59 protein-coding genes and 4 tRNA genes (2 of these 63 cut by a window edge) are annotated in these 55016 nt (G+C 68.0%); 33 read left to right on the top strand and 30 right to left on the bottom strand.

Annotation, left to right across the window (positions count from 1 at the left end; translation table 11 throughout):
• Both HWD99_RS06245 and HWD99_RS06240 read left to right on the top strand, forming a co-directional pair.
• A protein-coding gene (locus HWD99_RS06245; protein WP_241795352.1) for a YegS/Rv2252/BmrU family lipid kinase crosses the window boundary here: on the top strand, positions 1-553 show its 3' portion. 362 nt of this gene lie to the left of the window's left edge; 553 of the gene's 915 nt are visible here — the last part of the coding sequence; the start codon falls outside the window, past its left edge; it ends in the stop codon at positions 551-553.
• On the top strand, positions 546-2204 hold the full coding sequence (locus tag HWD99_RS06240) for a GMC oxidoreductase (protein ID WP_241795351.1): 1659 nt from the start codon (positions 546-548) through the stop codon (positions 2202-2204). Before HWD99_RS06245 ends, HWD99_RS06240 begins: the two co-directional genes overlap by 8 nt.
• A gap of 63 nt (positions 2205-2267) precedes the next feature.
• Here HWD99_RS06240 and HWD99_RS06235 read toward each other — a convergent pair whose 3' ends face one another.
• From HWD99_RS06235 to HWD99_RS06220, 4 genes are all read right to left on the bottom strand, one after another.
• Positions 2268-4427, bottom strand: coding sequence for a 3-hydroxyacyl-CoA dehydrogenase NAD-binding domain-containing protein (locus tag HWD99_RS06235; protein WP_241795350.1), 2160 nt, complete (start codon positions 4425-4427; stop codon positions 2268-2270).
• A gap of 6 nt (positions 4428-4433) precedes the next feature.
• Positions 4434-5639: a thiolase family protein gene (locus HWD99_RS06230; RefSeq protein WP_241795349.1), complete on the bottom strand. Its 1206-nt coding sequence runs from the start codon at positions 5637-5639 to the stop codon at positions 4434-4436.
• 73 nt (positions 5640-5712) lie between these two features.
• Positions 5713-6906, bottom strand: a complete 1194-nt coding sequence (locus HWD99_RS06225; protein ID WP_241795348.1) for a ribonuclease D — start codon at positions 6904-6906, stop codon at positions 5713-5715.
• Complete coding sequence (locus HWD99_RS06220; protein WP_241795347.1) at positions 6899-7480, bottom strand: DUF3000 family protein; 582 nt, start codon at positions 7478-7480, stop codon at positions 6899-6901. The genes HWD99_RS06225 and HWD99_RS06220 overlap by 8 nt, the downstream gene beginning before the upstream one ends.
• A gap of 25 nt (positions 7481-7505) precedes the next feature.
• On the opposite strand from HWD99_RS06220, the gene HWD99_RS06215 reads away from it, so the two are divergent.
• Positions 7506-8660, top strand: coding sequence for an alpha/beta hydrolase (locus HWD99_RS06215; protein WP_241795346.1), 1155 nt, complete (start codon positions 7506-7508; stop codon positions 8658-8660).
• Here the strand turns inward: HWD99_RS06215 and HWD99_RS06210 are convergent.
• Positions 8644-9075 carry a SufE family protein gene (locus tag HWD99_RS06210; RefSeq protein WP_241795345.1) on the bottom strand — a complete coding sequence of 144 codons (432 nt, stop codon included), beginning with the start codon at positions 9073-9075 and terminating at the stop codon, positions 8644-8646. The genes HWD99_RS06215 and HWD99_RS06210 overlap by 17 nt on opposite strands.
• Positions 9076-9094: 19 nt before the next feature.
• The gene (locus HWD99_RS06205) at positions 9095-9988 is read right to left on the bottom strand and encodes a sulfurtransferase (protein WP_241795344.1); all 894 of its coding nucleotides are present in this window, start codon (positions 9986-9988) and stop codon (positions 9095-9097) included.
• Between the two features lie 147 nt (positions 9989-10135).
• Between HWD99_RS06205 and zapE the strand changes: the two genes are divergently transcribed.
• From zapE to HWD99_RS06190, 3 genes are all read left to right on the top strand, one after another.
• Positions 10136-11185 (top strand): cell division protein ZapE, encoded by a 1050-nt coding sequence (gene zapE / locus HWD99_RS06200; RefSeq protein ID WP_241795343.1) that lies wholly within the window; start codon positions 10136-10138, stop codon positions 11183-11185.
• Between the two features lie 114 nt (positions 11186-11299).
• Entirely contained in the window at positions 11300-12538 is a 1239-nt protein-coding gene (locus tag HWD99_RS06195) for an ammonium transporter (protein ID WP_241795342.1), read from the top strand.
• A gap of 20 nt (positions 12539-12558) precedes the next feature.
• The gene (locus tag HWD99_RS06190) at positions 12559-13122 is read left to right on the top strand and encodes a type II toxin-antitoxin system PemK/MazF family toxin (RefSeq protein ID WP_241795341.1); all 564 of its coding nucleotides are present in this window, start codon (positions 12559-12561) and stop codon (positions 13120-13122) included.
• Here the strand turns inward: HWD99_RS06190 and HWD99_RS06185 are convergent.
• Positions 13101-13757, bottom strand: coding sequence for a Pr6Pr family membrane protein (locus HWD99_RS06185; protein ID WP_241795340.1), 657 nt, complete (start codon positions 13755-13757; stop codon positions 13101-13103). The two genes, HWD99_RS06190 and HWD99_RS06185, sit on opposite strands and share 22 nt — an antisense overlap.
• Before the next feature lie 95 nt (positions 13758-13852).
• Between HWD99_RS06185 and HWD99_RS06180 the strand changes: the two genes are divergently transcribed.
• Positions 13853-14236 (top strand): SPW repeat protein, encoded by a 384-nt coding sequence (locus HWD99_RS06180; RefSeq protein ID WP_241795339.1) that lies wholly within the window; start codon positions 13853-13855, stop codon positions 14234-14236.
• A gap of 46 nt (positions 14237-14282) precedes the next feature.
• Here HWD99_RS06180 and HWD99_RS06175 read toward each other — a convergent pair whose 3' ends face one another.
• Positions 14283-14708 (bottom strand): GIY-YIG nuclease family protein, encoded by a 426-nt coding sequence (locus HWD99_RS06175; protein WP_241795338.1) that lies wholly within the window; start codon positions 14706-14708, stop codon positions 14283-14285.
• 116 nt (positions 14709-14824) lie between these two features.
• Between HWD99_RS06175 and HWD99_RS06170 the strand changes: the two genes are divergently transcribed.
• Positions 14825-15325 (top strand): RNA polymerase sigma factor, encoded by a 501-nt coding sequence (locus HWD99_RS06170; RefSeq protein ID WP_241795337.1) that lies wholly within the window; start codon positions 14825-14827, stop codon positions 15323-15325.
• A gap of 104 nt (positions 15326-15429) precedes the next feature.
• Positions 15430-15813 carry a nuclear transport factor 2 family protein gene (locus tag HWD99_RS06165; protein WP_241795336.1) on the top strand — a complete coding sequence of 128 codons (384 nt, stop codon included), beginning with the start codon at positions 15430-15432 and terminating at the stop codon, positions 15811-15813.
• A gap of 71 nt (positions 15814-15884) precedes the next feature.
• Here the strand turns inward: HWD99_RS06165 and HWD99_RS06160 are convergent, their stop codons facing one another.
• From HWD99_RS06160 to HWD99_RS06135, 6 genes are all read right to left on the bottom strand, one after another.
• Positions 15885-16700, bottom strand: coding sequence for an ABC transporter ATP-binding protein (locus tag HWD99_RS06160; RefSeq protein WP_241795335.1), 816 nt, complete (start codon positions 16698-16700; stop codon positions 15885-15887).
• Complete coding sequence (locus HWD99_RS06155; RefSeq protein WP_241795334.1) at positions 16697-17764, bottom strand: iron chelate uptake ABC transporter family permease subunit; 1068 nt, start codon at positions 17762-17764, stop codon at positions 16697-16699. Before HWD99_RS06155 ends, HWD99_RS06160 begins: the two co-directional genes overlap by 4 nt.
• Positions 17761-18789: an iron chelate uptake ABC transporter family permease subunit gene (locus HWD99_RS06150; protein ID WP_241795333.1), complete on the bottom strand. Its 1029-nt coding sequence runs from the start codon at positions 18787-18789 to the stop codon at positions 17761-17763. The genes HWD99_RS06155 and HWD99_RS06150 overlap by 4 nt, the downstream gene beginning before the upstream one ends.
• A 24-nt stretch (positions 18790-18813) precedes the next feature.
• Positions 18814-19704 carry a siderophore-interacting protein gene (locus tag HWD99_RS06145; RefSeq protein WP_241795332.1) on the bottom strand — a complete coding sequence of 297 codons (891 nt, stop codon included), beginning with the start codon at positions 19702-19704 and terminating at the stop codon, positions 18814-18816.
• The gene (locus tag HWD99_RS06140; protein ID WP_241795331.1) at positions 19701-20666 is read right to left on the bottom strand and encodes an ABC transporter substrate-binding protein; all 966 of its coding nucleotides are present in this window, start codon (positions 20664-20666) and stop codon (positions 19701-19703) included. Before HWD99_RS06140 ends, HWD99_RS06145 begins: the two co-directional genes overlap by 4 nt.
• A gap of 107 nt (positions 20667-20773) precedes the next feature.
• On the bottom strand, positions 20774-21562 hold the full coding sequence (locus tag HWD99_RS06135) for an AraC family transcriptional regulator (RefSeq protein WP_241795447.1): 789 nt from the start codon (positions 21560-21562) through the stop codon (positions 20774-20776).
• Positions 21563-21892: 330 nt separating this feature from the next.
• On the opposite strand from HWD99_RS06135, the gene HWD99_RS06130 reads away from it, so the two are divergent.
• Positions 21893-22411, top strand: a complete 519-nt coding sequence (locus tag HWD99_RS06130) for a hypothetical protein (protein WP_241795330.1) — start codon at positions 21893-21895, stop codon at positions 22409-22411.
• A gap of 27 nt (positions 22412-22438) precedes the next feature.
• Complete coding sequence (locus HWD99_RS06125) at positions 22439-23548, top strand: acyl-CoA desaturase (RefSeq protein WP_241795329.1); 1110 nt, start codon at positions 22439-22441, stop codon at positions 23546-23548.
• Positions 23549-23597: 49 nt separating this feature from the next.
• On the opposite strand, the gene HWD99_RS06120 is transcribed toward HWD99_RS06125, so the two are convergent.
• A tRNA-Val gene (locus HWD99_RS06120) sits at positions 23598-23673 on the bottom strand.
• A 152-nt stretch (positions 23674-23825) separates the two neighbouring features.
• Between HWD99_RS06120 and HWD99_RS06115 the strand changes: the two genes are divergently transcribed.
• The 4 genes from HWD99_RS06115 to HWD99_RS06100 all read left to right on the top strand — a co-directional run bounded on the left by HWD99_RS06115 (position 23826) and on the right by HWD99_RS06100 (position 25156).
• Positions 23826-23898: transfer RNA gene (locus tag HWD99_RS06115), tRNA-Gly, on the top strand.
• 53 nt (positions 23899-23951) lie between these two features.
• Positions 23952-24022, top strand: a tRNA-Cys gene (locus HWD99_RS06110).
• Positions 24023-24048: 26 nt separating this feature from the next.
• A tRNA-Val gene (locus HWD99_RS06105) sits at positions 24049-24120 on the top strand.
• Between the two features lie 163 nt (positions 24121-24283).
• A complete protein-coding gene (locus HWD99_RS06100) occupies positions 24284-25156 on the top strand; it encodes a hypothetical protein (protein ID WP_241795328.1) in 873 nt (290 codons plus the stop codon).
• Positions 25157-25254: 98 nt separating this feature from the next.
• On the opposite strand, the gene HWD99_RS18760 is transcribed toward HWD99_RS06100, so the two are convergent.
• The 6 genes from HWD99_RS18760 to HWD99_RS06075 all read right to left on the bottom strand — a co-directional run bounded on the left by HWD99_RS18760 (position 25255) and on the right by HWD99_RS06075 (position 28665).
• Positions 25255-25626: a type II toxin-antitoxin system PemK/MazF family toxin gene (locus HWD99_RS18760; RefSeq protein ID WP_374205450.1), complete on the bottom strand. Its 372-nt coding sequence runs from the start codon at positions 25624-25626 to the stop codon at positions 25255-25257.
• Positions 25623-26258, bottom strand: a complete 636-nt coding sequence (locus HWD99_RS06095) for a Panacea domain-containing protein (protein WP_241795327.1) — start codon at positions 26256-26258, stop codon at positions 25623-25625. Before HWD99_RS06095 ends, HWD99_RS18760 begins: the two co-directional genes overlap by 4 nt.
• Before the next feature lie 78 nt (positions 26259-26336).
• The gene (locus tag HWD99_RS06090) at positions 26337-26597 is read right to left on the bottom strand and encodes a hypothetical protein (RefSeq protein WP_241795326.1); all 261 of its coding nucleotides are present in this window, start codon (positions 26595-26597) and stop codon (positions 26337-26339) included.
• A 424-nt stretch (positions 26598-27021) separates the two neighbouring features.
• Positions 27022-27786 (bottom strand): DUF4145 domain-containing protein, encoded by a 765-nt coding sequence (locus tag HWD99_RS06085; RefSeq protein WP_241795325.1) that lies wholly within the window; start codon positions 27784-27786, stop codon positions 27022-27024.
• A gap of 89 nt (positions 27787-27875) precedes the next feature.
• Positions 27876-28082, bottom strand: a complete 207-nt coding sequence (locus HWD99_RS06080) for a hypothetical protein (protein WP_241795324.1) — start codon at positions 28080-28082, stop codon at positions 27876-27878.
• 58 nt (positions 28083-28140) lie between these two features.
• A complete protein-coding gene (locus HWD99_RS06075) occupies positions 28141-28665 on the bottom strand; it encodes a DUF2510 domain-containing protein (RefSeq protein WP_241795323.1) in 525 nt (174 codons plus the stop codon).
• 202 nt (positions 28666-28867) lie between these two features.
• Between HWD99_RS06075 and HWD99_RS06070 the strand changes: the two genes are divergently transcribed.
• Positions 28868-29212, top strand: a complete 345-nt coding sequence (locus tag HWD99_RS06070) for a hypothetical protein (protein ID WP_241795322.1) — start codon at positions 28868-28870, stop codon at positions 29210-29212.
• 16 nt (positions 29213-29228) lie between these two features.
• Here HWD99_RS06070 and HWD99_RS06065 read toward each other — a convergent pair whose 3' ends face one another.
• Both HWD99_RS06065 and HWD99_RS06060 read right to left on the bottom strand, forming a co-directional pair.
• Complete coding sequence (locus HWD99_RS06065) at positions 29229-29465, bottom strand: hypothetical protein (protein ID WP_241795321.1); 237 nt, start codon at positions 29463-29465, stop codon at positions 29229-29231.
• Positions 29466-29512: 47 nt separating this feature from the next.
• Entirely contained in the window at positions 29513-30190 is a 678-nt protein-coding gene (locus HWD99_RS06060) for a hypothetical protein (protein WP_241795320.1), read from the bottom strand.
• A gap of 369 nt (positions 30191-30559) precedes the next feature.
• On the opposite strand from HWD99_RS06060, the gene HWD99_RS06055 reads away from it, so the two are divergent.
• Positions 30560-31225 carry an SDR family NAD(P)-dependent oxidoreductase gene (locus HWD99_RS06055; protein WP_241795319.1) on the top strand — a complete coding sequence of 222 codons (666 nt, stop codon included), beginning with the start codon at positions 30560-30562 and terminating at the stop codon, positions 31223-31225.
• Between the two features lie 20 nt (positions 31226-31245).
• Here HWD99_RS06055 and HWD99_RS06050 read toward each other — a convergent pair whose 3' ends face one another.
• The 3 genes from HWD99_RS06050 to HWD99_RS06040 are packed head-to-tail and all read right to left on the bottom strand — an operon-like array spanning position 31246 to position 34081.
• Positions 31246-32595, bottom strand: a complete 1350-nt coding sequence (locus HWD99_RS06050) for a deoxyribodipyrimidine photo-lyase (RefSeq protein WP_241795318.1) — start codon at positions 32593-32595, stop codon at positions 31246-31248.
• A 56-nt stretch (positions 32596-32651) separates the two neighbouring features.
• A complete protein-coding gene (locus tag HWD99_RS06045; RefSeq protein WP_241795317.1) occupies positions 32652-33071 on the bottom strand; it encodes a hypothetical protein in 420 nt (139 codons plus the stop codon).
• Between the two features lie 59 nt (positions 33072-33130).
• The gene (locus HWD99_RS06040; protein WP_241795316.1) at positions 33131-34081 is read right to left on the bottom strand and encodes an alpha/beta hydrolase; all 951 of its coding nucleotides are present in this window, start codon (positions 34079-34081) and stop codon (positions 33131-33133) included.
• Positions 34082-34260: 179 nt separating this feature from the next.
• On the opposite strand from HWD99_RS06040, the gene HWD99_RS06035 reads away from it, so the two are divergent.
• The 5 genes from HWD99_RS06035 to HWD99_RS06015 all read left to right on the top strand — a co-directional run bounded on the left by HWD99_RS06035 (position 34261) and on the right by HWD99_RS06015 (position 39107).
• Positions 34261-35421, top strand: a complete 1161-nt coding sequence (locus HWD99_RS06035) for a sensor histidine kinase (RefSeq protein ID WP_241795315.1) — start codon at positions 34261-34263, stop codon at positions 35419-35421.
• Entirely contained in the window at positions 35418-36122 is a 705-nt protein-coding gene (locus tag HWD99_RS06030; RefSeq protein WP_241795314.1) for a response regulator transcription factor, read from the top strand. The genes HWD99_RS06035 and HWD99_RS06030 overlap by 4 nt, the downstream gene beginning before the upstream one ends.
• A gap of 33 nt (positions 36123-36155) precedes the next feature.
• On the top strand, positions 36156-36515 hold the full coding sequence (locus HWD99_RS06025) for a YnfA family protein (RefSeq protein WP_241795313.1): 360 nt from the start codon (positions 36156-36158) through the stop codon (positions 36513-36515).
• A 121-nt stretch (positions 36516-36636) separates the two neighbouring features.
• Complete coding sequence (gene thrS / locus HWD99_RS06020; RefSeq protein WP_241795446.1) at positions 36637-38562, top strand: threonine--tRNA ligase; 1926 nt, start codon at positions 36637-36639, stop codon at positions 38560-38562.
• Positions 38559-39107, top strand: a complete 549-nt coding sequence (locus tag HWD99_RS06015; RefSeq protein ID WP_241795312.1) for an HIT domain-containing protein — start codon at positions 38559-38561, stop codon at positions 39105-39107. Before thrS ends, HWD99_RS06015 begins: the two co-directional genes overlap by 4 nt.
• 4 nt (positions 39108-39111) lie before the next feature.
• Here the strand turns inward: HWD99_RS06015 and pdxY are convergent, their stop codons facing one another.
• Both pdxY and HWD99_RS06005 read right to left on the bottom strand, forming a co-directional pair.
• Positions 39112-39963 (bottom strand): pyridoxal kinase PdxY, encoded by an 852-nt coding sequence (pdxY, locus tag HWD99_RS06010; protein WP_241795311.1) that lies wholly within the window; start codon positions 39961-39963, stop codon positions 39112-39114.
• A gap of 46 nt (positions 39964-40009) precedes the next feature.
• Positions 40010-41317 (bottom strand): aminotransferase class I/II-fold pyridoxal phosphate-dependent enzyme, encoded by a 1308-nt coding sequence (locus HWD99_RS06005; RefSeq protein WP_241795310.1) that lies wholly within the window; start codon positions 41315-41317, stop codon positions 40010-40012.
• 111 nt (positions 41318-41428) lie between these two features.
• Between HWD99_RS06005 and pdxS the strand changes: the two genes are divergently transcribed.
• The 5 genes from pdxS to HWD99_RS05980 all read left to right on the top strand — a co-directional run bounded on the left by pdxS (position 41429) and on the right by HWD99_RS05980 (position 48516).
• Positions 41429-42322 carry a pyridoxal 5'-phosphate synthase lyase subunit PdxS gene (gene pdxS / locus HWD99_RS06000; protein ID WP_241795309.1) on the top strand — a complete coding sequence of 298 codons (894 nt, stop codon included), beginning with the start codon at positions 41429-41431 and terminating at the stop codon, positions 42320-42322.
• Positions 42312-42917: a pyridoxal 5'-phosphate synthase glutaminase subunit PdxT gene (gene pdxT, locus HWD99_RS05995; protein ID WP_241795308.1), complete on the top strand. Its 606-nt coding sequence runs from the start codon at positions 42312-42314 to the stop codon at positions 42915-42917. The genes pdxS and pdxT overlap by 11 nt, the downstream gene beginning before the upstream one ends.
• 133 nt (positions 42918-43050) lie before the next feature.
• On the top strand, positions 43051-44508 hold the full coding sequence (locus HWD99_RS05990; RefSeq protein WP_241795307.1) for a DUF3375 domain-containing protein: 1458 nt from the start codon (positions 43051-43053) through the stop codon (positions 44506-44508).
• Between the two features lie 52 nt (positions 44509-44560).
• Positions 44561-45160 (top strand): DUF4194 domain-containing protein, encoded by a 600-nt coding sequence (locus HWD99_RS05985; protein WP_241795445.1) that lies wholly within the window; start codon positions 44561-44563, stop codon positions 45158-45160.
• Positions 45157-48516 carry an ATP-binding protein gene (locus HWD99_RS05980; protein ID WP_241795444.1) on the top strand — a complete coding sequence of 1120 codons (3360 nt, stop codon included), beginning with the start codon at positions 45157-45159 and terminating at the stop codon, positions 48514-48516. Before HWD99_RS05985 ends, HWD99_RS05980 begins: the two co-directional genes overlap by 4 nt.
• Positions 48517-48541: 25 nt before the next feature.
• Here HWD99_RS05980 and HWD99_RS05975 read toward each other — a convergent pair whose 3' ends face one another.
• Both HWD99_RS05975 and HWD99_RS05970 read right to left on the bottom strand, forming a co-directional pair.
• On the bottom strand, positions 48542-49918 hold the full coding sequence (locus tag HWD99_RS05975) for an aminotransferase class V-fold PLP-dependent enzyme (RefSeq protein ID WP_241795306.1): 1377 nt from the start codon (positions 49916-49918) through the stop codon (positions 48542-48544).
• Positions 49919-49945: 27 nt separating this feature from the next.
• A complete protein-coding gene (locus HWD99_RS05970) occupies positions 49946-50908 on the bottom strand; it encodes an aminoglycoside phosphotransferase family protein (protein ID WP_241795305.1) in 963 nt (320 codons plus the stop codon).
• A gap of 158 nt (positions 50909-51066) precedes the next feature.
• Here HWD99_RS05970 and HWD99_RS05965 point away from each other — a divergent pair, with 158 nt between their 5' ends.
• From HWD99_RS05965 to secD, 6 genes are all read left to right on the top strand, one after another.
• A complete protein-coding gene (locus HWD99_RS05965) occupies positions 51067-51828 on the top strand; it encodes a YebC/PmpR family DNA-binding transcriptional regulator (protein WP_194764044.1) in 762 nt (253 codons plus the stop codon).
• 45 nt (positions 51829-51873) lie between these two features.
• Entirely contained in the window at positions 51874-52458 is a 585-nt protein-coding gene (gene ruvC, locus HWD99_RS05960; protein WP_241795304.1) for a crossover junction endodeoxyribonuclease RuvC, read from the top strand.
• Between the two features lie 9 nt (positions 52459-52467).
• Positions 52468-53073 carry a Holliday junction branch migration protein RuvA gene (gene ruvA, locus HWD99_RS05955; protein WP_241795303.1) on the top strand — a complete coding sequence of 202 codons (606 nt, stop codon included), beginning with the start codon at positions 52468-52470 and terminating at the stop codon, positions 53071-53073.
• A complete protein-coding gene (gene ruvB, locus HWD99_RS05950; RefSeq protein ID WP_241795302.1) occupies positions 53066-54091 on the top strand; it encodes a Holliday junction branch migration DNA helicase RuvB in 1026 nt (341 codons plus the stop codon). The genes ruvA and ruvB overlap by 8 nt, the downstream gene beginning before the upstream one ends.
• 74 nt (positions 54092-54165) lie before the next feature.
• A complete protein-coding gene (yajC, locus tag HWD99_RS05945) occupies positions 54166-54573 on the top strand; it encodes a preprotein translocase subunit YajC (RefSeq protein ID WP_241795301.1) in 408 nt (135 codons plus the stop codon).
• Between the two features lie 61 nt (positions 54574-54634).
• On the top strand, positions 54635-55016 hold the beginning of the coding sequence (secD, locus tag HWD99_RS05940; RefSeq protein ID WP_241795300.1) for a protein translocase subunit SecD. Its footprint extends 1367 nt past the window's final position; only the first 382 of its 1749 coding nucleotides appear in the window; the start codon lies at positions 54635-54637; the stop codon falls past the right edge of the window.

Raw genomic sequence — 55016 nt, 5'->3', positions numbered from 1 at the left:
GATCGACGTCGGGGAGATCCGCACCGCGGGTCGCGTGGTGACGTTCCTCACGATCGCGGCGCTCGGCTTCGATGCGAAGGTGAGCGATCGCACTAATCGGCTCCGGTGGCCGCCCGGGGTGCTGCGCTATTACCTCGCTCTCGCGATCGAGCTCGTGCGCCTGCGCCTGATGGCGTTCACGGTGTCCGTCGACGGAGCGGAGGCCGTCGCGTCGCCCGGTACTCTCGTCGCCGTCGGCAACACGGCGAGCTACGGGGGCGGCATGCCGGTGTGCGCCGGAGCGGCAGCGGATGACGGATTGCTCGATCTCGTGCAGGTCGCGCCACTGAGCCGACGTCGACTGCTGCGGCTGTTCCCGCTGTTGCTCCGAGGTACCCACCTGTCGCGTCGCGAGGTGGTGCACCGGCGCGCCCGCTCCGTGACGGTGAGCGCACCGGATCTCGTCGTGTACGCCGACGGCGAGCGCATCGGAGAGGACGAGTGCACGATCGGGATCCGGGCGGCTGCTCTCACCGTGCTGGTGCCGACGGCGAAGGAGGCAGATCGTGCCTGACACCGGCAGCAAAGCACGAGAGAGCACGCCGTTCGACGAGGACGTCGTCGTGATCGGTTCGGGGTTCGGCGGCTCGGTCGCGGCCCTGCGCCTGGTCGAGAAGGGCTACCGGGTTCTGGTCTACGAGGCGGGGCGACGCTTCGAGGACGAGGACTTCGCGAAGACGAGCTGGGACGTGCGTCGCTATCTCTGGGCGCCTGCGATCGGCTGCTACGGTATCCAGCGCATCCATCGCCTGCCACACGTGATGATTCTCGCCGGTGCAGGAGTCGGGGGTGGCTCGCTGAACTACGCCAACACCCTCTATCAGCCCGGTGGGTCGTTCTTCACGGACCCGCAATGGGAGGGACTCGCCGACTGGGACGCCGAGCTGGCACCGCACTACGCGACCGCGAAGCGGATGCTCGGCGTGGTCGAGCGCTACCTGCATTCGGGCCCCGTCGAACGCATCATGGCAGGCGCTGCAGAGGATCTCGGCGTCGGCGGCACCTTCCGCCTCGCGCCTGTGGGCGTGTGGTTCGGGAAGCCGGGGGAGCGAACGACCGATCCCTTCTTCGACGGAGAGGGCCCCGATCGCACCGGCTGCACGCTCTGCGGAAACTGCATGGTCGGATGCCGTGTCGGTGCCAAGAACACCCTCATGAAGAACTACCTCGCTCTCGCGGAGCGGCGCGGTGCGGTGATCGAGCCGCTTCGCACGGTCATCGAGGTGCGTGAGCTCGCGGACGGCGGGTTCGCCGTCACGACGGAGCGCAGCGGAGCCTGGCTGCGTCGTGAGCGACGCACTGTCCGCGCCCGCCAGGTCGTCCTCGCCGCCGGCACCTGGGGCACCCAGCAGCTGCTGCATCGGATGAAGCACTCCGGTGCTCTTCCCCGAGTGTCCGACGCCGTCGGGCGACTCACGAGAACCAACTCCGAAGCGCTCGACGGCGCTGTCGCGACCCGGGTGCCGACCTCCCTCGACCTCGCGAGGGGCGTCGCCATCACGACCTCGTTCCACGTCGACGAGCGCACCCATGTCGAGAACGTCCGGTACGGGCCCGGGTCGAACCTCATGGGAGCACTCGCGTCGATCATGGTTCCGGGCGATCTCTCGCTGGGCCGCCGGCTGGGCCACCTCGTCGGTCGTCTCGTCCGAGCGCCGATCCGTCAGCTGCGCCTGGGGTCTCTCCGGCGGTGGAGCGAACGCGGCATCATCGCCCTCGTCATGCAGACCGTCGACAACTCGCTCACGCTGTCTCTGCGCCGGCGATTCGGACGCCTGGTCATGACGAGTACGCAGGGGCACGGGGAGCCGAATCCGAGCCACCTGCCGCAGGCGCACCGTGCCGCCGCCGCGATCGCCGCGCGGATGCAGAAGGAGGGCGGCGTGCCCGCGGAGGCGCGAGGCTCGTGGCCCGAGGTCTTCGGCATCCCGCTCACCGCGCACTTCCTGGGCGGTGCGGTGATCTCCGCATCGCCGGAGACCGGCGTCGTCGACCGTTTCCACCGCGTGTGGGGACATCCGGGACTGCACGTCGTCGATGGGGCGGCGGTACCCGCGAATCCGGGGGTGAACCCGTCGTTGACGATCACCGCACTCGCCGAGCGGGCGCTGTCGTTCTGGCCTCTCTCGGGGGACGTCGACGAGCGCCCCGATCAGACGGCGTAGCATCCGACCAGCGGACATGACGAAGGGGGCCGCGCCGAGCGCGACCCCCTTCTCTGCATCCGATCAGCGGTTCTCGATGCCGCGGATCTGCGGGGTGTGGAACTCCCCGCCGAAGGCGCGCTGCGAGGCGCCCTCGCGATCGAGGTAGGGCGAGGCCCCGCCGTCGATGAAGGGCCAGCCGGCGCCGAGGATGAGGCACAGGTCGATGTCCTCGACCTCGGGTACCACGCCCTCGTCGAGCATGAGCTTGATCTCGCTCGCGAGCCCGTCCTGAACGCGCTGCAGGATCGTTTCGGCCGACGCGGGCGTCGAGCCGACGGCGGGCTTCAGCAGCTTCTCGGCCTGCTTCGTCCAGCCGGTCACCCGGCCGCCCTTGTCCTTCTCGATCACCGCGTCGAGCTCCGCGAGAGCGTGGAAGTTCTCGTTCGCATAGAAGCGATCCGGGAACGCGTGCGCCATCGTGTCCTGCACGTGAGCGGCGACCTTCCACCCGACCAGGTCGATCAGCTGGAAGGGCCCCATCGGAAGTCCGAGGGGCGCGAACGCCTTCTCCACGTCGGTGATCGGGGTGCCCTCGTACACCGCGCGCGCAGCCTCGCCCATGACCTTGGCCAGCAGACGGTTCACCACGAAGCCCGGAGCATCCGCGGTGAGCACCGCGTTCTTGCCGAGGTTCTTCGCGACGACGAACGCGGTCGAGAGTGCCCCCTCCGACGTCGTCGGCGTCTTCACGATCTCGATCAGCGGCATCACCGCGACCGGGTTGAAGAAGTGGAACCCGACGAGACGCTCGGGGTGAGCGAGCTTCGCACCGATCTCCTCGACCGAGAGCGACGAGGTGTTGGTGGCGAGGATCGCGTCCTCGGCGATGATCTTCTCGATCTCCCCGAACACCTGCTGCTTGACGCCGACCTCTTCGAACACGGCCTCGATGACGAAGTCGCAGTCCGCGTAGAGGCTCTTGTCGGTGGTGCCGGTGACGAGCGCACGCAGCTTGTTCGCGGAGTCCGCGTCCAGGCGCCCCTTGCCCTCGAGCTTGCCGATCTCCTCGTGGATGTACGCCACGCCCTTGTCGACGCGCGCCTGGTCGAGGTCGGTGATCAGCACCGGCACCTGCAGCTTGCGCACGAACAGCAGCGCGAACTGGCTGGCCATGAGCCCCGCACCGATGATGCCGACCTTGGTGACCTTCTTGGCGAGAGCCTTGTCCGGCGCGCCCACAGGCCGCTTCGCGCGCTTCTGTACGAGATCGAACGCGTACATGGATGCCGCGAACTGGTCGCCCGTCACGAGCTCGGCGAGTGCCTCGTCCTCGCGGGCGAAGCCCTCGGCCTTCGTGCCGCTCTTCGCCCTGTCGAGGAGCTCGAGCGCGGCGTACGGCGACTTGGGCACGGTGCCGATCTTCGACTCGAGCATCCCGCGGGCCATCTTGATGGCGATCGGCCACTTGGTGAGGCGCTCGATCTTGCCCGGCTCGTTCTTGCGCTCGACCTTCTTACCACCGAGGACGGCATCCGCCCAGGCCAGCGAGTTCTCGAGGTAGTTCGCCGCGGGGAAGATCGCATCGACGATGCCGAGGTCGAACGCCTGCTGCGGCTTCAGCATCCGGTTCTGCTTGAGCGGGTTGGAGATGACGACCTCGAGCGCGTTCTCGATGCCGATCAGGTTCGGCAGCAGGTACGCCCCGCCCCAGCCCGGGATGATGCCGAGGAAGACCTCGGGGAGCGCGATCGCCGCAGCCGAGGCGTCGACCGTGCGATAGCTGGAGTTCAGCGCGATCTCGAGGCCGCCGCCGAGCGCGAGCCCGTTGACGAACGCGAACGAGGGGACGCCGAGCTCGCCGAGCTTGCCCAGCACCTTGTGCCCGAGCTGCGCGATCAGGCGCGCGTTGTCGCGCGAGCCGACCTTGCTGATGTCGGAGAGGTCGGCGCCGGCGGCCAGGATGTACTGCTTGCCGGTGATGCCGACCGCCTGGATCTCTCCGGCCGACGCGCGAGCGGCGAGACCGTCGAGTGTCTCGCCGAGCTGCGTGAGCGTGGCGGGGCCCAGGGTGTTCGGGCGGGTGTGGTCCCGTCCGTTGTCGAGAGTGATCAGCGCGAGCACCTTGCCCGACGCGAGCCGGATGTCGCGCACAGGGCTGTGCGTGATCACCTCGCCGTCGGTGAGGGCCTGGATGGGGGAGAAGTCGACGTTCGCGTACTGTTCGGAAATCGAGTGTGCCATCGGGGCTTACTTCCTCTTCTTGCCGTCGTAGTGCGGGTTCTCCCAGATGACGGAGCCGCCCTGGCCGAGTCCGACGCACATGGCCGTGAGGCCGTAGCGCACATCGGGGCGCTCGGCGAACTGCGCCGCGAGCTGGATCATCAGACGCACACCGGATGCCGCGAGCGGGTGTCCGAGTGCGATGGCGCCGCCCCACTGGTTGACGCGGGGGTCGTCGTCGGCGATGCCGAAGTGGTCGAGCAGGGAGATGACCTGGATCGCGAACGCCTCGTTCAGCTCGAAGAGGCCGATGTCGGCGATCGTCAGGCCCGCCTTCTTCAGTGCCTTCTCGGTCGAGGGGATCGGACCGATGCCCATGATCTCCGGCTGCACGCCGGCGAAGGCGAACGAGACCATGCGCATCTTCGGCGCGAGTCCGAATTCCTTCACCGCCCCACCGCCCGCGAGCAGCGACATCGTCGCGCCGTCGGTGAGCGGTGACGAGGTTCCGGCGGTCACTCGGCCGTGCGGACGGAACGGGGTCTTGAGCGCAGCGAGATCCTCCATCGTGGTCTGCGGACGGCGGCCCTCGTCCTCCGTGGCGAGACCCCAGGCGCCGTCGGCATCCTTCGTCGCCACCGGCACGAGGTCGGGCTGGATCTTGCCGGCGTCGTACGCGGCCTGCACCTTGTGCTGGCTGAGCATGCCGAACCGGTCGGAGCGCTCCTTGGTCAGATGCGGGAAGCGGTCGAAGATGCGCTCCGCCGTGACGCCCATGTTCAGCGCGCCCGGATCGACCATCCGCTCGGCCACGAAGCGCGGGTTGGGGTCGGCGTTGCCGCCGATCGGGTGGTGGCCCATGTGCTCGACACCGCCGGCGAGGGCGAAGTCGTACATGCCCACGCCGATCGATGCGCCCATGGTGGTGACGCTGGTCATCGCGCCGGCGCACATGCGCTCGACGGCCAGGCCCGGCACCGTCTGCGGGAGTCCGGCGAGGATCGCCACGGAACGGCCCAGGGTGAGACCCTGGTCGCCGGTCTGGCTCGTCGCGGCGATCGCCACATCGTCGATGCGGTCGGCCGGGACGGCCGAGTTCCGCTCCATCAGGCCGATGGTCGCCTTCACGGCGAGGTCATCTGCGCGGGTGTTCCAGTACATGCCCTTTTCGCCGGCGCGCCCGAAGGGGGTGCGCACTCCATCGACGAAGAAGACGTCCGAGATCTCGGCCACTCTGCCTCCAAGTTTGTGCGGTGGCCTCAGTCTATGGAGGCCCCGAAACCGGGAGGAATCGGTTGGATCGAACCTACGAAGCGGGGGCGGACGCCTCGTCGGCGGGTTGCGCCGCCTCTACAAAGGCGGCGGCGATCTTCTGTGCAGTCTGTGCAATCTGCCACGGCCGCGCACCGAGCGTCGCGAGGGCCTCGGAGATCGCCTCCGGGGTCGTTCCCGGCACATCCCAGGCGATGCGTCGGAGGTAATCCGGGGTGAGCAGGTTCTCGGTCGGCATGCCGAGCTCTTCGGCCGTGGCCTCGACGAGCGGCCGCGCAGCCTTCAGCCGGGCGTCGGCCTCGGGATTGCGGTCCGACCAGGCTCGGGGCGGCGGCAGGGTGTCGCTGGGCACGCGCTCACGGGGCAGCTCCTCGGTGGTGCGGCCCTCGACCATGGCCTGCCACCAGCGGTCCAGCTGCGTGCGGCTGGCTCGACCCTGGAACTCCTTGATGCCGGCGAGCGCCTGCTTGCTCTGCGGGTTGGCGAGCACTGCGGCGATGAGCGAGCGATCGGGCACCAGGCGCCCGGGAGACACGTCCTGCTCCTGAGCGAACGATTCCCGCGCCTGCCAGAGCGCACGAGCCACGGCGAGATTGCGGGCGCCGCGCACCTGATGCAGTCCGCTCAGACGGCGCCAGGGATCCTCGCGCGGGGGCTTGGGGAGCCGGGTCAGCGTCGCGGCGAACTCCTCGGCCGCGTACTCGGTCTTGCCCTGCTCTTCGAGTTCGAGGGTGAGCGCCTCATACACGTCGACGAGGTGGAGCACATCGAGAGCCGCATACTCGAGCCATGCCGCGGGCAGGGGACGCGTCGACCAGTCGGCGGCCGAGTGCTCCTTCTTGAGCGTGATCCCCAGGGTGCTCTCGACGACCGCGGCGAGCCCGACGCGCTCGTGCCCCAGCAGGCGCGATGCCAACTCGGTGTCGAAGATCGACGGCGGAAGGAGGTCGAGCTCGCGGAGCGAGGGGAGGTCCTGACTGGCGGCGTGGAAGATCCACTGCACGTCGCCGATGGCGGCCTGCAGCGCGCTGAAGTCGCCGAGTGCCGGTGGGTCGAACAGGAAGACTCCGGCGTCGCGCCGGTAGACCTGGACGAGGTAGGCCCGCTGCGAGTAGCGGAATCCGGATGCCCGCTCGACGTCGACGGCCACCGGGCCGGTTCCTGCGGCCAGCGTGGCGCATGCCGCATGGAACTCCGAGACGTCGGAGATCACGGAGTATTCAGTCACGTGCTGCCTTTCGCGCGCCGATCACGGCGATGCCCTCGGAACCCGGCGGAAGACCCGCCAGCATTCCCACCAGTTCAGCCCATGCCTCGACGTGCGGTCGGAAGGGGCTTGCGGGCGTCCAGGACGCCCTCAATTCTATCTGCGCTCCGTCGCCTTCGTCGGCGAGGCCCCCGAAGCCCTTCGAGAGGGTCTTCGTCGAGGTGCCGGATTCGGCGTGGTACAGGGCGCCGCGAGAGTCGAGCGCATCGACGAGCCACGACCACGTGACGTCGGCGAGCAGCGGGTCGGTGCCGATCTCGGTCTCGAGCGGAGCCTGAGCGAAGATCACGATGCGCCATGCCCCGCCCCAGGCGGTGGGGGCCTCCGGGTCATACAGCAGCACGAAGCGGCCGGTCCCGTACACGGACTCCCCGGTGTCGTCGGGGCGGACGTCGGCGGCCAGCGCCAGCGCATACGGCGCGAGGCCCTGGGGGGTGGAGATCTCGCGTACCGTGAGGTCGGTGCGGAACGCCGTGTCACGGAGTTCCGCCACGGCGGCGTCGAAGATCGTCCCGGCATCGGGGTGTGCGGTCACGGCAACAGGCTAGAGTCAGGAAGCGATGAAGAGTCTCAGGCACGCCGTTGCGCTCCTTGTCCCCGGATTGTTCGCCCTCGGAGGGGCGATGACGCTGTTGGTGCTCAGCATCGCCCGGCGGGTGGTTCTGCCGGCCAAGCGGCCCGCAGATGTCGAGATCCTCGCGGTCGACACCGGCGCGCAGACCATCGAGCTCACGCGCACTCCCGATACGGAGCTGCCGGGCCGCTATGGGCTGTTCACGTCCGGCACCCACGGTTACGTGAAGCTCGGTGCCGTGCTCGGCGCGGACTCGGGCACCGTGAGACGCAAGCTGCTCACCCAGATCGAACCGGGCGCACGGGTCGACCGCGCCGCCGCATTCAGCGGGTGGTACTACTCTTCGCCGAGCGAGCTGCACCTGCGCTGGGAGAACGTCCTGATCGGCTCGCCCGCGGGGCCATGCCCTGCCTGGTTCTTCCCGGCAGAGTCGAAGACCTGGGTGATCCAGGTGCACGGACGCGGCGTGACCCGTGCGGAGTGCCTGCGCGCGGTGCCCGTGCTGCACGCGGCCGGGTTCCCGAACCTCGTGGTCTCGTACCGCAACGACGGCGAAGCCCCGCGCAGTCGGAGCGGCGCCTACGCCCTCGGAGCGGCGGAGTGGCGCGACGTCGACGCCGCGATCTCCTACGCGCTGCGCCGCGGCGCGGAGCGGGTCGTGCTGATGGGCTGGTCCATGGGTGGGGCGGTCGCGCTGCAGACGGCTCTCAACTCCGGCAATCGCGGACGGCTGGCCGGCCTCATCCTGGAGTCGCCGGTCGTCGACTGGCGCACCGTGCTGCGGTTCCAGGCCAAGAAGGCGGGCATGCGGGCGCCGCTGCCGGACCTCGCGATGGGTGCACTCTCGGTGCCGCTGACCGCGCGTCTCAGCGGCGCGGATGAGGCGATCTCGTTCGACCGGCTCGACATCGTCGCGCGCGCGGACGAGCTGGACCTCCCTATCCTGATCCTGCACAGCGACGACGACGGCTTCGTGCCCGCAGACGCATCGCACGCCCTACAGCGAGCGCGCCCCGACATCGTGACGATGCCGCGGTTCTCGGTCGCCAGGCACACCAAGCTGTGGAACTACGACCAGATGGGGTGGAGCGCGGCGATCACGGACTGGCTCCGCGACCAGGGGCTCAGCGCTTCTGCCTGACCTGCTTCTTGGCGCGCATGAGCATTCCGGTCATGCCGCCGATCCGCAGCGGTGAGACGGCCTTCGTGAGACCGATGGACTGCGGATAGTCGTCGGGGATCGCGAGCACCTCGTCGGCCGTGAGACCTGTGAGGCCCTGCACCAGGATGCTGGCGAAGCCGCGTGTCGTGGGAGCCTCGGGCGGCGCCGTCGCGTGCATGGTCACGATGTCGTCGATCACCTCGACGTAGATGTACACCGGTGACTGGCACTCGGCGACGCGCTCGCACATCTCCGGGTGATTCGCGACCTCCTCGGAGACCTCGGGGAGCTCATTGGAGTACTCGAGCAGCAGCAGCAGCCGGTCGGCCTCGGGCGTCTCGAGGAAGCCGTCACGGATGTCGGCGAGGATGTCAGGGAGTTCGCTGGTGCTCATCCCTGACATTCTCACACGGTCAGAGCGATCCGGGCTCGGAGCCGGTCACGATCGGAACGCGGACGGCGCTTCCCCATTCGGTCCAGGATCCGTCGTAGTTGCGGACGTTCTCGAAGCCGAGCAGATGCTTGAGCACGAACCACGTGTGGCTGGAGCGCTCACCGATGCGGCAGTACGCGACGACGTCGTCGCCGTCGGCGAGGCCGGCACCGTCGCGGTAGATGGCGTCGAGCTCGGCGCGCGACCGGAACCCGCCGTCCTCGGCGACCGCCTTGGCCCAGGGGACGCTCTGCGCGGTCGGGATGTGGCCGGCGCGCAGGGTGCCCTCCTCGGGGTACGCGGGCGCCGTGGTGCGCTCACCGCTGTACTCCTCGGGGGAGCGCACGTCGATCAGCGGGTTGCCGATGTGGGCGAGGACGTCCTCCTTGTAGGCGCGGATGACCGAGTCGTCACGCTCGACGATCGGGTACTCGGTGGGGGTCACCGTCGGGGCGTCGCGCGTGATCTCGCGGCCCTCGGCGATCCAGCGATCGCGACCGCCGTCGAGCAGACGCACGTCCTCGTGACCGAAGAGCGAGAAGACCCACAGGGCGTACGCCGCCCACCAGTTGTTCTTGTCGCCGTAGATGACGACGGTGTCGTCACGGGAGATGCCCTTGCTGCTGAGCAGCTTCGCAAAGCCCTCGCCGTCGACGTAGTCGCGCACGACCGGGTCGTTGAGCTCGGTGTGCCAGTCGACCTTCACCGCACCCGGGATGTGGCCGGTCTCGTAGAGCAGGACGTCCTCGTCGGACTCGACCACCACGAGTCCGGGCTGGCCGAGGCGCTCGGCGAGCCATTCCGTGGTGACGAGGCGGCCGGGTTCGGCGTACTCGGCGAACTTGGGTGACGACGTGTCGAACTCGATGGCCACAGGGATCTCCTCAGACTGTGAGCGGCGATGATGCCGGGTGCGGACGGCGTAGTGTTGATCCGTCACTTCGACGATAGATCCACGCCGAGCGCACTGCACCCGATTCGTAAGACTTCGACACAGGTGCGCCCCCGATACAGGACCGTGATGACCGACACGCCCACCCGCACGGGCATCGTGCACCTCACCGATCGCCAGCCGACCGTCACCGGTCCCGAGATGCTCGCCAGTCTGGTGCCGCCGCCGCAGTTCGACGGCGCGACCTTCGAGAGCTACCGGGCCGACGAGGCGTATCCCTCGCAGGAGGAGGCGAAGGAGACGCTCATCCGCTTCGCGGGTCGAGGTGCCCCCGCCAAACGCGGCGGTCTCTTCAGCCGGGCGAAGAAGGAGCCCGAGATGAAGCCGGGCGTCTATCTCGACGGCGGATTCGGCGTCGGCAAGACGCACCTGCTCGCGTCGATCTATCACGCGATGCCGGCCCGGAGGAAGTACTTCGGGTCGTTCATCGAGTACACGGCACTGGTGGGTGCGCTCGGCTACAAGAACACCGTCGACCTGCTCAAGGGCGCCGACCTGCTCTGCATCGACGAGTTCGAGCTCGACGATCCCGGGGACACGATGGTGATGACACGGCTGATCGGCGAGCTCGTGCCGACCGGCACGAAGCTCGCGGCGACCTCGAACACCCCGCCGAACGCCCTGGGCGAGGGGCGCTTCGCCGCTCAGGACTTCCTCCGCGAGATCCATGCGATGTCCGACAGCTTCCAGACGCTCCGCATCGACGGCGTCGACTTCCGTCAGCGCGCGCTCGACGGGCACGCCGTGGTGAGCGATGAGGCGACCTACTCCGACGCGATCGCCGCAGGCTCCGCTGCGGGAACCGCATCCGACGATCCGTTCGCCGACGTGATCCGTCACCTCGCGCGCGTGCATCCCTCGCGCTACCTCCGGGTGATCACCGGACTCGATCTCGTCGGTCTGCGCGGTGTGCACGTCCTGACCGATCAGTCGGAGGCGCTGCGCTTCGTCGCGTTCGTCGACCGCGTCTACGACGCGCAGATCCCGATCGTCGCGACGGGTGTGAGCCTCGATCAGGTCTTCGCGGAAGAGATGCTGGGCGGGGGATATCGCAAGAAGTATCTGCGCGCTATCTCCAGACTCAATGCACTCACACACGCGGATCGCAGTGTCGCGTAACGCGATGTTCACACGGGGGCTGTGCCTGTAACACCCCGGCAACAAACTTCACGCATTCCGGAAATCGGGCCTCGTCACACTGAAGCTCTCAGTTCCCGAATGTGAGGTTTGACTATGGATGCTCCAGGCAACATCTCCTGGGCGATCACCGCGACCGCCCTCGTACTGCTCATGACGCCCGGCGTCGCCTTCTTCTACGGCGGCCTCGTGAAGGCCAAGAGCGTCGTCAGCATGATGATGATGAGCTTCGGCTCGATCGGACTCGTGGCAGTGCTCTGGATCCTCTTCGGATTCTCGATGAGCGCCGTCGACAGCCCCACCGCCTTCGCAGGCAACCCCTTCGCCGACATCGGCCTCTCGTCTCTCGCCGCCGGTGAGGGCTCGAACGTGGCTCTTCTGGGTGTCGCATACGGCGCCACCTTCGCGATCATCACGGTCGCGCTGATCTCCGGTGCGATCGCCGACCGTGCCAAGTTCGGCAGCTGGCTGATCTTCGCCGGCGTGTTCGCCACCGTCGGCTACTTCCCGGTCGCCGCCTGGGTCTGGGGCGGTGGCTGGATCATGAACCTCGGCACCACCCTCTTCGGTGAGGACAGCGGGATCGGCGTCATCGACTACGCCGGTGGAACCGCCGTCCACATCAACGCCGGTGCCGCAGCTCTCGCTCTCGCCCTTGTCCTCGGAAAGCGCATCGGCTTCCAGAAGGGCATCCTGAAGCCGCACAACGTGCCGCTGACTCTTCTCGGTGCTGCTCTGCTCTGGTTCGGCTGGTTCGGCTTCAACGCCGGTGCCGAGTGGCTCGCGGAGGACATGGGCGGAGTCGGCCTCATCGGCCTGAACACGCTCGGCGCGACCGCAGCCTCGATCCTCGGATGGATCCTCGTCGAGAAGATCAAGGACGGCAAGCCCACCTCGGTCGGTGCCGCATCGGGTGCCGTCGCCGGCCTCGTCGCCATCACTCCCGCCTGTGCCAACCTGACCCCCGGCTGGTCGCTGCTCCTCGGCGCCATCGCCGGTATCGTCTGCGCCCTCGCGATCGAGATGAAGTTCCGCTTCGGCTTCGACGACTCGCTCGACGTCGTCGGCATCCACCTCGTCGGCGGTCTGATCGGTACCTTCTACCTCGGGTTCTTCGCGACCGGCACCGGCCTGTTCGTGGGTGGCGACGCCCGCCAGCTCGCTGTGCAGGCGATCGCCGCGCTGGGTGTGCTGATCTACTCCTTCGTGGTCGCCTTCATCATCGGCTTCGCGATCGAGAAGACGATCGGCTTCCGCGTCACGAACGAAGACGAGATCGCCGGTGTCGACCAGGTCGTCCACGGCGAGGAGGGCTACGCGCTCGCGGACGCGTGACATGCGGTTAGGGTGACCGTGTGGCTAAGAGCAACGGCATCCTGACAAGACTCGCGGAGATCCTTCTCACGGCGCTGGGATCTGACCGGGCGTCTCGGACAACACCCCGTCCGAGGCGCCCGGACGCGCGTCTGCGCACCTCTGAGGAGGTGCGCAGCTCGCCGTCCGCGGCGGAGACGGCGACGGTGCGCATCGATCCCGACCGCATCTCCGGACTCCGCATCGACTACGCGCCCGATCGCGACGGCGCCCCCGACGCGGGGGAGATCGTCTGGACGTGGGTCCCCTACGAGGAAGGCGACGGGCGCGGCAAGGATCGGCCCGTGCTCGTGATCGGCAGGCAGTCCGCAGACCGCGTGTACGCGGTGCGGATGACCAGCAAGCCGCATGATCGCGATCGCGACTACCTGTCGATCGGCTCCGGGGCGTGGGACTCTCAGGGGCGTGAATCCTGGGTCGACATCGAGCAGCTGTACAGCGTGCACGAGACGGGACTGCGCCGAGAGGCGGCGGTGCTCGATCGCTCGCGGTACGACCGCGTCAGGGCGGCCCTCGCCGGGCGCTACGGCTGGGCGACCGCCTGACCGTCGGCGGACGCAGGCATCCGTCGCGGGATCCGCAGCCGGCTGACGGACCAGACCACCGCCGCTGAGGCGAGCAGGGTCGCGAGCAGCGCGGCGACGGTCACCATGAGCGAGAACGCCCCGCGCTCCGGGAGGAGGAATCCGTAGGGCACCCATCCGTCGGTCGCGCCGCGCACCAGCACGACGGTGAGCCAGAGCAGGGGATAGGGCAGCACGACCCAGAGGTCCCTCCAGGGCTGAGGAGCACGGTCGGGGACGAACGCCCAGTCGATCAGCACCGTCAGCGGGAGCGCCGTGTGCAGCGTCATGCTCACCCAGGCCGGAGCGCTGCCGGTGCCGGGTACGACGAGGTTGTACACGAGAGCCACGACGATCATCGATGCGACGGACACCGCGCGTGCGCTGACCAGCCAGGCGGGTGCGCGCCGCCCGCCCAGTGCGAGAGCGCCGGTGGTGATCATCACGACCGCGGTGAGCAGGCTCGTGAGGTTCGTGAAGTAGCCGAAGTAGTCGAAGAGGCTCGCTCCCCGCAGGGGGATGCCGATCACGTAGGTGTACCCGAGGATGCCGACCACGGCGGTGCCCACGAGCACCCGGAGCATCGCCACGACACGGGGAGGGGGCGCTGACGTCATCCGCCCAGCGTAGGAGCGTCCGTCCCGCAATCCGATTCCTCGCCTGCTGCGAACCATCTGTGAGTCGCAGCATGCGACGCCACCAAGGAGGAATCATGCGTTTCATCCCCACCAAGGTCCACGGAATCCTCGACTACGTCGTCGGCGTCGCATTGATCGCCGCACCGTGGCTGTTCGGATTCGCCAGCATCGGCGGCCCGGCCGTCATCATCCCGATCGTGCTCGGTGTCGGACTCATCGTCTACAGCCTGTTCACCAAGTACGAATGGGGCCCCTTCGGGTTCATCCCGATGCCCGTCCACCTCGTCTTCGACATCGTCGCGAGCCTGTTCCTGGCGCTGTCGCCGTGGATCTTCGGCTTCTCGACCGAGGCGCCGAACGTGTGGGTCCCTCACGTCGTCGTGGGTGTCGCCGTCATCCTCGTGGTGATCTTCTCGCAGCCGCAGCCCGCGAAGGTCACGGCCACGGCACGCGCCTGACGCATAGACCCTGAGGCCCCGCACGGTATCGGTCCCGTGCGGGGCCTCAGTTCTGCAGTGCGGCGCACACCCAGCGCGCGTACAGCTGCCAGGGGTCTCCCGCCGCGCGGATCCCGTCGATGTGCGCGGAGAGACGCGGTGCCAGCGTGAACCACTCGCCGCCCTCGCGGCTCTCGGCGAACTCCCGATGCCGCGCCTGTTCGATGTCACGCCCTCCCCGTTCGAACGCAAGCAGCTCGTCGTGGCGGATGCTGGCGAGGCGCCGTCGCGGCCTTCCGCTGGTCCCGATCTTCACACGCCGGTCGAAGCGGATGTAGTACACCACCTCGATCACCGGGCGGGGCAGATCGGCGTCGGGGGAGTCGCCGTAGCGCCATCCGCACCACGAGCAGATGAGCGCGCCGCCCGCGCGTTCGCCGTCCGCCCGGCCGCACAGCGCGCAGCGGCCGGGAAGCGGGATGGTCGTGATCATGGTCGGCACGGTACTCGCCGCCTCGGACGTCGGGCCTGCGGGCGCGACAGGACGGCGCTGAGGTCGGTGTCCGCACTAGCATGAGGCGGAGAGACCGTACCCACGAGAGGGCCCGCGTGAACGCCCAGACCACCGCCGTCGCTTCCGAGCGTCTCGGCTCCCTGCTCCGGTCGGATCCCGGTCGTCTGCGCCGGCGCAGCATCTCTCTCGGCGTGCCGATCGACGACGCGGACGATGCGGCCCAGAACGCGGCCCTGCGCGCGTGGCGGTCTCTCGGTTCCCTGCGCTCGTCCGACGCCGGGCCCCTGTGCGCATGGCTCGACACGATCGTGCGGACGACGGCCATCGACATGAGCAGAGCGCGCAAGGACGACCTCGGAGAGGTGCTGTGCGAGCCCCTGGCGTCCGGGCAGGACGTCGAGGGGGAAGCGGAGCTGCGCGATCGCCTGGAAGCCGCGTTCCGCGCCATCCACAGGCTGCCCGACGATCTCCGTCATCCTCTGCTGATGAGCGCGGTCGACGGGATGACGGCGCAGGAGATCGGGCAGGAGCTCGGGATCGCCCCTGCTGCGGCGCGTCAGCGGATCTCGCGTGCGCGCCGCGCCCTCCGCGGCTGAACCGGGAATCTGCGCGACCGACTTCTCCTGTCACATCTGCCGCTCGCGCACGTCTTTCTCGATGGGCCGTGTTCGCGGTCCCGACGACGACGAAGGAACGAATCATGTCAACGACCCCTGTCACCGCGCTCGATCAGCTGAACATCGCCTTCGCCGAGCGCTTCAATGCCCGAGACATCGAGGGCCTGCTCGCTCTGAACGCTCCGGACGCGGTGTTCGTGCCGGCTCCGGGGCACCCGGTCACCGGTGAGGCGTCGATCCGCGGGGCCCTCGAGCAGTTCCTCGCGCTCGGGCTGCCGATCACGATGAGCGTGCGCCAGGTGCATCAGACCGGGGCCGTCGGACTCGCGGTCGCGGACTGGACCATCGAGGGCACGGGCCCGGACGGCTCCGAGGTCTTTCTGAGCGGCAGCACCGCCGACGTCGCGGTCCACGATGACGAGCATGGCTGGCGTTACGCGATCGACAATCCCTTCGGCACCGTCTGAGCGGCGCGGCGGGCGCAGCGCGGTCGGAGGAGGGGGCGATGCCCGGCATCGCCCCCTCCTCCGAGCCACGGTCACCGGGGTACGACGAGCGGGGTTCCGGTGTGCGGATCGGCGATGATCGAGCACGACAACCCGAAGACCTCCTCGACGCGCTCCGACGTCACGATGGAGGCAGGATCGCCGGATGCGACGATGCGGCCGTCCCGCATCATGATCATGTGATCGGCGAACCGAGCAGCCTGGTTGAGGTCGTGCAGTACCGCGACGATCGTGCGCCCCTCCTGGTGCAGACGATGGAACAGCCGCAGCAGATCGTACTGATGGGCGATGTCGAGGAAGGTCGTCGGCTCGTCGAGCAGCATGGTCGGCGATTCCTGGGCGAGGAGCATCGCGACCCATACGCGCTGGCGCTGCCCGCCCGAGAGCTCGTCGACCAGCCGGCCGGCGAGCTCCGTCGTGCCCGTCGCCGCGAGGGCCGCGGCGACGGCCGACTGGTCGTCGTGCGACCACTGGCGGAGGATCGTCTGATGCGGATGGCGCCCGCGCGCGACCAGGTCTGACACGCGGATGCCGTCCGGAGCGATCGACGTCTGGGGGAGCAGGCCGAGACGCCGGGCGATCTCCTTGGTCGGGAGCTCCGTGATCTGACGCCCGTCGAGCAGGACCTCTCCGGCCTTCGGGCGCAGCAATCGCGCGAAGGCGCGCAGCAGTGTCGACTTGCCGCACGCGTTGGGCCCGACGATGACCGTGAAGGACCCCGTGGGGATGTCGATCCCGAGGTGCTCGGAGACGACGCGGCCGTCGTAGCCGATCGTCAGGTCCCTGGCGCTGAGCCGAGGGGAGACCTCTGCGCGGGCGGGTGAGGTCTCTGCGTCGATGAGGGTCATCGTCTTCTCGCTTCCTGAATGAGCAGCCAGACCAGGTACACGCCACCGAGACAGACCGTGACGATGCCGACGGGGATCTGCGTGGGGGCGAAGAGCCGCTGGGCCAGCACGTCGCTCGAGACGAGCAGCAGCGCGCCGACCGCGGCCGAGGCGGTCACGGTCACGCTCGCCGACCCGGTCAGGCGACGAGCGATCTGCGGAGCAGCGAGGGAGATGAAGGCGATGGGACCGGCCACCGCCGTCACCGACGCCGTGAGGCAGACGCCGAGGATGACGAGCGCGAGACGAACGCCACCGGTGCGGACTCCGAGAGCCGATGCCGTATCGTCGCCGAGCTCGAGCAGGTGCATCCGATCGGCCAGCATCGCCACCGCGATGGCGATCGGCACGATCACGCACGTCGCGATCCCGACCTGGTCGGCGGTGATCACGTTGAGCGATCCCGCGCCCCACGCACTGGCGAGCATCGCGACTCGGAGATCGGCGTTGAGGATGATCCAGGTGTTCACCGAGGCGAGCATCGATGCGACGCCGATTCCGACGATGATGAGCCGGAAGCCCGTGAAGCCGCGCCGGAATGCCAGGAGGTATACCAGCAGTGCCGTCGCGGCTCCGCCGACGAGCGCCGCGACGGCGGTCGACACGGTGCTGATGCCCATGGTCGTGATGACGATCAGGGCTCCGGTGTACGCGCCTGCATCGAATCCGATCACGTCAGGACTGCCGAGCGGGTTCCGGGTGAGCGACTGGAAGATCGCTCCGCCGATGCCGAGCGCGAGGCCGAACACGAGAGCGGCCAGCACCCTCGGCAGCCGCCATTCGATGATCACCAGTTCGGCACGCGGCTCGCCGAGCCCGAGCAGCGTCATGACCACCTCGCCGGGGGAGAAGGCGGCGTCGCCGAGGGTCAGTGCGAAGACGCCGACGGCGGTGGCGGCCAGCAGGGCGGCGAGGGTCACCACGGTGGCACGCACGCCGATGCGGCGGGAGAAGACCGGGGACTGCGGCGCGAAGACGCGGCGCCCCGCGTCGACCGCAGCGGGGGAAGGGAGAAGCGCGGTCACAGTCCGCTCACCTTCCGTCGGCGCACGAGCGCGATGAGCACCGGCGCGCCGATCAGCGCGGTCACCACCGACACCGGCAGCTCTCCGGTCGTGAGGACCAGGCGACCGACGACGTCAGCCGTCAGCAGCAGCAGGGGAGCGGCGAGCAGGGTGCCCAGAAGGATCCACCCCTGATGGGGACCCACGAACCAGCGGACCGCGTGGGGGACCATCAGCCCGACGAAGGCGATGGGCCCCGCCGCGGCCGTGGCCGCCCCGCAGAGCAGCGTCACCGCGACGATCGACAGCACGCGGGTGAGCACGACACGTGACCCGAGCGCCGTGGCGAGGTCGTCGCCGAGCGCCAGCGCGTTGAGGGACGGCGCGAGGCAGAAGGCGAGCACGAGTCCGAGTGCGAGGAACGGGAGCACGGTGTACACGTCGGGCGTCAGTGCACTCAGGGAGCCCGCGTTCCACGAGCGCATGGTGTTGAAGACCTCGGGGTTCAGGAGCCCGATCGCTGCCACGACACCGCCCATGACGGCGCCGAGAGCGACGCCGGAGAGCGTCATGCGCATCGGGTCGGGCGCGGTGCGCCCTGCCGAGCCGATCAGGTACACGAGCACGGTGGCGATGATCGCCCCCGCGAAGGAGAACCAGATGTAGCCGCTGGCGGCGCTGACGCCGAAGAACGCGACGCCGATCGTCACGCCGAGGCTGGCTCCGGCGTTGACCCCGAGGATGCCGGGGTCTGCGAGCGGGTTGCGCGTGAAGCCCTGGATGAGTGCGCCGGCGATTCCGAGCGCAGCACCGACGGCGAGCCCGATCACCGTGCGGGGGATGCGCATCCCCTGGACGATCGCGCCGTGATCTCCCTCGCCCGTGGTGAGGCCGAGCCACACCTCGTCGATGCCGATGCGCTGGGAGCCGAGGACGATGCTGGCGACGGAGGCGAGCGCGAGCGCGACGGCGAGCAGGAGGACGACCAGGCCTCGACGCGTGGCCGAGACCCGGGCCGCCTGCTCCTCGATGAGGACGGAGGTCATGAGCGGATGGTCATCGGGGCGGGGTCACAGACCCAGCTTCTCGAGCTCGGCCTCGTAGGCCTCCTCGATGTCTTCCGCGGGGCGGGTGTCGTCGTCCCACATCGCGCGGAGGCGGGCGTGGACGCCCTCGTCGAGGGAGTCGTACCGCTCGCGCCAGGCCTCCGCGTTCTCGGTCCAGTAGCCGATGACCTTGTAGGCGGAGGCAGGCAGCTTGAGCTCATGTCGGAGGTGCTTGCGGACCCCGCGGGTCGCCTTCGTCTCGCCGGCCACCCAGACGTACCCCGGGCCGCTGGGGAGCTCGGATGCCCGCAGGACCTCCTCGATGCGGGTGGGGGCGTGGCCGTTGCCGCCGTGCACCCAGTGCAGCTCGACGCCGTCGGCGGGTGTGAGAGGGAGCTCGTCGTCGGGAGTCGAGACCTCGAGCACCACGCGGGTGCGCACACCGGCAGGAGCGTTCTCGGCCAGGCGCGCCGCAGCGGGAAGCCCGGTGGCATCCGCGATGAGCAGCTGCCACTCGATGTCCGCCGGGGGATCGTACAGACCCTTCGGGGTGTTCACTCCCACGACGTCGCCCGGTTGCGCACGCAGCGCCCAGGCCGCGGCGACGCCACCGTCATGCACGACGAAGTCGATCGTGAGCTCGCGGCTCGCAGCATCCCACTCGCGAACCGTGTAGGTGCGCATCGGGGCGGGCTCGACGCCCTCGGGAAAGTCCCAGTACCCGTCGTCGGTGGGGAAGGGGAGGTTCGGTTCGTCCTGTCCTTCGAGGGGGAAGAACACGCGGAAGTACTCGTCGCCGACCTCGGTGGAGACGAATCCCTCGAGTCCGTCGCCGCCGAACACGATGCGGACCATGCCGGGGCTGAGGCGCTCGACGCGCTGGGCGACGATGCGGTGCACCAGGTTGACGCTCATCCGAGGAGCGCCTTCTCGACCACGGTCAGGAACGCGTCCTGGCCGCTGGGGGAGCCGTAGATCATCTCGTAGTTGTAGGGGTGGTAGGCGCCGCCCGAGACGAAGGAGAGATTCTGCCAGAGCTGATTCTGCTGGAGCGCGGCGTCGTCCTCGATCCAGACGGTGCCGTCTTCGTTCGCGCCCGTGAAGACGACGTCGACGCCCTCGAGCTGGCCCACCTGCTCCGGGCTGAGCTGGGTGTAGTCCTCGCTGGCCGGGAGACCTTCGTCGGTCGCGTTCATGAGCTCGTGCATCTCGAGGCCGAGGTCGGCGAAGACGAGGCACGGCACGCCGTGGCAGGAGGTCGTCACCTGACCCTCGAAGTATCCGACGTCGGCGACGACGGGGTGGATGTCCGCGGCGTCGAGGCGGGCCCTGATGTCGGCGACGCGGGCTTCGTACTGCTCGACCCATGCCTGCCACTGCTCCTCGCGACCGAGGTCGGACGCCGCCTGTGCGACGACGTCGCGCCAGTCGCCGCCGTCGAACGCGTTGTACGTGTAGGTGGGGGCGATCTTCTGCAGCTTGCCGTCGAGATCCTCCTCGTAGCCGAGGCCGTTGAGGATGAAGTCCGGCTCGGCCTCGAGCACGGCCTCGAGGTTGAACTCGGGGAAGTTGCCGAACGTGTCGAGTCCCTCGAGCTCCTCCTGGGGGAAGAAGTCGGGGAAGGCCGTGAAGTCGTCGCGGATCGGCTGCGTGTCGGCGAGCTCGAAACCGAGGGTGATGAGGATGTCGAGATCGGTCGTGTAGAAGCCGAGTGCCGACTGCGGTTCGGTGGGGATCTCGATGTCCGCACCGGCGGGGGTGGTCAACTCGACCGTGTCGGTCTGTGCCGAGGAACCTGCCGCGGTGGAGCCGGCGCAGGAGGTCAGCAGAAGGGCGGTCGCAGCGAGCGCGAGGAGCGAGAGGGGAGTGGAGCGCATGGGTCGTCTTCCAGGGGGGTTCGGGAGGCGCCAAGAAAGTTAGCTAAGGCTTGGCTTACCCAGTATGGAGGGGCGGGATGTCGCTCAGCCGCCAGCCGCTGTCGCGCTCAGGCCGACTTCTTGGCAGCGTCGCTGCGCATCGATGCGAACTCTCCAGGAGTGCGTCCGAGCTCGCGCCGGAAGGCCTGCACGAAGGCGCTCGGGGTCGAGTAGCCGGACCGGCGGCTGACGTACGCCACGGTGTGATCGGCCGCGAGCCACTCGATCGCCCGACGCATGCGCGCCCGCGTGCGCCAGGTCGAGAAGCTCAGCCCCGTCTCCGCCACGAAGAGACGCGACAGGTTGCGAGCGCTCGCGCCGACGTGTCGACCCCAGTCCTCGATGGAGCGGTCGTCGGCAGGATCCGACAGCAGTGCCTGCGCCACCTGGCGTGTCCTCATATCGAGCGGAAGCGGGAGGTCGATCGTCGAGACCTCGACGGGTTCGAGCAGGCTGACCGTCAGCTCCTCGGCGTGGCGCCGCGGAGACGGCGCGAGATACGGTGCTGCCTCCAGGCGTTCGAGCACCACCCGCACGACCTCGGGGATCGCGACCGCGGTGGTCGTTGCGGCGATCGACGGCAGGTCCGCGTCGATGAACGTGCAGCGGAACGTCGTGCCGGGCGCAGCCGCGACGCGGTGCTCGGTGCCCGCGGGAATCCAGAGGCCCAGTGAGCCGGGGATGGCGAAGTAGCCGTCCGTCGTCTCGGCGGACAGGGCTCCGCGGGTGCCCCAGAGAAGCTCATGTCGGTCGGCGTGCGAGTGCGACTCCCACTCGACGTGGTCGGTGAGGTCGAAGGAGTTGGTGTCGATACGCCAGACGAGCGACTCGGCGGGGTCGGGTCCGATCAGCGACATCGTCAACTCACCAGCGTCTCGGGGAAAGATTAGGAGACCCTAACCTATCAGCCGAGCGGTGTCCGGTGCAGATCGGACGGAGAAGCACCCAGCGTACGCCTGCGCGCGGCAGTGCGCCACGGGGTGGCGCGGCGCAGGCGTCAGGCGTACGGTGCCCGCAGAGCACGCGCCGGACAGGTCCATGGGGAGCCCGTCGGAACGTGGCTCCGGTAGAGGGGTTCTCGCGCCGGTAGCGATTCGCCCGACGCGCGAGGACCTCTCCGCTGTGCGGGTGTCGAGGCGCCGCGACCGGCTGTGAACGCGCACAGGTAGGGGGCGTAACGTCAGCACATGAACGCACAATTGAAGATCGCGGGGCATGGCCCCGAACTGCTGGGTCTGGAATCCATTCTGATCGGCTCGCTCCCCGCGGCGCTGATGACCGATGAAGCCCCGGACCGCTACACCGTGGAAGCGGTGTTCACGCGCAAGACGGATCGCGACGAGGTCGCCGCCATCCAGGGCAGCGAGACACGTGCCCACCTGTCCGCGAACGGCTTCCCGACCGTCGAGTTGCACGTGGCCGACCGCCGCCTGGAGATCGCGAACACCAATCTGGAAGAGCTCCGCGACGGTCTCGCCGCCGTCATCGCGGATCGCCTCGCCGATATCAGCGCCGGCCTGCAGGCGGAGCGCGATCTGGCCGCCATCCGATTCCAGGACGCCTCGGAGCGCGAGCAGCATCGCGCGGCATCCGTGGTGGCACTGGCCGAATCGGTGAGTTTCGACCGCAGGCCCGTGACCGCGGACTTCGATGACGAGTCGCGCATCGAGGACTGGGCGGAAGAGGGCGGTGCCGTTCGCGCCTGACGCGACGACGCCGACGAAGGGGTCATCATGGACGGCAGCCGTCCGATCGTCCGCACCCGTCCGCGGGACACCGCGCGTGGTGGGGCGAGCACCTACACCGAGCTGGCGCAGCAGATCCGTGACCGAGGTCTGCTGCGGCGACGATACGGCTACTACTGGACGAAGCTCATCGCGGCTCCTCTGGCGGTCGCGACCTGTCTCCTCGTCTTCGTCTGGATCGGAGACACGTGGTGGCAGCTGTTCACTGCCGCCGTCCTCGCGATCGTCTTCACCCAGATCGCCTTCCTCGGGCACGACGCCGCTCATCGGCAGATCTTCGTCTCGGGGCGCTGGAACGACTGGATCAGCATCATCCTCGGAGATCTGCTCGTCGGCATGAGCTACGGGTGGTGGCAGCACAAGCACACCCGGCACCACGCGAATCCGAACAGGCTCGGCTCCGATCCCGACATCGACCTTCCGGTGATCGCGGTCACCGCGGAGACCGCTGCCCGTCGCCGCACCCCGGCGATCCGGTGGATGCAGGCCCATCAGGGGCTGCTCTTCTTCCCGATCCTGCTTCTCGAGGGGCTTTCCCTGCACGCTTCGAGCGTGCGGAGAGTCGTCTCGCGGGGGCGGCTGGAGCGGAGATGGGCGGAGATCGCCTTCCTCGCCATCCGGATGATCGGATATCTGGTGCTCGTGTTCCTCGTGCTCTCGCCGGGGATCGCGTTCGCGTTCCTCGGCGTGCAGCTGGGCCTGTTCGGGTTCTACATGGGGATCGCATTCGCGCCCAATCACAAGGGGATGCCGGTCGTGCCGCACGACCTGACCCTGGACTTCCTCCGGCGTCAGGTGCTGATGAGCCGGAACGTGCGGGGTGGACGGCTCCTCGACGCGGCGATGGGTGGACTCAACTACCAGGTCGAACACCACCTGTTCCCGTCGATGCCCCGGCCCCATCTGCGACGTGCCGCGCCGATCGTCGCGGCGTACTGCGGAGCGCACGACGTCGCGTACACGCAGGTCGGGCTGCTCACGTCGTACGCGATCGTGGTCCGCTACATCAATCGGGTCGGCCTCGGTGAACGCGACGTCTTCACGTGCCCGCTGGCGGAGCAGCGCGGGGCGATCGGTCCGGCGGTGCCCCCGCGCTGAACGGGAGAAGCCCCCGACCGAGCGATTCGCTCTGTCGGGGGCTTCTGCGTGGTGGGCGATACCGGACTCGAACCGATGACCTCTTCCGTGTGAAGGAAGCGCGCTACCAACTGCGCCAATCGCCCATACCCGCGGGGTACGTCAACCGATACTACCCGACGCCTGAGCGGCTCGATGACCATTCGCTTGGACACGCGCGAGATTCGTTCCCGGTTTTGACAGTCGCCGTTCATCGGCTAATGTTTCATATGTGCCCGGGACAACAACCGGGAACAACGCGGATGTAGCGCAGTTGGTAGCGCACAACCTTGCCAAGGTTGGGGTCGCGAGTTCGAGTCTCGTCATCCGCTCAAGTGCAGGGGCCTTCTTCGGAGGGCCTTCAGCACGTGGGGTCAATCCACACGGTGGCGTGGCCGAGCGGCTAGGCACCGGCCTGCAAAGCCGTTTACACGGGTTCGAATCCCGTCGCCACCTCTCTGAAAACTGAACAGCCCACTTGGGCGCGATTGGCGCAGCGGTAGCGCGCTTCCCTGACACGGAAGAGGTCACTGGTTCGATCCCAGTATCGCGCACAGAAGAAAACCCCCGGTTCACCGGGGGTTTTTCTTTGCCCGGATCAGGGTGGGCAACATCTGGGCAACATGATCTGGCAATAGTGCGGGCTAGAAACTTCTTGGTTACAACTTGATCTCAGCAGCGAGATCAGGGTGATCCTCGCTTGATCGAGGAGTAGCCATGAAACCTGAACCACCGTCTGTTGCACACGGTCCAGCAGGGGAGACAGCCGAGTATGTCTTCGTCACGCCGGAGCTTGCAGTGTCATGGCTCGCACTGAACATCGACAACAACCGCAACGTGCGCAAGGGGCGTATCAACGGGTACGTGCGAGACATTCAAAGCGACCGCTGGGTCGTTACAGGTGAAACGATCAAGTTCGACGCAGCTGGCCGGCTCATTGACGGGCAGAACCGATGCCAGGCGATCGTCGCAGCGGGGAAGGGTGCGTGGGTGCTCGTGGTTCGCGGAATCAGTGAGGAAGCGCTCGTGGTGCTCGATTCCGGAGCTGCCCGCAGCACGGGGGACATGCTGATCATCACGGGCCTAGCGGAACGTGTTGACGCCAAAGATGTGGGAGCGATCGCACGGCTCCACACTGCGTACCAAGCCGGCGACGTGAAGCACGCGGCCTCGCACATCGGCGGAAGCTACAGTTTGACGAAGTCCGAGCTCGCTGAGGCCGTCCTGACGATCCCTGACATCGAGTTCGCTGCTCGGCACGCACGAGGCATGTATCGCTACCTCCGGCTTCCGGTCAGTGCGCTCGGGGTAGCCTTCCTCGAGTTCTCGAAGCTAGACGTCGACGACGCTGCCGAGTTCTTCAATCGCATCCGTGACGGCATCCAGAATGGCCCTGGCGACCCGTTCCTGACGCTCTCGAGGCGCGTTACCAACGACCTGCAGGCCGGGGGAGCGCGACGCATCCTTCCGGGGCAAGCGCTGTTTTACCTCTTCCGCACGTGGAACGCTTTCCGCGAGCATGAGGCACTCGTGAAGCTGCAGGTCGGCTCGAACCAAGCTGGCTTCACGCCTATCCCGGTGCCGAAATGAAGCTACGGGGATCTTGGCGCCTCGCGTTTTCGCTCAGCATTGACTACAGAAGGCGGGGCCGCGTGGATCTGTTGGGTCATGACCGTGTGCCGCAGCCCTCAGAGGTTGTCGGTGTATTGAATCAGGCTTAGGCGAATGTCCTCGAGAGTGTTCGCGGCTAGTGGCCCGACATAGGTCTGGAGTTTCTCTTTCGCGAGAGGTTGCAGCAAGGGTACTTGCACCCAGCTCTCCTTCGGAAGTGGGCAAGTACCCTTCGGCAGGTTCACGCAGAACCGGGTTGCGAACTCATGGGATGTGGTGACAGGGAAGCCTAGGACTAGAGGCCATTCGTCATCTGTGTTCACTGAGTCGTTGGAGAACACAAGGAACGGGCGCTTCGGATGCATCACACGGTTGGGCTTTTGCGGCGGGAGAGCCACGGCGGAGTCGGGAACCCAATACAGACCGCCGAGTCGGATAGGGACGGTCATGACAGAAGCGTGGTGGCTTCTGTTCTTGACTCGCTCCAGGATTCATAGGCTTGGCGCAGCGCCTCTGTATTGGTCTTCATGTCCGGGAGCGACCTAGCGGCGGCCCGGCGCCTCAGTTCCTCGAGGCGACGAAGCGCCGCAGCTTCGGGGCCTCTATCTGCGGCGTGCGTCTTGAACAAGGGCCACGCACTACCAATCGCGGTGATGGGAATCTCCGTGTGGAGGCTTCTGGAGTCGTAGAAACTCTGCCAGGGCCCAATCTCGTGGGTCAGTTCTCTCAACGCCCATCCGGAGAGCACGCCGAAAGATTCCCAGACATTCTCAAGGGCGCCAACGACGTCATCCGGAAGGCGGACCCAGGGGCCGTTCTCAGCAAGGCTCTGGTGAATGCACGAACTGCCATAGCTCTTATATTCCTGGTAGACGACGTCGATGACCGGGCCGTGCTTCCATGCCTCGACCCGCTCACGCACAAGAGGGCGTCCGTGATCATGCATGTACCGGCTATGACTCAGAAAGAGCAGCTTCTGCAGCTTCATGTTGTCCAGGTCAGTTGCATGAGCAGCTTCAGCTCGTCGCACGAACCACTTCGCCACGAGGGAGGCCGACAAAGGCGCTTGATAGTGCGTCACTGGTCCCTCCATCCCGCTATCACGTGCTCTATCCTACGGCGTCCAGCCAGGGAAAGGCTGAGCGCATACTTTGGCGTTTCAGTCATAGTTGCGGTGCACGCGCCAGCCGTCCTCGCCCTTGCAGGCATCGAGCACGGGCGACAGGCCGTCCTCGTTGGTTCCCTGGAATCGCCAGCCGTATAGCCCCATGTGAGGCTCGAGCGGTGCGCTCCAAACTGAGTGTCGGAGTCGTGTGGGTGTGTCCGTGACGCGCCATCGTCGGCCGGCGAACATCATGCGCGGAGGGATGTCGTTGACCAGCCATAGGGTCGTGGAGTACTCGACGGACGTTGCGCTCATGGGTTAAGAGAATAGAACAGATGTTCGAATGTTGCTAGTCTCGAATCAGGCCGGAGGAAGGGTGCCGGCATGGGAACCAGCAAGAGACTCGCTCCGTACTACGACATGCAGGCGCAGCACCAGGCGATCCTCTCCGCGGCGAGGTGTGGACCGCTGCAGTCGCTTTCTGATCGCGAGCTTGGGCTACGCGAGAACCCAGTGACGCTCTACCCGCACGCTGTTCAACGTCGGGTGAGGGCGTGGGTCAGGTTCGGGCCAAAGCCGATCCTGGTGGATGGGAGAATCGTGCGGTCGACTCCATTGGCCTCAGGGATCGAGTTCAAAGCTGGGGATCGGACTTTTCGTTGCTGGGTTTGGGGTAACGCGGTTAGCGTCGATTCCGCTGGATGATCCCTGATCCCTGATCCCTGATTGCGTCACGCGGTTACGAGTCCCCTGTTCGGGGATTCTGTCGCTTCTTCTCGATGGCTTCTCGCACCCCTTCCGGTAGTTTTCCCCAGGCGTCGCGCGTGCGAGCTGGCCGCGTGACTAGCTCGTCGATTAGATCGTTGATTGCATCGAAGAGCAGCTCGGCGATCTCATCGGCGCCTTGACTGTCCTCGAGATAAAGGACCACGAGCTCGTCAGAATCGTCAACGCCGTGAAGGGCTTTGTTTCCAACGTGGCGGATGATGTCCAGTCGCTCGGATAGGCCAGTGCTGACCTTCGAGGTTAGGCGCGCGATCAGGTCGTCTAACCGAGAGTTCTTCGGTGGATCAGGATCAAGAAGTTTCACTTGCTTCTCAAGCGCGGCGCGAGCGAGCGCGGCGCCTGCCCGGCGGGAGATCGGCAGTACTCTGCGGGCCTCTTCGTAAACGTCGCGGACGTCCGCTGTCATGTCCGGGTGTGGTGCGGGAGCACTCACCGCCTGCGGGTAGACGTTTACGCCGTCGCGCCACAGGGTTTTCTGGTCGCATCCCTGACAGTGGGCGGCCCTCCATTCCGACATCACCATGCGCAACGAGTCCTCGTCGAAACTGCGAGATACTTCCGCCTCGTCGCTGAACAACTCAACCCGCTCGTCAGCGAACTCATCCTTCGAAAGTAAAACCCAGGACCAGACCTGTTGGGCCCTCACGTCGCAGCGAGGGCAGGTGATAATGCTGTCATCGACGACGGAATGAGTAGTCGAGCGCGGGGGGATCGGCATGACGCGATGCTATCGCAGGGGAGACCACGCCCCAGGGTGAAGCTGAGTCGGGGCCTCGACGCGGCGGTTAGTCAGGTGTCGCTGTACATTCACGAGTTCATGAGTGCAATCACACCCGCAGCAAGAGCAGCGGCGGACGATAGGACACCGAAAAAAGGGACGAGGTGGCCGAGGTCTCGCGGGTTGAATTTCTCGTCACCCCGCCCGTCCTCCCTGATTGTCCGGATTTCAGACAGTACATCAGAAGTGAATTTCAGGCCGAGGGCGATCAGACCGATACCAAGTGCAATGTTCACGCCGATGACTCTAGCGGGACGACACCGCCCTCTTGGGTGATAGGCAGAAGCGCGGGCGCTAGGCGAGGATCAGCTGATTCAGAAGCTGACGCATCTGTTCAGCTTCTTTGTGAGACACGCGAAAGCCGATCGCCGAGGAGGATGACGTCACCGTGACGACGGTGTTGATCATCCCGTCTCGTTTCGTTGTCACACCCGAGATTGCCTTCATCGGGATCATCTCCGTGCCCGCTTTGCCGTTCTTCACACCAGTAGCAAGCATGGAGAGTCCCGCCGTGAATACCCCCGCGGTAACCTTCGCGCCAGAGACCCCTCGGGCCATCAGCCACTCGATGCGATCGGAGAAGATCGCGACGTCTGCATTCTTGCCGTTGATGTGCGACTTGAACTTCATCAGCGCTCCGTCTGCCGCGAACGCCGCGGTGGCCGGAGCTGCGTCAGGCGTCACCGAGCTCGGAGGTGCTGGCGGCGCAGGCATCGCGGGCGGGGCTACCGGACGGTGCTGGTCGGTCCACTGTGTGCCGTCCCAATACGTCTCCCACTGGTCACCGTTCGCATACCAGCCGGGTGCGGTTGAAGTCATCGTCGATCCTCTCGCGGCGCCGCTGCGCGCTCATCGTGTGTGCTGCTCGAAGCGTACTGTCCGCTAGGGGTGTTAGAGCAAGCCTCGATCGGGGAAACAGGAAACGCCCCGGGTCACGCATCAGAGTCGACGCGAAACCCGGGGCGATTCGAAGCCTCACTGAGAGCCTGGATGTTCTAGCACAGCCGCTAGTGTCGTGCGCATGTCGTCACGTCGCAAGCATTGGCCCAAATGGTCCCAGACCCTCGTTCTGCTCCTCCTGATCGCGCTGGGCGTTTTGCTCATCACCCGCTTGATGGGAGAACCCGGTGTCAATACCCCGGTGGGAGGCGCGACCCTCAACCTCATCGTGGCCGTCCTGGCATTGCTCTCTGCTATTGCAGTCGCGGTCGGAGATAGCATCAGTGGTCTGAACTCGAAATCCGACCAGCAACGAGTGAGGGTTGCGAGCCGCATCAAGTCTTTTGGTCACGCCGCCATCATCGCGTCGGTCGCATATGTGACCGCCATTGCGTGGAACGCTCTCCTTCTAGCTCCAGGTACTTAGCGGACCGCTTGTTCGGTCAGAGGGCGTCGGGAACTGAGTCGTCAACCTCGCGGGTCATCGTCGTCGCCATCAGCACCTCGTTGCCATCACCGATGACAGACACCACCGCGTTGCTCACCACGGTCCAGCCGTCGCCCTCCTGCGCGATGAACGACTGATCGTGAATCCACGCGAGCTCGGTGTACGTGAAGTCCTGTGGGGTCTCCGGAACGTTTACCTGCGTCCGCCAGTAGAAGATCTTGACTCGTTGCATGGTGTTCCTCCTTGTTCGAGCATTCTTGCGTGCCACTCGCGCCGCGGCTACGAGACTCGGAAGAGGTTTCCGCTCGCGTCCAGGTGTGCCGCGCCGGTGCTGAGCCCGGTGGCTGCTGGTGTCTTCGTAGGTACACCGAAGAACTGAAACCCGGCGTTTGTCACGATGACGCGGCGCGTACCGGATGTGACGATGGCGCTGGTCCCGTCGCAGAAGATGTTCGTGGTGCCGTATGTGAGACGAACGCCACCTGATCCTGGCGCTCGGAGCTCAGCACCGTTCGCGAAGGTGAGCTTGGAATCGCTGAGGATCGAGTTGCCGTCGACACCACCCACCGTGATCTTGTTCGGCTCCATGATCACGTTGCCGGCGGTAATCTTGCCGCCGCTCTCGACGCGAAGGTCAGCGAGCATCTTCGTGACCCCGCGAAGAAGAGTCTCCGCATCGACGGTGAGGGTTCCCGACTGCCCGGTGATCGCCACAGGGCCACGGAGGTTCGTTGCCCCCTCCTGGTCGATCGAACCCGACCACTCGAAGACCCCATCGCCATCGATCGTGCCTGTGATCCGCAGCACACCATCCACGATCTGCAGCCCGGTCACGCGAACCGCAGGACCGCCACCAGCCACAGACTGAGCAAGGATGCCGTTCGGGGACGCGACCCGAAGACCACCCTGCGTGATCGACGAGTTCTGCAGCATCGTGGATGCCTTCTGCCGGCGCACATCCGCAGCCTGCGTCGACGCCCAAATAGACGCCTGTACTCAGTGACCACAAGCCCTCGTTCTGCCAGTCGGAGTGCCGCGCGCCGCGTGTTTCCGCCGTTGTCTCCCGGCAGAATGCCTGCACCAGGATTCATCGACTGCAGGCGAGCGATCAGTTCGCGCTGCGCGCGCCCAAGTCCTCGACTCATCTCTGACCTCCTTCTAAGTGATGCGGTGGTGTGGAAAAACGACGTGTGTGAAAAGGCCCTATGCCTCGGGGGCGGCCTCTGGAGAGTGGGCGGGGGGAAGGGTCACCAGATGTTCGGCAGGGTCACCGCCTGACGTGGTTTCTGCTTCAGGCTGAGAATCGCGTCAGGCTTAGCCGCTGCCATGCCCGCGAATTCTCCGTCGATCTCGAGAGTGACCTTCGGCGAGAACGTGGTCGGGGTGCGCGCCGACGTCACGGACGAGGCGTCGATGGAGGAGCTGTTCGCCTCGACGATCGAGCGGTTCGGCTCGTTCGACGCCGTCTACAACGCGGCCGGCGGCTCGAAGCCCGCGCGCGTCGTGGACATGGATCTCGCGACCTGGGATTTCAACATCAAGCTCAACCTCTACGGGGCGTTCCTCGGCACCAAGCTCGGCGCCCAGCACTTCCTCGCCGCCGAGAAGCCGGGAGCGATCGTGAACATCGCCTCCCTCAACTCGCAGGTGCCGATGCACTTCGGCGCGGGGTACTCGACGGCGAAGGCCGGAGTCGTCATGTTGACGAAGAACGCCGCGCTGGAGCTGGGCGGCCACGGCATCCGGGTCAACGCGGTGTCTCCCGGGCTCGTGGCGACGCCCCTCACCGGTGGGCTCCTGGCGACTCCCGGCGTCATGGACACCTACCTCGATCGCATTCCCGCGGGGCGCCCCGCTGATCCCGACGAGATCGCCGGGGTCGCGCTCTTCCTCGGTTCTCCGGATGCGTCCTACGTCAACGGCGAGAACATCGTGGTCGACGGCGCCTGGGCGACGACCGGATACCCGGACCTCCGCCCGTTCATGTCCTGAGCGGGTCCCGGCCCGTGCCGTCAGTCGGCGGTGCGGGCCGATCCCTTGACGACCTCGTAGGCGGCGAGAGCCTGCGCACGAGTCTCGCGGAGGTCGACCATCGGCTCCTGCGGAGCATCCGACGCCCACTGCGAGATGTACAGGCGCTGCGGGTCGAACTTCGTGGCCTGGAGTTCCGGGTTGAACACGCGGAAGTACGGAGCGGCGTCCGCCCCGGAGCCTGCGACCCATTGCCAGTTGAAGGGGTTGCTCGCGCCGTCAGCGTCGACCAGCGTGTCCCAGAACCACTCCTCGCCCCGACGCCAGTCGATGAGGAGGTTCTTGATGAGGAACGACGCGGTCACCATCCGCACCCTGTTGTGCATGAAGCCGGTGTGCCACAGCTCGCGCATGCCGGCGTCGACGAGCGGGACGCCCGTGTCGCCACGCTGCCACCGCTCGAGACGGCCGGAGTCGAGAGGCGGCCAGGGGAACGCGTCGAACTGCCGCCGCAGATTCTCGGTCGCGAGATCCGGCGAGTGGAACGCGGTGTGCCATGCGAACTCGCGCCAGCCGAGCTCCGAGAGGAAGCCGGCGGCGCCGTGAGCGTCGACCGCTTCGTGCCAGACCGTGAACGGGCTCAGCTCACCCCAGCGGAGCCGCGGCGAGAGGAGCGACGTCGCACCGGCAGAAGGCTCGTCGCGCGCGCGGTCGTACGCGCCGATGTCCTCCTTCAGGAACGCGCGCAGTCTCGCGCGTGCTGCGGGCTCACCGGGCTCCCACGTCTCGCGGAGGCCGCCCGCCCAGTCCGGGCTCGTCGGCAGCAGGCCCCAGTCGTCGAGACGATCGGATGCCGGTGACGGCGACAGCCCGTCGAGGCTCCGCGGGGTCGGGTGAGGCGCGCGGGGAGCGGGCAGCGCGAGGCAGGCACGCCAGAACGGCGTGAACACGGAGAAGTGCGTTCCGCCGCCCGTCTGCACCGTCCAGGGTTCGTGCAGCAGGGAGCCGGCGAAGGATGCGACCTCGAGGCCGTCGTCGCGGAGGGATGACTTCAGCGCCGCGTCGATCTCGCGCTCCGCGCCCCCGTAACGGCGGTTCCAGAACACGGCCGTCGCGCCGGTGTCGGTGACGGCCTCGCGGACCACGCGGTCAGCGGGTCCGCGCCGCAGGGTCACCGTCGCACCGAGATCGCGCACCCGTTCGCTCAGGGACGCGAGCGAGTGATGAAGCCACCAGCGTGCCGCGCCGCCGAAGGGGCGGATGCCCGGGGACTCCTCATCGAGGACGTAGAGCAGGACGATCGGCTCGTCTCGGTCGATGGCCGCTCGGAGCGCCGGGTTGTCGGCGAGGCGGAGATCGTCGCGGAGCCAGACCAGTGAGGGAGAAGCCATGGCTCCATTCTCGCCCGCGGACGGATTCATGCTGCGGGGGTTGCCCGCCGACCGTCTCAGCGAGTACGGCGCCGGATTCGACGCCGCGGAGTCTTGTCGGGCGCCGTGCACCACACTGCCCACAGCACGAGCAGCGGCTGGAGGAAGAGCCGTCCGAACCGACGCGCCTCGGTGTCGAGTCCGGGAGTGGACCGGTGCGTGCGCCACTGGTGCACGTTTCCGGGGAACACGGCGACGAAGAACGCGGCGGTGGCGATGCCGACTCGTCGCCTCTCCTTCGGCAGAGCGATCAGGCCGAGGGCGAGCGCGACCTCTGCGGCGCCCGAGGCGATGACGATCGCATCCTTGTCGAGCCGCGTGGCCTTCGTGGCCCAGTCCGGCACGACGACCCGGAAGCCACGGGTGCTCACGAAGTGCACGATGCCGATGGCGCCGAGGGCGAGTGCGAGGATCCAACGCGCCAGTGCTCTGATCATCCGCTCACGCTACCTCGACGACCTGTGTCGTCCCGCGGTTCGCCGGGGCGCGTCGCCCGTCACCCGTCGCCGAGCGGGCGATCGGCCTCCCAAAGGCGGAATCCGTCGGCGATCTCGGCGGAACGCGTGTGATGCAGATAGTGCTCGCCGTCCAGAGGAACGACCGTCCCATCGTCGACGGCCGATGCCTGACGCTCGTGGAGATCGATCCAGTCGGGATTGACGGCGTTGTCGGCCACCACGAAGAGCAGCAGCGGCAGTCGGGCAGGGAAGCCGGTGCCGGCGGCATCCGCGAAGTTGGTCCTGATGTGAGACATCTCGTCGAGATAGGTGGGGGCGAGCGCGTTCCTGCTGCTGAGGAGAGACATCTGCTCGCGCGTCGCGTCGTCGTAGTCGAGACCATCGAGGTCGTCGCCGGTGACACTCGCGACGAGCCGGATCAGACCGAGGTTCTTCGCCGCAGCCAGCAGGCCGGTGGGGAAGATGGTGTCCATGTTCGGCTGTCCCGGCACACTCGTGTCGATGCCGACGAACGCCGTCACTTCATCGGGATACCGGTTCGCGTACTCGATCGCGTAGAGGCCGGCGATCGAATGCCCCATCAGGACGTACCTGTCGACATCGAGCGACTGCAGCGCGGCGTGGACCTCGTCGACGATGTTGTCGGTGGTGCGCGGCCGGTCCGTGCCGTCACTCAGGCCGTAGCCGAACGGCTCGACCACGATGACCCGATGATCCTCCGCGAGCTCCGCCACCAGAGGCGCGAAGTCGAGGGCGGGCGAGGCCGTGCCGAAACCGGGGAGCAGCACGACATCGCGGTCGCCCTCTCCCGTGATCACCACGTTCATGGATCGATCGTCGACCGTCACGAGTCGACCGTACGAGACGATCCGGTCCTTCTCGGTCTCGGTCGACACGGCGTTGACCACCGTCGTGGTCGCGAGGCCGACGGCCAGCACGGTGCCGACGGCGCCTGCGACGAGGAGGGCTCTTCTGAGGGATCTGCGCACGATGACCTTCCCGGGGCGCACGAGTTCGGAGGTGCCGTGCGCGCCTGTCCTTCCAGCCTGGATCGCGAGAGCGCGTCGCGCGTCACCCCGGTGCGGACACCTCTGTACCGCGATCGCGGTAGGGCGGAGTCATCCGGCGGGAGGATCCGGCGTCGGCGCCGACACGAAATACTGGAGGCATGCCGACCACCCGTGCCACCCGTGACGGGTTCCGGATGAGCGACGTCCTGGCGGTCGCGCTCATCGTGATCTTCGCCCTCCTGCCGTTCCCCGACGAGACCTTCCGCACCGACGGGATGCTCCTCGTCCCGGCACTCGCGCCGGCCGTGATCATGCCGTTCCGGCGCAGGTGGCCGCTCGCCGCTCTGGGCGTCAGCCTGGTGTGCGTGGTCGCCGTCGCGGCGGCCGGGTCGATCTCGCCCAGCGCGCTCCTCGCGGTGGCGATCGCCTGTTTCGCAGTGCTCGATCGTCTCGGGAGGTCGGTCGGCCTGCTCGCGCTCGGCGTGGCGGTGGTCGTCGCGTTCCTCGCGAACGGATGGGCGCTCGCGGGCGACCTCTTCGATTCGACTGCTCTGCAGTTCGTTCTCCTCATCGTCCTGGGCGGAGCGCTGGGAGACGCGGCCCGGTCGCGACGGGAGTTCGCGGCGGCGATGACCGAGCGCGCAGAGCGAGCCGAGCGGAGCCGCGACGACGAAGCGCGCAGACGGGTCGCCGAGGATCGCGTGCGGATCGCCCGCGACCTGCACGACGTGGTCGCGCACCAGATCGCGGTGATCAGTCTCAACGCAGGAGTCGCATCGTCGTCTCTGGAGACCCGCCCCGAGCGGGCCAGGGAGGCTCTGACCACGGTGCGCAGTGCCTCACGGGAGGTGCTCGCCGATATCGGGGGGCTCCTCACGCTGCTGCGCGCCGACACCTCCGACGACGGGTCGGACCGACGACCGCAGACCGGGCTGGCCGATCTGGACGCGCTCGTCGCCGCCTTCGACGTCGCAGGGCTCCGCATCGATCTGCGGCGTCCGCAACAGGGTGTCGCACTGTCGCCCCTCGGCGATCACGTGGCCTACCTGGTGCTGCACGAGGCACTCACCAACGCGCACAAGCACGGGCGCGGCGGCACGGCGACGGTGGCGCTGCGCGCCGAGGGGGCAGTCGTACATCTGACCGTCGTGAACCCGACCGCGACGGAGCGGTCGGGACAGCCGCCCGCCGGCCACGGGCTGCGCGGGCTGACGGAGCGGATCGCCGCTGTCGGAGGGGCCGTGCAGTTCGGCAGCGACGGCGGGGTCTTCTCTCTCGAGGCGTGGATCCCGGCCGAGACGAGCGAGGCCTCGTCATGATCTCGGTGCTCGTGGTCGACGACCAGCCCCTCGTGCGGCATGCGGTGCGGGACATCCTCATCGACGGGGGTATTCGCGTCGTCGGCGAGGCGGCGAACGGACGCGAAGCCGTGAGTACGGCGCTCGTGACCACGCCCGACGTCGTGCTGATGGACATCCGGATGCCGGAGCTCGACGGGATCGCGGCCACGGCGCTGATCTGCGCGCGGTCGAGTGCACAGGCAGGGGCAGAGGGAGAGGCAGGCGCGGATGCGGCGGGTGGCCCCCGTGTGCTGATCCTGACGACGTTCGAGGAGGACGAGAACGTCGTCGCCGCGCTGCGGGCGGGAGCGAGCGGGTTCATCGGCAAGGGGGCGGAACCGGATGAGATCATCCGCGCCGTGCGGACGATACACAGCGGTGAGTCTCTTCTCTCCTCGACCGCGACGCGCGCACTGATCGAGCGATCCATCCGTGGCGGAGGGACGGTGCGTACAGGGCCCTGGACGGCCGCGCTCACCCCGCTGACCCCTCGGGAGCGCGAGGTGCTCGTCCTCGTCGCCGAAGGGCTCTCGAACCACGACATCGCCGCGCGCCTGACGATCTCGCCCCACACCGCGAAGACGCATGTGAATCGGATCATGGCCAAGGTCTCGGCGCGCGACCGCGCGCAGCTGGTGATCCTCGCGTACGAGTCCGGCCTGGTGACGGCCGGCGGCTGAACGACCCGCGCGGGTGTTTGCCACACTGGGTGCATGACCGTCCTGCGCATCAGCATCCTCTTCGTGCTCGCCGCCGTCGCCGAGATCGGCGGCGCGTGGTTGATCTGGCAGGCCGTCAAGGAGAACAGGGGATGGGTCTTCGCGGTGCTCGGAGTCATGGCCCTCGGCGCGTACGGTTTCATCGCGGCGCTGCAACCCGACGCGAACTTCGGACGGGTCCTGGCCTCGTACGGTGGCGTCTTCATCGCCGGTTCTCTGGCCTGGGGGATCATCGTCGACGGCTTCAAGCCGACGATCTGGGACTGGGTCGGTTCGGCGATCGCACTCGTCGGCGCCGCGATCATCATCCTCGCGCCGACCGCCGCGAACACGACTGCCGAGACCGCGCTGTAGCGGTCATCCACGCCTGGGCATGCGAGTAGCCTAGATCCAGACCCAGATGGAGTGTGCAGTGCCTGAAAATGCTCAGCCGAAAGACGGCTTCGCCCTGTTCTCTGACCGTTCAGTCGTCGCGATGCGCGTCAACGGAACCCTCAAGGACCTCGCCGCGACAGTGACGGACGCCGATGAGGTCGAGCCGGTCACCATCGACAGCCCCGACGGACTCAACATCCTCCGTCACTCGGCCGCGCACGTGCTCGCGCAGGCCGTGCAGCGCATCAACCCGCAGGCGAACCTCGGCATCGGCCCGCCCATCACCGATGGCTTCTACTACGACTTCGGTGTCGAGACTCCGTTCACGCCCGAGGACATCAAGGCCATCACGAAGGAGATGCAGCGGATCGTCCGCGAGGGGCAGCGGTTCGTGCGCCGCGTCGTCACCGACGACGAGGCGCGTGCCGAGCTTGCCGAAGAGCCGTTCAAGCTCGAGCTCATCGGTCTCAAGGGCGGCAACGAGGCTGCCGAGGGTGCATCCGTCGAGGTCGGCGAGGGCGAGCTCACGATCTACGACAACACGACGCGCGACGGTGAGGTCGTCTGGAAGGACCTCTGCCGCGGACCGCACCTTCCCAACACCCGCATGATCGGAAACGGCTGGGATCTCACCCGTATCGCGGCTGCCTACTGGCGCGGCAGCGAGAAGAACCCGCAGCTGCAGCGCATCTACGGCACGGCGTGGCCCTCGAAGGAAGAACTGCGCGCCTATCAGGAACGCCTCGCCGAGGCAGAGCGACGCGATCACCGCAAGCTCGGTGCCGAGATGGACCTCTTCTCCTTCCCTGACGAGATCGGCTCCGGCCTCGCAGTCTTCCATCCCAAGGGCGGGATCATCCGCTACGAGATCGAGGAGAACCTCCGCAGGCACCTGCTGCGCAACGGCTACGACCTGGTGAACAGCCCGCACATCACGAAGAAGGATCTCTTCATGACGTCTGGCCACCTGCAGACCTACGCCGACGGCATGTTCCCGCCGATGCACCTCGACGAGATCCTCGACGAGGAGGGCAACGTCACCAGGCAGGGCCAGGACTACTACCTGAAGCCCATGAACTGCCCGTTCCACAACCTCGTCTTCCGCTCTCGCGGTCGTTCGTACCGCGAGCTGCCCCTGCGGCTCGCCGAGTTCGGCACGGTCTACCGCTACGAGAAGAGCGGCACGCTGTCGGGTCTGACCCGGGTCCGTGGGCTGACCCAGGACGACGCGCACATCTATGTCGCTCAGGATCAGGTCAAGGAGGAGCTCACCACCAATCTGAACCTCGTCCTGGACCTCCTCCGTGACTACGGACTCAACGACTTCTACCTCGAGCTGTCCACGAACGAGGAGGGGAACCCGAAGTTCCTCGGTGAGCCCGAGCAGTGGTCGACGGCGATCGAGACTCTGCGTGAGGTCGCTGTGGCATCCGGTCTCGACCTCGTCGCCGACCCCGGCGGCGCGGCCTTCTACGGTCCCAAGATCTCGGTGCAGGCGCGAGACGCGATCGGCCGCACCTGGCAGATGTCGACGATTCAGCTGGACTTCAACCAGCCCGATCGCTTCGAGCTCGAGTACACCGGATCCGACGGGCAGAAGCACCGTCCGGTGATGATCCACCGCGCCCTGCTGGGTTCGGTCGAGCGCTTCTTTGCGATCCTCCTCGAGCATTATGCGGGAGACTTCCCGCTGTGGCTGGCACCGAGCCAGGTCGTCGGAGTCCCGGTGGCCGAGCAGTACGGCGACTACCTCGACGACGTGATCGGTCAGCTGCGCGCGGCGGGTGTGCGCGCAGACGTCGACCACTCCGACGACCGCATGCAGAAGAAGATCCGCAACCACACGACCGCGAAGGTCCCTGTCATCCTCATCGTCGGTGAGCAGGACCGGGCAGCGGGAACCGTCTCGTTCCGGTTCCGGGACGGCACGCAGGAGAACGGCGTACCTGTGGCGGATGCCGTGCGTCGGATCACCGCGTCGATCGCCTCGCACGCGCTCGTCCTGAAAGCAGGAGACCTGGCGTGACCACGCCCTCCGAGTCGTGGGAGGACGCCGGCGATTTCGCCGCCGTCCCCGACGAGTTCCAGCGGCTCTGGACCCCGCATCGGATGGCGTACATCCAGGCGGGGCCCGAGCCGCTGCGCGAGGAGTGCCCCTTCTGCGAGGCGCCGCGGTTCCCCGACGCCGAGCGGCTGATCGTCGCGCGGGGTGAGACGGCCTACGTGCTGCTCAACCTGTTCCCGTACAACTCGGGGCACCTGCTGGTGTGCCCGTACCGCCACATCGGCACCTACGATCAGGCCACGCCGGAAGAGGTGGCCGAGATCGGCGCGCTGACCCAGATCGGCATGCGCGTTCTCCGGGAGGTGTCGCGGTGCGACGGCTTCAACCTCGGGATGAACCAGGGAGCGGTGGCCGGCGCGGGGGTCGACGGCCACCTGCATCAGCACATCGTGCCGCGATGGACGTCGGACGCCAACTTCTTCCCGATCATCGCGAAGACCAAGGCCCTGCCGCAGCTGCTCGGCGAGGTGCGCGAGGCCGTCGCGAACGCCTGGCCCCGGGGCTGAGAGCTCAGCGCACCTGGCGCGCGGTGAACTGCATCCGCGGGTTCGCGTAGAACTCCTGGGCCTCGACGAGCAGCAGCTCGCGTGAGCCGGCCTCGAGGGTCGCGGAGAGCAGATCGAACACGCTGGACGCCGTGCGCTCGAGAGCCGTCTTCGCGTCGCCGGTCTCGACGTAGTGCGCCGTGAAGAGCGCGGCGGTCACATCGCCCGACCCGTTCGCCTTCATGGGCAGACGCGGTGTCTGCACGATCCAGGCGCCCGACGCGTCTGCCACGAGCATCTCGATCGTCCCGTCCTCGCGATCGGGACGCTCGACGCTCGTGACGAGCACGGTGCTCGGCCCCATGGCCGTCGCCAGGTCGACCGAAGCCAGCGTCGACTCCAGCGTGTCGGGCTCGGTGCCGGTGAGGAAGCCGAGCTCGAACTGGTTCGGCGTGATGATGTCGGCGACGGGGACGACCTTCTCGCGCAGCAGGATCGGGATGGCCGGGGCGACGAAGCAGCCGGACTTGGCGTTGCCCATGACGGGATCGCACGCGTACACCGCCTTCGGGTTCGCCGCCTTGACGCGCGCGACGGCATCGATGATGACGTCGCCGATGCCCTCACCGCCCTGGTATCCGCTGAGTACGGCGTCGATCTCGCCGAACACGCCGCGCTCCTCGATGCCGGTGATCACCGAGGCGACGTCGTCCGGAGAGATCATCGGTCCCTGCCACGATCCGTAGCCCGTGTGGTTGGAGAAGTTCACGGTGTAGACCGGGAGAACCTCGACGCCGATGCGCTGCAGGGGGAAGACCGCGGCGGAGTTGCCGACATGGCCGTACGCGACGGCGGACTGGATGGAGAGGACCTTCATTCCCCGATCCTTTCATTCAGGGCGGGACTGATCCCGCGGCGGTGGGTCATCGTGTGGCCGTGACGAGGTCGGCGACGAGCGTCTCCGCATCGTCGTCGGTCAGGTCGTGCACCGTGAGGCGCAGATGGTGCGAGGGGTCGGCGCGCTCGTCGAGGGCGAAGTCGTCTCCGGTGCGGGCGAGCCACCCCCGGCGCATCAGCCTCTCGGCGACGAGGCGTGCGGGCTTCGGCAGCTCGATCCAGAGACTCAGGCCGTCGGTGGCGGGGGAGTCGATCCCCTCGTCGCGCAGTCGCGACGCGAAGGCCTCGTTCCGCGCCGCGTAATGCTCGCGGGCGGCGGAGATCCTGGCGAGGACCGCCTCGTCGGTGAGCTGAGTGAGCGTGAGACGCTGCAGAAGATGGCTGACCCAGGTCGTGCCAGGGCTGAGTCGCATCGCGAGCCGCTCTGCCGTCGTCGCATCGGTCGCCGCGATCGCGAGGCACATGTCGGGTCCGAGGAACTTCGACACCGAGCGCACGTGGGCGAAGCGGCGGTGCCCCTGGCCGATCAGCGATTCGTACGGACTCTGCGACAGCATCGAGAAGTGGTCGTCTTCGATGATCAGCACGTACGGGTGATCCGCGAGCACCTCGCGCAGCGCGGCAGCGCGGGCGGAGGTGAGGCTCGCGCCGGTCGGGTTCTGAGCGCGCGGGGTGCAGATCACCGCGCGGACACCGGCATCCAGAGCGGCGCGCAGGCCGTCGACCGTCATGCCCTGATCATCGACGGGCACCGGCACGGCCCGGTATCCGCCGAGGCGGACGGTGTGGATGCTGGCCAGGAAGCAGGGATCCTCGAGGGCCACGGCGTCGTCGCGCATGAGCGCCTGAGCGAGCAGCCGCTCGACGGCGTCGACGGCGCCGCTGGTGACCGTGATGCCGAAGTCGAGGTGGCCGAGGTCCTGCGCGATCCATTCGCGCGCCCACTCGTCCAGTCCGCGATCGATCACGGGCTCGCCGTAGAGGACCGGCCGCCCGGCGACCGTCGCGAGGGCCGCGGACGGATCAGGGATCAGCCGTGGGTCGGGGTTGCCGGTGCCGACGTCGCGCAGCACGGTGTTCGACGCGTACCCCTCTTGAGCGACGGACTCATGACCGGTGATCACGGTGCCGGCACGCCCCCGCGAGATCACCAGGCCGGCCTGAGCGAGCTGACGGTAGGCGGCGACGGCGGTGTTGCGATTGACGCCGAGAGTGCCGGCGAGCTCGCGGACCGGGGGGAGCGCGTTCCCCGGGCGGAGGACTCCACGGTCGCGCAGATCGCGCACGCTGTCGGCGATGTCCGCCGCGGTCGTTCCGGTGATCTGGTCGCTCATGTGTCCTCACCACCGATTCTAGGTCGTTCCGGACAGTGCTACTGTTTGGCCTAGATCAAACCTGACTTTGTTCGACTCGCTCGCCCCGTGCGTCACCCGACAGGAGCTCCCATGACCGATCAGACCACCACCGGATCCTCCCGCGTCAAGCGCGGACTCGCGGAGATGCTGAAGGGCGGCGTCATCATGGACGTCGTCACCGCCGACCAGGCGAAGATCGCAGAGGATGCCGGCGCGGTCGCGGTCATGGCCCTCGAGCGGGTTCCCGCCGACATCCGCGCGCAGGGCGGCGTCTCGCGCATGAGCGACCCCGACATGATCGACAGCATCATCGATGCGGTGTCGATCCCGGTGATGGCCAAGGCGCGCATCGGCCACTTCGTCGAGGCGCAGGTGCTTCAGGAGCTCGGCGTCGACTACATCGACGAGTCCGAGGTGCTCTCTCCGGCCGACTACGTCAACCACATCGACAAGTTCGGGTTCACCGTGCCGTTCGTCTGCGGTGCCACCAACCTGGGCGAAGCCCTTCGCCGCATCAACGAGGGAGCGGCGATGATCCGTTCGAAGGGCGAGGCCGGAACGGGCGACGTGTCGGAGGCGATGAAGCACATCCGCAAGATCCGCGGCGAGATCGCCGCCCTCACCGCACTGCCGAAGGACGAGCTCTTCGTCGCGGCGAAGGAGTTGCAGGCACCGTACGAGCTCGTCGCCGAGATCGCCGAGACCGGCACGCTCCCCGTCGTGCTGTTCGTCGCCGGGGGAGTCGCGACGCCGGCGGACGCCGCGATGATGATGCAGCTCGGAGCGGATGGCGTGTTCGTCGGCTCCGGGATCTTCAAGTCCGGGAATCCGGCCGAGAGGGCCAAGGCGATCGTCAAGGCGACCACGTTCTTCGACGACGCGAAGGTGATCGCCGAGGTCTCGCGCGGACTCGGCGAGGCGATGGTGGGCATCAACGTCTCCGACCTTCCCGCGCCGCACCGCCTGGCAGAGCGTGGCTGGTAGCCCACGCGTCGGAGTCCTGGCGCTGCAGGGCGATGTGCGCGAGCACGCCGCCCTGCTCCGCGGCCTCGGCGCCGACGTCGTGCACGTGCGGCGACCCGAGGAGCTCGCGACGGTCCAGGGGCTCGTGATTCCCGGGGGCGAGTCCAGCGTGATCGACAAGCTCGCGCGGTCGTTCGGGATGCAGGCGCCCATACGCGCGGCGATCGCTTCCGGGTTGCCGGTCTACGGCACGTGCGCGGGACTCATCCTCCTGGCCGACGAGGTGCTCGACGGGATCGAGGGACAGCAGTCCTTCGGCGGAATGGACATCTCGGTGCGTCGCAACGCGTTCGGCCGCCAGACGGAATCCTTCGAGACCGCGCTCGATGTGCCGACGCTCGGGGATCCGCCCGTTCGCGCGACCTTCATCCGTGCGCCGATCGTCGAGCGCGCGGGCGCTCGGGTCGAGGTGCTCGCCACGCTGCCGGACGGCGGGATCGTCGCCGTCGAGCAGGGACCGCTGATCGGAACGAGCTTCCATCCCGAGGTCGACGGTGAGACGCGCTTCCACGAGCGGTTCCTCGCCCACGTGGTCGACCACGCCGCCGGTCGGTGACCACGCCGCTCCCGTGCGAGCGGGCAGCTCCCGTGCGAGCGTGCGGCTCCCGCGTGACGATTCGCCGAAAGCGACCCGCCCGGGCGCCCCGGCGTGACGGCGGGAGTGCGGCGTCGCGACTACTCTCGATCGGGTGACTGGATCCCGAGCAGAAGCGGCGTACTCGCGCGCCGTCGCCGCGTTCAGCACACCCACGCTCGATCTCCTGCACGGGAGGTTCGCGCCGTTCGTGGTGGCGTCGCTCACGATGCTCTTCACCGCCGACCGGGCGTCCGTGCCGATCGCCGATGCCCATGCCGAGCTCGCCGAGATCATGGACGAGCTGCGCCCAGACGGCGACGACGACAGGCGACTCCCCTCGGGAAGCGGCAGGGACGTCTGTCGGAACTGGGTGCGTCTCGGCTGGCTGGTGCAGCAGATCGACGACGAGGTCGAGGTCTACCGCCTCTCGGCGCATGCGGTCGAGGCACTGGAGATCTCCGGCCGCACGGGCTCAGGGCGCACTCGCGTGTCGAACTCGCGCGTGCGCACGCTGCTCGACGCGGTCGAGCACCTCTCCGACAGCGCCGAGGCCGATCCCGTGCGCCGTCTGGCGCGCCTGCGGGCGGAACGTGACCTGATCCACGCCGAGATCTCCCGCATCGAGGAGTCCGGTCGTGCGGATCCGCTCGATGATGATGAGCTCCTGGAGGAGGCGGAGAACGTCCTGCACCTCGCGCGAGAGCTGCCCGCGGACTTCACCCGGGTCGCGGAGTCGCTGAAGGCCATGCAACGCGATGTCGTCGCCCACCTCCGCCGCGACGAGCGCCCCACGGGTGAGGTGCTGCGCGAGTACCTTCAGCGCGCGCAGGATGTGATGCAGGCCACTCCCGAGGGGCGGGCGTTCGCCGGCGCCCTGCGGCTCATCGGCGACCCCGACCGCATCGACGCTCTCACCGAGCAGCTCAGCGGGCTCCTCGACCAGCCCTTCGCACGCCTGCTCGACAGCTCTCAGCGAGCCGAGCTCGATGCCGTCGGCCGACGTGTCGAGCTCGGCGTCGAAGAGGTGCTGGCCGCGCAGCGACGTGCCTCCCACGTCATCACCGGTCAGGTGAAGACCCATGATCCGCTGCGGGACCGCCAGATCGACGACCTGCTGCGCGATGTGATCGCCGGGCTGCACGGCTGGTCGGGACCCGCCACGGTCGTCGACCCCGTGCGCAGCATGCCGCTGATCGATCTGGGGCATCTGCGGCAGACCACCAGCGACATCCGCCCGCCGCGCGCACCCGCACCTCTCACGGACGCCGAAGACGTCGACTTCGTGGACCACGACACCCGCGCCTGGGGAGGGCCGCGATACGCGGAGCTGGAGGAGTACGTGGCCGCGCTCGGAGCGGAGTTCGATCTCGCCGAGGCCTTCCGGCACGTCCCCGACGCCACCAGGCGCCCCGTCGACCTGCTGGGCCTTCTCGAGATCGCGCATCGGAACGGTCTCACCGACGAAGACGGCATCTCGACGGTCGAAGCGCTGCGGCCCGACGGGACCACCCGCCGCTTCGCCTTCGGCTCCGTGACCGCCCGTAGTACGAAAGAGGACGCAGTTGAGTGACGAGGATTTCGCCGCGGTCGACGCGGATGAGGCGTTCATCGCCCCGACGGCGATGGAGCAGGATCTCGAGGAGCACTTCCCGGGCGATCGGGGCACCCTCGACCCGGAGATCCGCCGGGTGCTCGTGCATCTGCTGCAACGGCGTTTCCTCTCCGTGGAGCGCAACCGTCGAGAATGGGCGCTGCTGCTGGACCACCAGCAGGTCGTCGAGTCGCGACTGAACGACATCTACCTGCGGCTCGTCATCGACCACGGTCGCGGCTTCGCGTACAAGCAGCAGCTTCGATCCGATGAGATCGACATGCCCGTCCTGCTGAAGGATGCGCCGTACTCCCGCGCGGAGACGCTCGTGCTCGTGCACCTGCGGACCGTGTATCAGCGGGAGTCCGCCGCGGGGGAGACCTCGGTGCGCATCGACATCGAAGACGTCGAGCAGACCGTGCTCAGCTACTTCGCCGAGGTCGACGGAGGCACCGCGAAGCAGCAGCGTGCCATCCGCAGCGCACTGGACCGGCTCGACAGGGAGGGCATCGTGCAGGAGGAGACGAGCGGACGATATCGGATCACCGCTCTCGTCGAGGTGGTGCTCAGCGCCCAGACGCTCAAGGAGCTGCGCGAATGGCTGGGGACGCAGGAGGCGGTGGCGCGATGACGATGATGGACACCCTGTTCGGCCTGATCCCGTCGAGCTCCCGCGGGCAGCAGTGGGTCGCCGAGGAACTGCAGCTCATCAACTGGGGCGGCTACGACGGAGGACCGCACCGCGTGCGGTTCTCGCCCGACGCGACGCTGCTGTGCGGTGGATCCGGTTCGGGCAAGTCGACCCTGATGGACGGCTACATCGCCCTGATGATGCCGCACACGACGCCGTTCAACGGTGCCTCGAACGGGGGAGTGACTGGGCGTCCGCGCGGCGAGGAGCAGCGCAACATCCTCTCGTACGGTCGCGGCAAGATCGACGAGTCGCGCACCGATGAGGGCACCAAGCTCCGCGTGCTGCGCGGTGACGGTGAGGACACGTGGAGCGCCGTCTCGATGACCTGGCTCGACCACGACGGCTCCCGCTTCACGGCGGTGCGCGGGTGGTACATCCCCGCGGACGCCCGAACCCTCGAGGACACCACGCGCCTGCGGGCGACCATCGACGGCGCCTTCGACCTCGCGCGCCTCGAGCAGGCCGCGACCCTGCGGCTCAGCGACGCATCGGCCCGCTCTCTCGGGCTGGAGCCCGTCGCCACCGACCGGGAGTTCTCGGCACGTCTGCACGCCGTCCTGGGCATCGGCGCTGCGGGGTCGGGTGCCAAGGCGATCAGTCTGCTCGCTCGCATCCAGGCCGGGCAGCAGATCACCACGGTCGACGATCTGTACAAGAAGCTCGTGCTCGAAGAGCCCGAGACGATGGCCACCGCTGATGCGGTCGTCGCGCATTTCGACGAGCTCGAGAGCACCCGTACCCGGATGCTGGTCGCCAAGCAGCAGGTGGCTGCCCTCGAGCCGATCCGCGGGATCTCCGCGCGCATCGCCTCGGCCGCAGAGCGGATGCAGGTCGTCGACGAGGTCGGCGTGTTCGCCGACCCCACCTCGCTCGCCGCGCTGTGGAGCGCCGAGCGTCGCCTCGATCTGCTCCGCGAGGTCGAGGGAGACCTGCGCGATCGCACTCAGGCGCTCCAGCTCGCCGTGCGCGAGAAGCACGCGCTCGTCGCCGCGGCCGAGTCCGAACGCGAGGGTCTCCTCGATGTCCTGCGACAGTCCGGAGGCGATCGTCTCGAGACCGCGCAGCGGGAGTTGCGTGCGGTCGAACGTCGCCTCGAGGACGTGCAGCGAGAGCGGGCGCGCGTCGACGCCGTCGTCCGCGATCTCGGTGCCGAGGTGACGAGCGCGGCCGAGTTCGAGAGCCTGCTCGCCCGCTTCCGCGCTGAGCTTCCGGACGACGGTCTGCGCGGCGCGAGAGCGGCGTTCGCCGAGGCGGAGGCGGAGCGCAGGGCCGCGGAGCGCGAGCTGGCTCTCGTGACGGCCGAGCGCGAGCGCACACACGACCTGCGGGGGAGCATCCCCGCGTACCTCCACGAATCACGCGCTCTGCTGGCGCAGGCGGCGGGGTTGACGGCGTCTGACCTGCCGTTCGTGGGGGAGCTCGTCGAGGTGCGGACCGAGTACGAGCCATGGCGCGAGGCCTTCAATCTCGCGCTCGGCGGATTCGCCAGGACTCTGCTCGTCGACGCCGAGCATCTCGCGCGATTCCGCGCCGCGATCGAATCCGTGCGCACGCCGGAGCGACTCAGCTACGAAGGCGTGCAGACGGGGCTGCCCGAGACCCGGGCTGCGGATCCGCGAACGCTCCCTGCCCGCCTCGACCACCGGTCGACGCCGTTCACCGGCTGGCTCCAGCAGCGCCTGCAGGAGCGATTCGCGTTCGTGTGCGTTGACTCCTCGGCAGAGCTCGCGGCGCATCCTCGTGCCCTCACACTCGCAGGACAGGTGTCTCAGGGCGATCGGGGGTCGCACGGCGGGCACGGCCGAGCGAACATGCTGGGCTTCTCGAACGCCCGGCGTCTGCGCGAGCTCGACGAGCAGCGTGCGGATCTGGAGGAGCGCCGTGATGCCGCGACCGCTGCCGCCACGGAAGCGGAGTCGCGCCTCGACGAGCTCGACGCGATCGCCACGGCGCGCGCCAAGATCGAGGATCTCACCTGGGATCAGATCGATGTGCAGGCCGTCGCCGACGAACGGCAGAGGTGGCTCTCGGTCGAAGCCGAGGTCACCGACGGCAACCCTCAGATCGCGGAGCTGACGGCGCAGGCGGACGAACTCCGACGGCGCGCGGCACGGCTGCGCGACGAGGCCGCGAGACTCGGTGGCGAGCTGACGGTCGCGCAGGACCGGTGGGTCGAGGTCACAGACCAGGTCGACGCGTGTCAGCGGGTCATCGACGCCGCCGACGCCGATGACATCTCTGTCGAGGAGCGGCATCGCGCGTTCCTCGACGCACGGTTCCTCGGCGTCGACTCCGCGGTGGACATCACCGCCTCCGAGCGGCTGGGGCACCTGGACTCGGCGCTGCGCACCGCAGCGACGCGGCTCCTCGAGGAGCGCACCGCGGCCGCAGCGGCTCATGCCGAGCAGCGTGAGCAGATGCGTCGGCTGATGACCGGATTCCTCGAGCGCTGGGACACGCTGACGATCCTGCCCGACCCCGACGAGTCGGTCGCCGAGTTCGAGTCGATCCTCGATGCGCTGCAGACGAACGGACTGCACGAGCTCGAGGCCGAGTGGCGCGACAGCCTGCTCAAGCTGTCGGGCAACGACCTCACGAGCCTGGACTCGACGCTCAGCCGATCGCTGCGGGAGATCAAGAACCGCATCGACCCGATCAACCGGATCATGGAGGAGCTGCCGTTCTACGACGACGACCACCGGCTGCAGATCTCGCCGCGCGAGAACCAGTCCGAGGCCCGCAGGCGTTTCCGCCGGGAGCTCCGGGAGGTGCGGGGTCTGATCGACGCCGCGACCACGGATGCCGAGCGCGAGAACGTCTATCGCCGGATGAGCCGCCTGATCGCCCGGATGCGTCGCACGGCGCCGGACTTCGCCGAGCTCATCGACGTCCGCAACCATGTCCGCGTCAGCGCGGAGCGGGTGCACGCGGTCACTCGGGAGCATGTCGCCCTCTACGACCACATCGGCGAGAAGTCGGGCGGCGAGTCGCAGGAGCTGGTCGCGTTCATCGTCGGAGCGGCTCTGCGATACCAGCTCGGCGACGCGGGAGCTGCGCGACCGCGGTACGCGCCGGTGTTCATGGACGAGGCGCTGATCAAGGCGGATGCGCACTTCACCAAGCGCGCGATAGGCGCGTGGCGGGGGCTCGGATTCCAGCTCGTGATCGGTGCGCCGAACGACAAGTACAGCGCGATCGAGCCTCATGTCGATGTCGAGTACGACATCCTCAAGGACACGCGCGGTCGCTCGTGGGCCCGGCCGAAGGTGGGTCTGCCGTCCGACGCGGCGTGATCGGTCGCCGACCTCGGCGGGCTCGTCACGCCGAGGTCAGCGCCCTGATCGCCTCGACGGTCATGGTCACGTCGCGCGGCGTGGTCGCCCAGGACGACATCGAACATCGCAGGGCCGCGCGTCCACGCCATTCGGCGCCGGTGACCGCGGCGGTGCCCTCCGCGAGGATCGCCGCTCCCAGTTCACGGGTGGCCTCGTCGGAATCGAGCCTGAACATGACCTGCGTGTAGACGACGTCGTTGATCACCTCGATGCCGTCGATGGTCGCCAGACCGGCGGCCATCGAGCGGGCGTTGTCGTGGAGGCGATCGATCAGCCGGGCGACGCCACCGCGGCCGAGACTCCGCAGCGCAGCCCAGGCGGGCACACCGCGGGCGCGCCGGGAGAGCTCGGGCGTCACGTCCCAGGGGTCGAGACTCGAATAGACCAGATAGTCACCGCCGGTGCGGAACGCCGCGATCGAGTCCGCCGGGTCCCGGACGATCGCCATGCCGCAGTCGTACGGCACGTTGAGCGTCTTGTGGGCATCGGTCGCCCACGAGTCCGCGTCGCCCATTCCCGCCGTGAGCGGGCGCAGCTGCTCCGAGGCGGCTGCCCACAGGCCGAACGCGCCGTCGATGTGCACCCACGCGCGGTGCTCGTGCGCGACGGGGATGAGTGCTGCGAAATCGTCGAAGGCGCCGGTGTGCACCTCACCGGCTTGGAGGCACACGATGAGCGGCCCGGAATGCTCGGCCAGGGCCGACTGCAGCGCGTCAGCCCGCATCCGTCCGTGTCGGTCCGACTCGATCACCGTCAGCTCGGCGCGTCCGATTCCGAGGAACCGCGCGGCACGGTCGATCGATCCGTGGCGATCCGCGCCGACCACGAACCGGAGGGGAGGAGACTCGCGCAGTCCCCGTTCGGACAGGTCCCACCCCGCGCGGGCGAGGACCGCGTTCCTCGCCGTCGCGAGACACGTGAAGTTCGCCATCTGCCCTCCGGTGACGAAGCCGACACTCGCGGTGTCCGGCAGCCCGAGGATATCGAGCATCCACCCTCCGGCAACGCGTTCCATGGCGACGGTCGTCGGCGTGAGACTCGCCGACCCGGAGTTCTGGTCCCACGCCGACACGAGCCAGTCGGCGGCGAGAGCTGCCGGGTGGGTGCCGCCGATGACGAAGCCGTAGAAGCGCCCGCCCGGTATCGCGACCAGCCCGGGATCGGCCCGCATCGCGATCTCGTCGATCACGTCGACAGGGTCGCATCCGTCATCCGCCAGCGGGCCGCCGAACGCTCGGAGCATCTCCTCGAGGCTCGCGCGTGGCCACACGGGACGGTCGTCGAGCGAGTCCAGGAATCGGAGTGCGGCCTCGTGTGCGGCGTCGAGTCCTCGGGCCCTGTCGTCGACTCTCTTGTCCATGAGTCAGGACTACACCCGCGGTCCTCGTCACGCCAGGGGGCGGTCGTCGGCGGTGCGCGGAGACGCGGAGAGCAGGGCGGACAGCCACCTCATCGCGGGCTCGGCCTGACGACGCTGGAACGCGCGCAACCCCGGCAGCTCGGGGATCTCCGGTCGGGCCTGGTTGAACCAGAGGAAGGACGTGAAGCCCGAGATCACCGCCAGGAGCGCCTCGGGCGGCGGTGCGCCATGCTCCTGGAAGATCCGCCACGCCTGTTCGCAGCGCGGCCCGCCGAAGGCCTCGATGCTCGGAAGCAGACAGGGGAGATCGACCCATGCGGCGCCGCGCCGCGCGTGCGGCCAGTCGAGCAGGTGCGCGAGGCCGTCGGAGATCAGGATGTTGTCCGCGCGCAGGTCGTCGTGCACGATGGAGTCGCCCTGGAGCGCCGGCACGAACCCCTCCTCGAGCTGCAGAAGCTCGGGCAATCGCGAGCGGAGAGAATCCGGAAGCCCGTCGAGCAGGGGCGGAGTGGCGGCGATGTCTGCCCAGCGGGTGAAGCTCGGGACCAACCGGTCCTCTGCGCGTTCCATGCCCTCGGGCGCGGCCGTCTGCGAGAGTCGCGCCATGCTCGCCGCTATGGCGTGCAGGTCGTCCGCCGTCCACGGCGCGCCGGGGTGACGGCCGTCGATGGCCTCCAGCACGAGCGCGGACCCTGCATCGGACTCGATGGTCGCCACGACGCGCGGGCCGAGGGAGGCCGGAAGCATGCCGAGGGTGTGCATCTCCTGCCGGATGAAGTGCAGAGAGTCCCCGTGCCAGTCGGCGGCGCATGCCTTCACGAACGCCCGTCCCGTGCTCGTCTCGACGACACCGGCGTAGGACGCGCTGAAACCGCCGTGTGCCGGGGCGTCGGACACGAAGCGCCCTCCGATCGCCTCGAGCACCGCTGAGCGGATCGCGAGCGGGAGTGAACCCCACTCCGGGCGGAGGCGGTCGGCGCCTGTGGTCATGATGGAGCTCTTCCTCGGGGATCGGCCGGTCGGATCGACGCTAGCAGCGGTCTTCGCAGGATCGCCGCCGGGGTGCAGCCGCGGGCCGACGGCATGGTTCGATAGAATGGACGATGCCCTGGGCCGAGCCCACGGGCGGATACGACGAGCGGAGACTTATGTCCGGGCATTCCAAGTGGGCCACCACGAAGCACAAGAAGGCCATCATCGACTCCAGGCGCGCCAAGTCCTGGGCCAAGCTCATCAAGAACATCGAAGTCGCGGCGAAGCTCGGCGGCGCTGATCTGCAGGGCAACCCGACTCTGTTCGACGCGGTCCAGAAGGCGAAGAAGACCTCGGTCCCGAAGGACAACATCGACCGCGCGGTGAAGCGCGGAGCGGGCATCGGCGGCGAGGCCGTCGAGTACACCTCGATCATGTACGAGGGCTACGGTCCCAACGGCGTCGCGATGATGATCGAGTGTCTGACCGACAACAAGAACCGTGCGGCCGCCGAGGTGCGCACGGCGCTCAGCCGCAACGGCGGCACCCTCGCCGACCCCGGCAGCGTCGCCTACAACTTCAGCCGCAAGGGCGTCATCGTCGTCGGCTCCGAAGGCACGACCGAGGACGACGTGATGATGGCCGCTCTCGAGGCGGGTGCCGAGGAGATCGAGCCGCACGCCGAAGGGTTCGAGATCATCACCGAGGCGACCGACCTGGTGGCCGTGCGCAGTGCGCTGCAGGACGCCGGCATCGACTACGAGTCGGCCGACGTGGAGTTCGTCCCCAACCTCAAGGTCGAGATCGACGCCGACACCGCGCGGAAGATCTTCCGCCTGATCGACGCGCTCGAGGACAGCGAGGACGTGCAGAACGTCTTCACCAACTTCGATCTGTCCGCAGAGGTCCAGGCCGAGCTCGAGAACGACGACGCCTAGGCGCGCCGACGCGGCGGAGTCCGACGCGACGAATAGCCTGGGGGAGTGACCTCCTCCTCGCTGCGCGTGCTCGGCATCGACCCCGGGCTCACCCGATGCGGTGTCGGGGTCGTCGATGTCGACCGCGCTCGTCGGGGAACGCTCGTGCACGTCGGGGTGATCCGTTCGGACCCCGATCTGCCGATCGGAGAACGACTGGCGCTCGTCGCCGCGGGCATCCGCGAGGTGCTCGCACAGCACCGCCCTGATGCGGTGGCCGTCGAGCGGGTGTTCGCGCAGCAGAACACCCACACGGTCATGGGCACCGCCCAGGCGAGCGGCGTCGCTCTCCTGCTCGCCGCCGAGGCCGGGCTCCCCGCCGCCACCCACACGCCGAGCGAGGTGAAGGCGGCTGTCACGGGATACGGCTCGGCGGACAAGAAGCAGGTGCAGGCGATGATCGCGCGCATCCTGCGGCTGGATGCTCCGCCGCAGCCCGCCGACGCCGCGGACGCTCTGGCCATCGCGCTCTGTCATGCCTGGCGTCGCGGCGCGGCAGGCATCCCGGGGCAGGACGTGCTGACTCCCGCTCAGCGCGCGTGGGCCGACGCGGAGCGTGTCGCTCGAACATACCTACGATCGCGCGCCTAGTCTGGTGTGATGATCTCTTCGCTGCACGGCACCGTCCTGCACTCGTCGTCCGACCAGGTCGTCATCGATGTCGGCGGTGTCGGATTCTCCGTGGCCGTGCCCGGAGACGTGGCGCACACCGCGACGGTGGGTGAGCGGCTCCTGCTGCACACGAGTCTCATCGTGCGCGAAGACGCCCTCTCGCTGTTCGGGTTCGCCGATCGCAGCGAGCTCGAGATCTTCGGCCTGCTCATCAGCGTCACCGGTGTCGGCCCGAAGTCAGCGCTCGGCGTTCTGTCGCATCTGACCGTCGACCAGATCGCCGAGGCGGTGAACGCCGAGGACGACGCGCCCTTCCGCCGGGTGTCGGGGATCGGCCCCAAGACCGCCAAGCTCATCGTCGTGCAGCTCGCGGGCAAGGTCCAGCCGGTGGGCGTCGCGGCGAAGGTCTCGACCGCCGGCGGTTCGGATGTTGTCGATCAGGTCACGGCCGCCCTCGTGGGGCTCGGCTGGTCGGAGAAGGTCGCCGCCGAGGCGGCGGCGCAGACGGCGGCCGAGGCCACCGAGGCCGAGCGATCCGCGGTGGCGCCTCTCCTGCGCCGCACCCTGGCTCTGCTGGGACCGGCGCGTGTCTGACGCGCGCGACGCCACCGAGCCGGTCGACGAGACCGAGCTGGCGATCGAGGGGGCGCTGCGACCGACCAGCCTCGCCGAGTTCGTCGGCCAGCAGAAGGTGCGCGGACAGCTGCAGCTCCTTCTCGACGCTGCACGGATCCAGAGCCGGCCGCCCGACCACATCCTGCTCGCGGGCCCTCCCGGCCTCGGCAAGACGACGCTGGCGATGATCGTCGCGCACGAGAGTCAGCGTCCGCTGCGCCTCTCCAGCGGCCCCGCGATCCAGCACGCCGGCGATCTCGCTGCGCTGCTGTCGAGCCTCGTGCCGGGCGAGGTGCTGTTCATCGATGAGATCCATCGCATGGCCCGGTCCGCCGAGGAGATGCTGTATCTCGCGATGGAGGACTTCCGCATCGACATCATGGTCGGCAAGGGTGCCGGTGCGACGAGCATCCCGTTGGAGCTGGCCCCGTTCACGCTGGTCGGCGCCACCACGCGGTCGGGCCTGCTGCCCAATCCGCTCCGTGACCGGTTCGGCTTCACCGGTCATCTCGAGTTCTACGAGGAGGCAGAGCTCGAGCAGGTGATCGCCCGGTCGGCGCTCGTGCTCGGAGTCGACCTGCCCCGCGATTCGCTCTCGGAGATCGCCAGGAGATCCCGCGGCACACCGCGCATCGCGAACCGCCTGCTCCGTCGTGTCAGGGATTACGCGCTCGTGCACGGCGGGGGAGCCGCGACGCTCGCGGGCGTGCAGGCGGCACTCGAGCTCTACGACGTCGACCCGATCGGGCTCGACCGACTCGATCGCGCGGTCCTGGAGTCCCTCGTCCGCCGGTTCCGCGGCGGTCCGGTGGGGCTGAGCACCCTGGCCGTAGCGGTCGGCGAAGAGGCGGAGACGGTCGAGAGCGTGGTGGAGCCGTACCTCGTGCGCATCGGCTTCCTCGGTCGCACGCCACGGGGCAGGATCGCGATGCCCGAGGCGTACGCCCACCTGGGTGTGGCTCACCCTGATGGGGCGCTTCGCTTCGATGACCTATAATCACTGAAGACTTCCCCGATACATCTGTGCGCCCTCTGGATGGTGCGTGCACCTGAGAAAGGCGCTTGCCACCCATGGAAATCCTGCTCTTCGGCCTTCTTGCCGTCCTCGTCGTGTTCATGTTCGTCAACGGACGCAAGCGTCAGAAGCAGATGAAGGCCGAGCAGGAGGAGAAGGCGTCCAAGACCGTTCCCGGCGCCAAGGTCCTCCTCCAGGGCGGCATCTACGGCACCGTGGTCGCCTACGACCACGAGGACCTCGACTCGCCGGCGCTCGTCGAGATCGCTCCGGGCACCGTCATCGAGGTGCACAGCCAGGCGATCCTCCGCATCGTCGAGCCGAAGGACGACATCGTCGCGTCCGAGTTCGACGAGGAGACCCCGGTCGTGAGCGAGGTCGACCCGCTCTCCGCGGACGCCGCGGTGGTGGAGACCCCCGAGGAGACCCGCCGTCGCCTCGAGCGCGACGCCGACGACAAGTAAGCACCCTTCCTCGCGGCGCCGCAGCGCTCCGCGCTCGGGCATCTCAGAAAGCTGATGACACGTGGCTTCATCCTCTCCGGTCCGTCACGCCTGGCGGGTCCTCCTCGGCCTGCTCCTGGTGACGGGGGTTCTGTTCGGCGTCAACGCGCTGGGAGTGTACGTCTTCAAGGACAGCAACGGGGAGGCGGCGAGCTCGTGGACTCCTGAGCTCGCACTCGACCTGCAGGGCGGCACGCAGATCGTGCTCAGCGCAGAGACCGAGAGCGGTGCGGCCCCCTCGCAGGAGCAGCTCGACCAGGCCGCCGCGATCATCCGCCAGCGTGTCGACGCGTCGGGTGTGGCCGAGGCCGACATCACCACCGAGGGCGGCCAGAACATCGTCGTCCAGATCCCGGGCAACGCCGACGAGGAGACGCGCGAGCGCATCCAGTCGAGCGCGCAGC

It is taken from the genome of Microbacterium sp. C5A9 (genome assembly GCF_022627955.1).
In the GTDB taxonomy this organism is placed as follows: Bacteria; Actinomycetota; Actinomycetes; order Actinomycetales; family Microbacteriaceae; genus Microbacterium.
The sequence above is the reverse complement of the archived record's forward strand: the minus strand, read 5'-3'. Positions and strand labels throughout refer to the sequence as shown.

Coding starts and splice junctions, on each gene's coding strand:
- HWD99_RS06125 (WP_241795329.1), top strand. CDS start 22,439: ATGGACGGCAGCCGTCCGATCGTCCGCACCCGTCCGCGGGACACCGCG.
- HWD99_RS05980 (WP_241795444.1), top strand. CDS start 45,157: ATGACGATGATGGACACCCTGTTCGGCCTGATCCCGTCGAGCTCCCGC.
- HWD99_RS06070 (WP_241795322.1), top strand. CDS start 28,868: ATGTCGTCACGTCGCAAGCATTGGCCCAAATGGTCCCAGACCCTCGTT.
- HWD99_RS06085 (WP_241795325.1), bottom strand. CDS start 27,786: ATGCCGATCCCCCCGCGCTCGACTACTCATTCCGTCGTCGATGACAGC.
- HWD99_RS06215 (WP_241795346.1), top strand. CDS start 7,506: ATGAAGAGTCTCAGGCACGCCGTTGCGCTCCTTGTCCCCGGATTGTTC.
- HWD99_RS06030 (WP_241795314.1), top strand. CDS start 35,418: ATGATCTCGGTGCTCGTGGTCGACGACCAGCCCCTCGTGCGGCATGCG.
- pdxY (WP_241795311.1), bottom strand. CDS start 39,963: ATGAAGGTCCTCTCCATCCAGTCCGCCGTCGCGTACGGCCATGTCGGC.
- HWD99_RS18760 (WP_374205450.1), bottom strand. CDS start 25,626: ATGACCGTCCCTATCCGACTCGGCGGTCTGTATTGGGTTCCCGACTCC.
- HWD99_RS05970 (WP_241795305.1), bottom strand. CDS start 50,908: ATGACCACAGGCGCCGACCGCCTCCGCCCGGAGTGGGGTTCACTCCCG.
- HWD99_RS06150 (WP_241795333.1), bottom strand. CDS start 18,789: ATGACCTCCGTCCTCATCGAGGAGCAGGCGGCCCGGGTCTCGGCCACG.
- HWD99_RS06025 (WP_241795313.1), top strand. CDS start 36,156: ATGACCGTCCTGCGCATCAGCATCCTCTTCGTGCTCGCCGCCGTCGCC.
- HWD99_RS06045 (WP_241795317.1), bottom strand. CDS start 33,071: ATGATCAGAGCACTGGCGCGTTGGATCCTCGCACTCGCCCTCGGCGCC.
- HWD99_RS06235 (WP_241795350.1), bottom strand. CDS start 4,427: ATGGCACACTCGATTTCCGAACAGTACGCGAACGTCGACTTCTCCCCC.
- HWD99_RS06055 (WP_241795319.1), top strand. CDS start 30,560: ATGCCCGCGAATTCTCCGTCGATCTCGAGAGTGACCTTCGGCGAGAAC.
- thrS (WP_241795446.1), top strand. CDS start 36,637: ATGCGCGTCAACGGAACCCTCAAGGACCTCGCCGCGACAGTGACGGAC.
- HWD99_RS06005 (WP_241795310.1), bottom strand. CDS start 41,317: ATGAGCGACCAGATCACCGGAACGACCGCGGCGGACATCGCCGACAGC.
- yajC (WP_241795301.1), top strand. CDS start 54,166: ATGGAAATCCTGCTCTTCGGCCTTCTTGCCGTCCTCGTCGTGTTCATG.
- HWD99_RS06065 (WP_241795321.1), bottom strand. CDS start 29,465: ATGCAACGAGTCAAGATCTTCTACTGGCGGACGCAGGTAAACGTTCCG.
- HWD99_RS06050 (WP_241795318.1), bottom strand. CDS start 32,595: ATGGCTTCTCCCTCACTGGTCTGGCTCCGCGACGATCTCCGCCTCGCC.
- HWD99_RS06145 (WP_241795332.1), bottom strand. CDS start 19,704: ATGAGCGTCAACCTGGTGCACCGCATCGTCGCCCAGCGCGTCGAGCGC.
- HWD99_RS05965 (WP_194764044.1), top strand. CDS start 51,067: ATGTCCGGGCATTCCAAGTGGGCCACCACGAAGCACAAGAAGGCCATC.
- HWD99_RS06090 (WP_241795326.1), bottom strand. CDS start 26,597: ATGAGCGCAACGTCCGTCGAGTACTCCACGACCCTATGGCTGGTCAAC.
- HWD99_RS05985 (WP_241795445.1), top strand. CDS start 44,561: ATGGAGCAGGATCTCGAGGAGCACTTCCCGGGCGATCGGGGCACCCTC.
- HWD99_RS06165 (WP_241795336.1), top strand. CDS start 15,430: ATGTCAACGACCCCTGTCACCGCGCTCGATCAGCTGAACATCGCCTTC.
- HWD99_RS06160 (WP_241795335.1), bottom strand. CDS start 16,700: ATGACCCTCATCGACGCAGAGACCTCACCCGCCCGCGCAGAGGTCTCC.
- HWD99_RS06185 (WP_241795340.1), bottom strand. CDS start 13,757: ATGACGTCAGCGCCCCCTCCCCGTGTCGTGGCGATGCTCCGGGTGCTC.
- zapE (WP_241795343.1), top strand. CDS start 10,136: ATGACCGACACGCCCACCCGCACGGGCATCGTGCACCTCACCGATCGC.
- HWD99_RS06140 (WP_241795331.1), bottom strand. CDS start 20,666: ATGCGCTCCACTCCCCTCTCGCTCCTCGCGCTCGCTGCGACCGCCCTT.
- HWD99_RS06180 (WP_241795339.1), top strand. CDS start 13,853: ATGCGTTTCATCCCCACCAAGGTCCACGGAATCCTCGACTACGTCGTC.
- HWD99_RS06195 (WP_241795342.1), top strand. CDS start 11,300: ATGGATGCTCCAGGCAACATCTCCTGGGCGATCACCGCGACCGCCCTC.
- HWD99_RS06035 (WP_241795315.1), top strand. CDS start 34,261: ATGCCGACCACCCGTGCCACCCGTGACGGGTTCCGGATGAGCGACGTC.
- HWD99_RS06075 (WP_241795323.1), bottom strand. CDS start 28,665: ATGACTTCAACCGCACCCGGCTGGTATGCGAACGGTGACCAGTGGGAG.
- HWD99_RS06100 (WP_241795328.1), top strand. CDS start 24,284: ATGAAACCTGAACCACCGTCTGTTGCACACGGTCCAGCAGGGGAGACA.
- HWD99_RS06135 (WP_241795447.1), bottom strand. CDS start 21,562: ATGTCGCTGATCGGACCCGACCCCGCCGAGTCGCTCGTCTGGCGTATC.
- pdxS (WP_241795309.1), top strand. CDS start 41,429: ATGACCGATCAGACCACCACCGGATCCTCCCGCGTCAAGCGCGGACTC.
- HWD99_RS05975 (WP_241795306.1), bottom strand. CDS start 49,918: ATGGACAAGAGAGTCGACGACAGGGCCCGAGGACTCGACGCCGCACAC.
- HWD99_RS06175 (WP_241795338.1), bottom strand. CDS start 14,708: ATGATCACGACCATCCCGCTTCCCGGCCGCTGCGCGCTGTGCGGCCGG.
- ruvA (WP_241795303.1), top strand. CDS start 52,468: ATGATCTCTTCGCTGCACGGCACCGTCCTGCACTCGTCGTCCGACCAG.
- HWD99_RS06210 (WP_241795345.1), bottom strand. CDS start 9,075: ATGAGCACCAGCGAACTCCCTGACATCCTCGCCGACATCCGTGACGGC.
- HWD99_RS06130 (WP_241795330.1), top strand. CDS start 21,893: ATGAACGCACAATTGAAGATCGCGGGGCATGGCCCCGAACTGCTGGGT.